Below are 57671 nucleotides of genomic sequence, written 5' to 3'. Positions count from 1 at the left end.
CAAAGAAGGTGTGATGCCGTGCGGTGTAACCGACGTTTTCCAGGTCGTTATGCTTGCCACCCGCGCGTACACAGCGTTGCGAACTGACCGCGCGAACGTAAGGGCGCTTATCCTGGCCGAGGAACACATCCTTGAATTGCACCATGCCCGCGTTGGTGAACAATAAGGTTGGGTCATTGCCCGGCACCAGCGGGCTGGATGCTACGATGGTATGACCGTGCGATTCAAAGAATTCGAGAAATTTTTGTCGTATTTCGCTGCTTTTCATATTTTTTGTTGCTGCTCGTGTCGTTCTAGTTCAGTCACTGTTAAACCCAGCGCATCGCCCTTGACGATGGCCAGACTTTTAACTTTAGCCCGGATGGTGATTTCTTCGTTCATTTTGGGAAGATCGAGTTCGGTCAGAACCGTAATTTCGCCGCTGCTATCTTCCAGCACATAGGATTTCAGGTTGACCAGCGGCAAACGCGTGGGGTTTTTCGGGATGCCTTTTAATTTGACTTCCTTGCCGTCAAAATTAACCGGTGCTGTGTTGATTTCATGGATCGGTGTAATTTCACCGGCGCGCGCTGGGTAGCTGATGGTCAGAATTGCCATTAACATCATGGGAAGAAGCCATTTTTTCATATGCTTTCCTCGTCAGCTTTCGCTAGGACTTGCTGTATTGTTTCCATGGAAAAACCTCTATTCATCATAAATCGTATTTGTTTGCCGCGCTCTTCGCGCGTTCCGGGCGGGTGATCGTATTTCTTCCGCCAGATGTTCAGTGCGGCTTCCAGCTCAGTTTCTTTGAGCGACGGCAGGATACCGTCAATCAGATGGCCGTCGATTCCCTTGGTTTTCAGTTCATGGACGATGCGCTGGCTGCCGAAGCGGGAACGGCGGGTTCGTGCGACTTGCTCGGCCATGCGCCGCTCGGAAAGAAAGCCTTGTTGTTCCAGCTTATCCAGTACTTCCGCCAGCTTTTCCGTTTCACCGGAATCACTCGGCGCGGAAAGTTTCTGCTCCAATTCCCGGCGTGAATATTCGCGTCGCGCCAGATAACGCAGTGCGCGTATTTCTATCGGAGAGCGCGTATCCATACCGGTTATTTTTCTTTCTCAGCTTTGTCTTTACCAGCGCTTTCCTTGATCGGTTTTGTATGATCCGGAACGCCGACGATGGCTCTGATTTTTTGTTCGATTTCCTGCGCTATTTCTTTGTGTTCTTTCAGATAATCGCGCACATTGTCTTTGCCTTGGCCGATTTTCTCGCCTTTGTACGCATACCAGGCGCCGGATTTGTCGATCAGCTTATGCAATACGCCCAGTTCGATGATTTCGCTTTCGCGTGAAATGCCTTCGCCGTAGAGAATATCGAAGTCCGCTTGTTTGAACGGCGGTGCTATCTTATTTTTGACGACTTTCACGCGGGTTTCATTACCGATGGTTTCTTCGCCTTTTTTGATCGAGCCGGTACGGCGGATATCCAGTCGCACGGAAGCATAGAATTTCAGCGCATTACCGCCGGTCGTCGTTTCCGGGTTGCCGAACATGACACCGATTTTCATGCGGATCTGATTGATGAAAATCACCATGGTATTGCTGCGCTTGATGTTCGCGGTCAGTTTGCGCAATGCTTGCGACATCAGGCGCGCCTGCAATCCCATTTGCGGATCGCCCATATCGCCTTCGATTTCCGCGCGCGGCGTGAGTGCGGCCACGGAATCCACCACAATGATGTCGACCGAGCCGGAACGCACCAGCATGTCGGCGATTTCCAAGGCTTGTTCACCGTTATCCGGTTGCGAAATCAACAGTTCCTTGACGTTGACGCCGATTTTTTGCGCGTATTGCGGATCGAGCGCATGTTCCGCGTCAATAAAAGCGGCGGTTCCGCCCAATTTTTGCATTTCCGCGATGACTTGCAGCGTCAGCGTGGTTTTGCCGGATGATTCAGGTCCGTAAATCTCGATGATCCGTCCACGCGGCAATCCGCCGACGCCCAGTGCGATATCGAGTCCTAACGAGCCGGTAGAAACAACTTGTATGTCATAGGCGACATCGTTGGCGCCCAGCCGCATGATGGAACCTTTGCCAAATTGTTTTTCGATCTGGGCTAGCGCGGCGTCAAGCGCCTTACTTCTGTTTTCATCCATGATTTTTCCTGTTAAAAGACAATCAAATTATCGCATAACCTGTATTGCACCGACGTAACTTGTGATGAAGTTGTTTGGCTGGGTCAAAATTAGCATAGTAAAAAACTCGAGTATCCGGCTTGCCTGCGATATAATTGCATAATGTCGTTGAAGTGGCAGACATAAATGCGTCACCGCTTTCAGTAAATTTTAATTGGTAACAGAGGGAGAATAGCTATCCGAGTCATTTTATTAGGCGGTCCTGGTGCCGGAAAAGGTACTCAGGCCAATTATATTAAGGAACATTTTGGTGTTCCGCAAATTTCTACCGGCGATATGCTGCGTAGCGCTGTGAAAGCAGGAACGGAATTGGGCGTCATGGCAAAAAAAATAATGGACGCCGGCGGATTGGTTTCAGACGACATTATCATCAATCTAGTCAAGGAACGTATCACACAACCCGACTGTTCAGGCGGTTTCCTGTTTGACGGTTTTCCGCGTACGATTCCGCAAGCCGACGCCATGAAGGCGGCCGGTGTGCCCATTGATTTCGTCGTTGAAATTGATGTTGACGATGCGGAAATTGTGAAGCGTATGTCGGGCCGCAGAGTGCATCCCGCATCCGGGCGGACTTATCATGTGGATTTTAATCCACCCAAAACGCATGACCGGGATGATGTGACGGGCGAGCCGTTGATACAACGTGATGACGATAAGGAAGAAACTGTCCGGAAACGTTTGCAGGTCTATCATGAGCAAACTGAACCATTGGTTGAGTACTATTCAAAATGGTCGGCACATGGCGGGAAAGATGCGCCCCGCTATATCAAAGTAGCTGGTATAGGCACGGTTGAAGAGATACGTGATTCGATTTTCGCAGCATTGAAATAAGTTTTAGCCAGCCTCTTTTTTGATTCACAGAATGGATTCAAGACTCGGGATGCGGCAAGCCGCGCCTGAGTTTTTGTGCGTACAGATTCAGTAGAATGAAATAGCTTGCTTACGATTTGATTAATCAGGAGAAAAATATGGCAATTAAAAATGCATTTTATGCCCAATCCGGTGGCGTTACCGCAGTCATTAACGCTTCCGCTGCGGGTGTTCTGGAAACGGCGCGGCAGCATACCGATAAAATCGGCAATGTGTACGCAGGCCGCAATGGAATTATCGGTGCGCTGACCGAAGATTTGATTGACACCAATGCCGATTCGGCGGCGGCGATTGCTGCACTGCGTTACACCCCATCGGGTGCTTTTGGTTCCTGCCGCTATAAATTAAAAAGCCTGGAACAAAACCGCCGCGAATATGAGCGCTTGATCGAGGTTTTTAAGGCGCATAATATCGGCTACTTTTTTTACAATGGCGGTGGTGATTCCGCAGATACTTGTTTGAAAGTCTCACAATTGTCGGGCACGCTGGGTTATCCGATTCAGGCGATTCATGTGCCTAAAACCGTCGATAACGATTTGCCGATCACGGATTGTTGCCCGGGCTTTGGTTCGGTGGCTAAATATATCGCGGTATCCACTCGTGAAGCCAGCTTTGACGTAGCCAGTATGTCCAAGACTTCCACTAAAGTTTTTGTGCTGGAAGTCATGGGACGGCATGCAGGCTGGATTGCAGCGGCTGGCGGTTTGGCTTCAAGCCCGGATTGCGAGATTCCCATTGTCATTCTGTTTCCGGAAGTTACTTTCGATAAAGAAAAGTTTCTCGCCAAGGTGGACCGGTATGTTAAGGAATATGGCTACTGTTCGGTCGTGGTGTCGGAAGGTGTCAAGGGTAGCGACGGCAATTTCCTGTCCGATCAGGGACTGCGCGATGCGTTTGGTCATGCGCAACTCGGTGGTGTTGCCCCGGTAGTGGCGAATATCATCAAAGACGGTCTGGGCCTGAAATACCATTGGGGCGTTGCCGATTATCTGCAGCGCGCAGCGCGTCACATCGCTTCCAAAACTGATGTTGAGCAAGCCTATGCAATGGGTAAAGCTGCAGTGGAATACGCCATAGCCGGACATAATTCGGTCATGCCGACGATTGTCCGCGAATCCAGTTCACCGTATAAATGGTCGGTCGGCATGGCGCAGCTTTCCAGCGTAGCGAATGTCGAGAAAATGATGCCGGCTGATTTTATCAGCGAAGATGGATTCGGCATCAGCCCAGCCTGTCGTGAATATTTGGCGCCGTTGATCGAAGGGGAAGATTATCCGCCGTACAAAAATGGTTTGCCGGATTATGTGCGGCTGAAGAATGTTGCGGTTGCTAAGAAATTGGGTGAATTCAAATTATAATATCAGGGTATCAAGCAATTTGATCAGTGTTGTAATGAAGTCATACACCACTGATTTGGTTGTTAAGTAATCGTATATTCAAAAAAATTTGATGCATTCAAGTAGTAAGAACAGATAAAATACGTCCTGATTTTTTATTCAAGACAAGTGGTTAAGAGTGCGGGATTAATTAGATCAGAATTTCGCATGCAATTTTTATGGTCTGACTTTAATTGGAGTTCTCTATGGCTAGTGGTTTTGTTATCGCAATTTTTAGTGCGATTGTAGCCCTGATATTCAGTGGTATATGGATTAAGGGTATTTTTGATCAATCTACAGGCAACCAGCGGATGCAGGAAATTGCCAAAGCGATTCAGGAAGGTGCCTCGGCATATCTGAAGCGTCAATATATGACGATCGGTATGGTGGGTGCAGTTTTGTTTTTTGCGCTTTGGATCGCGTTAGGTTGGGATACGGCGATAGGTTTCGCTTTAGGCGCTATTCTCTCCGGTGCTGCGGGCTTCCTGGGAATGACAGTATCGGTTCAGTCGAATGTCCGTACTGCTCAGGCTGCGAGCGTTGGATTGAACGAAGCGCTGGCGATTGCTTTCCGTGGCGGTGCGGTAACTGGAATGCTGGTTGTTGGTCTAGGCTTGCTGGGTGTAGCCGGATACTGCGCGATGTTGTTTAACGGCGCTGGACCTGATCAAGCCGTCAGCGATGTCATCAAGCCACTGGTTGGTTTTGCATTTGGCGGATCACTGATTTCTATTTTTGCCCGTTTGGGTGGCGGTATTTTCACCAAAGGTGCGGACGTTGGCGCGGATCTGGTGGGTAAAGTCGAAGCCGGTATTCCGGAAGATGATCCTCGCAATCCAGCCGTTATTGCCGACAACGTGGGCGACAACGTAGGCGATTGTGCCGGGATGGCTGCCGATCTGTTCGAAACCTATGCCGTTACGATCATCGCTACGATGATACTGGGCGCGCTGCTGTTTACAGCCAACGCGCTCGATGCGGTAATTTATCCACTGATGCTGGGCGCGGTTTCTATCGTTGCATCGATTATCGGTTGTTACTATGTCAAGATGCGTGAAGGCGGTAAGATTATGAATGCGCTGTACCGCGGATTGGCAGTTGCTGGCGGTATTGCATTATTTGCTTATCTTCCTGTTACCGTTTGGTTCATGAGCGGTATGACGCTTGATGTCGACGGCACGGAAATAGCAGGTGGTATGCTGGTGATGCGAGTATTCCTGGCGGCAGCGATCGGATTGGTATTGACGGGACTGATGGTTGTCATCACCGAATACTACACATCGACCGATTTTAAGCCGGTTCAACATGTTGCCGAAGCATCAACGACTGGTCATGCAACTAACATCATTGCCGGTTTGGGTGTTTCAATGCGCGCAACCGCAGCACCGGTTCTTGCTGTATGTATCAGTATTCTGCTGGCTTATGCACTGGCGGGCTTATACGGTATCGCGATCGCTGCAACCTCAATGTTATCGATGACCGGTATCATCGTTGCGCTGGATGCATACGGCCCGATCACCGATAACGCGGGTGGTATTGCGGAAATGTCGGAAATGCCGGATTCAGTCCGTGCCATTACCGATCCATTGGATGCTGTTGGTAACACAACTAAAGCAGTGACCAAAGGTTATGCGATCGGTTCAGCAGGACTGGCAGCGTTGGTGTTGTTTGCCGATTATACGCATGCGCTGGAACATGCCGGACACGCGATCACCTTCGACTTATCCAATCACATGGTGATTATTGGCCTGTTTATCGGTGGTATGATTCCTTACTTATTCGGTGCGATGTCGATGGAAGCTGTCGGACGCGCTGCCGGATCGGTAGTGATTGAAGTGCGCCGTCAGTTCAAGGAAATCCCCGGCATCATGGAAGGTACCGCTAAACCGGATTACTCCCGTGCAGTGGATATGCTGACCAAAGCCGCGATCAAGGAAATGATGATTCCTTCACTGTTACCAGTACTGATTCCGCTGTTAGTCGGTGTGATTCTCGGACCGCAAGCACTGGGTGGCGTATTGATGGGTTCCATCGTAACCGGCTTGTTCGTGGCCATTTCCATGACCACCGGCGGCGGTGCTTGGGATAACGCGAAGAAATATATCGAAGATGGTCATTTCGGTGGCAAAGGTAGCGAAGCTCATAAAGCATCCGTGACAGGCGATACCGTGGGCGATCCTTATAAAGATACCGCGGGTCCTGCAATCAATCCATTGATTAAGATTATTAACATTGTGGCATTGCTGATAATTCCATTGCTGTAATAACCGTAATCAAGTAACAACTTGAAAAGCACACCAGTTTACTGGTGTGCTTTTTTTATGACTCAATTCCCCCATCAGTTAAGAAAACTCCGGCTGGAAAACAGCAGCAACGGACTTACAGAAGTTGCGCTTTCTTGAGTAATCCCTTTAAAAATCAATAGCTTTTTCTGCAAATAATCGCGCTTAGTTAAGAAAGATCAGCGCACAGTGATTTTTCTCACAGCCTGAATTCCTCGCGGTCACTATCATTGCGTCAACACAGTTCTTGTGCTGGTGTAATTACACAGGGGCGATTTTTATTTCTATTACCCATGACGATTCCCGTTTAAAGGAGAGAATTCAGATGAAACGCACTTTACCTAAATCGACTGATATGGAGCCAATCGCATTGGTCGGAATTGGTTGCCGTTTTCCTGGCGGAATAAGCGATACAAAAAGTTTCTGGGAGTTACTGGTCAGCAAAAAAGACGGTATTGTTGAAATTCCGGCTGAGCGTTGGAATTTACAGCGCTTCTACGATCCGGAGCCAAATAAACCTGGAAAAATTTATGTGCGGCAAGGCGGCTTCCTGCAACAACGCGTTGATGCATTTGATGCGTTGTTTTTTGGCATTGCTCCACGCGAGGCGGAATGTATGGATCCGCAGCAGCGCTTACTGTTGGAGACAAGCTGGGAAGCACTGGAAGACGCCGGTATACCGCCGGATTCTTTAGCGGGCAGCAATACCGGTGTATTCATTGGTGCATTTACTCTAGACCATCAATTGACCCAGATGGGAAGCGGGAACAGGGATTTGATTGGGGCGCATACCGCAATCGGATCCACCGCTGAACGTATTGTTATTCATTGTTTTAGTAAGTTCTATGCAGATTGTTTTGGCACGTGACAATACTCAGGTAAGGGGCAATTTCTCCAATCAACAAGTTCAATCTCCGAAAGATCCCTCGGAAACGATTCCTCCTAGACCGCGAACCGAAGCGGCTATTCAGGCTAATAATTTTTTCTGGTTTGCTTTCAACAATGGACGGTATGACCTAATTGATCAAGTTCTGAAGGCATTGGTTGGCGCTTATCTCAATGATCCAGGTGATGCGCTTACGGCTGGATTTATCGGCACCACGCATCTTTGGCGTTTGTCGGAACAATCCAGGCTCGCAGAGATTCCGGCTACCATCACGGACAGTATCGTTTTGGGCCGGAAATATTTGAAAAGAAGTGTTGATTTATATCCCAATGCGATTCTTCTAGGGCAACTCGGCGCATTGACCATGGCGGAGGGGCAAATTGATGCCAATGATGCGTTAAGTAAAGATGGGTTGAGCAAATTAATGCGTTCGGTAAAAGATTGGCCGGAATTTAATTTATTTACTCCCGGCTATTTGTTTAGCAGAATGCTGCCGCCGTAAGACGAGAATTATCAAAGGGGCTTGGAAATGTGGTGGGAAGATTACGAGATCTGCTTAGGGGAAAAAGTCGATCGCAGTAACCCTGACTTTACCCCATTTCTATCACGTGAAGTCCACACGGGAAGAAAAAGAGTCTGCTGGAATAATGAAAAAGCACCTCACAATCTGGAGGGCTGGTTCATGAACATGAGGGATATGCTAGTGAAAGCCGGGGACTGGAGTACCGCCAGGAAGATTTATGCAAATGCACGCGTGATTCCAAGCTACTCAACATGGAAGTTTAAAGGTGAACTTGAGGAGCGGATTAACGATGTGCAGTTGAATATAAACCGCTTTAATGCCGCACCTGATGGTTCAAATGGAGAATATAAACCGGTCATGTCGGCTTCACCCTATGCCTGCGCAGTTTGCCACCAGAAGTGAGTGGTGGGTGACGGAGAATAGAGTAGCAATTTAGCTTGATCTGACAGCAGAATCTTGTCAGGAGGTGGGATTACCCGGTTTGATAGAGATGGTGTGAAACTTTGTCTACCAAGCGTGCAAGCGCAAGGAGTAATCCCATGAGTGGTTTTCAACAGAAAGTCATCAAACACGAGATTAGCCTGCTTAATTTGGTAGCTAAGCTTGGCAATGAACTGCTCCGGGTTTTTCGGAGATAAAATGATTTGAGAGGAGAGGGTGATGAATAATAAAATCAGTTATTTATCGGAAGTGCGAGAACGAGCGGTACGATTAGTATTTGAACAGCAAAGAGGAAATGGATCATAGTGGTCTGCAATCGAGCATCAAAGATCTGTCGCTTCGCAATTCGGAACGCCTAGTACAAGCCAATATTAACGCTTTTATTGGAAGTGTTGGCAATTTTTATGACAATGCATTAGCCGAGTCGATTAACGAGTAGTCCGGTTTTACTTGGCTAGGTCATCGAACACAGGCTCACGAAACCAAAACATCTCTGGGCGAACGACAGGTCGAACGCATGAATAGAGCAATCAAAGAAGCAACTGTGAAACGCTTTTACTATAATTCGCATGACCAGCTGAAGGGCTATTTGCATCTTTTGTGATGGCCTATAATTTCGCTAAACGACTGAGAACCCTCAAGGGCCTTACGTCTTATGAGTATTTGCAAGATATGGACAAAAGAGCTTGAACGATTTATCGTTGATTCATCCACAACATACCGGGGGACTAAACATCTAGTTAATTATTTTTCAGTGATAATTATTCACTTGATATTTCATCTTCAAAGCTAAAGCTTTTAGGACGGAATTTTTTCCATCTAGCATATAATTACATTATGTTATTTTGTTTATAACCATTAACTACCCGTGTTTCTAGGGATAACATCAAACTGGATGCTGTTAATCTGAGAATTGGGGATTTTCAAGGGGGATTTATGTCAGTAGAGACGCATTTAAGTAAATTAGAAATCACAGTTGAACAAGCCAATGATTTTATTTCAGCAAATATTAATGATCCCGAGAAATTATTTGATGCAGCTTTTGATAATGCTGTTACAACTGACATGTTACGGGAAATTACAAATTATTCGACAGATACAATTAGAGAATATTTTGCTGCCGCAGGGTTTGATAGCAATGATCTTGATCAAACGCACACCCTGGTAAATTTTGATCCAGGTTCTTTGAAAAATCTTATTGATTACGACAAAAATACCGAGGGAGTTTTGTCTGTTAATTCCTTGCGAGCTAATGTGGAGCCATTAACTCGACATTCAGATTATGACAGTTATTATGATGAAATCTTCTTTGAGAAAACTTATCCATTCCAAGTGAGAGATGGTGTCTATGATTCAGACGAATCAGGTATTCAGCATCTAGGTGATATACCTGCGACTGATGAAAATCTAGAGTCCATATTTTATGGTTCGCTAATAAATATATTCTCGAGAATTGATCAATCTGAACTCACACAAATCAAAAATTTTTCTGGGGATCAAAATTCCGATGGATACCGGTCACTACTTTTTAACTCTATCACAAGCTTACCAACCGATCCCATTGACAGCAGTGTATTAGCAAAAAATGTAATTGCAGATGCTGAGCGAATTATTGTTGAACACCAAGCTGGTGGAATCGTTGGGTTATTAGATGCAAGCTATCTTGGACTAATTTTTATTTAATGTAAGAGGCTTGGTTCAATTCAATTATAGAGTCATTTTGATACCGGAAGCTGGGGGGGGCCTAGATTTTGTGTAAACGGTGGTTAATAATGCCGAGGCATTCTTTCGTTAAATTGAATAGTAAACCTGTTTAGTGCCGGTTTCCAATCTCTTAGTGGCATAGACCATTTTTTGGCGATATTGCTGAGAGCCAAATAAAACAATTTGATCACGGCTTCATCGTTGGGAAACGATCCACGGTTTTTGCTGACTTTGCGTAGGCTCATATTGACTGACTCAATCGCATTGGTGGTGTAAATAATGCGCCGTATCTCAGGCGGGTAGTCGAAGAATGGAATGATGCGTTGCCAGTTATTGCGCCAAGATCGGGCGATCGGTGGATAAGCATAGTTCCATTTATCTTCAAAGTCGGCTAACGCGTGTTCAGCCTCATCAATCGTGGCGGCGCTGTAGACCAAACGTAAATCAGCAGCTACTTCCTTGCGTTTATTCCAGCTGACGTAGTTGAGACTATTACGAACCATGTGCACGATACAGAGTTGTACAATGGCATGTGGATAGATGGTTTCAATCGCTTCGGGAAAGCCCTTTAAGCCATCGACACAGGCGATAAAGATATCTTGCACGCCACGATTTTTGAGTTCAGTGACAACGCTGAGCCAGAACTTGGCACCCTCGGTCTGAGCAATCCATAAGCCCAGTATTTCTTTATGGCCCTCCATGTTAATGCCGATCGCCAGGTAAATCGCTTTGGTACGAACGCTACCAGCGTCACGAACTTTGGCATGGATACAATCGAGATAGATCACAGGATACACCGCATCGAGAGGCCGGGATTGCCACTGCTTCACTTCATCCATTACGCCATCAGTGACCGTAGAAATGAGCGTAGGCGATACTTCTGTGCCATACATTTCAGTGAGGTGCTGTTGGATTTCACGCACTGTCATGCCACGGGCATACAGCGAGAGGATCTTGTCATCAAAGCCCGCCCAGCGGGTCTGATGCTTGGAAATGATCAGAGGCTCGAAGCTGCCCTCACGGTCACGGGGGATCTCGATGGGTAACTCACCGAATTCACCTTTCAAGGTCTTACGGCTTTTACCATTTCTGGTATTGCCAGTGGCATTGACTACCGTTTCGTGCTTATCGTGACCAAGATGATCGGCCATTTCTGCTTGCAAGGCACGTTCAACCAACGCTTTGGTGAGTTGCTTGAGAAGACCATGCTCACCGATTAAATCTTCTGGCTTTTTGTAATCGGCCAGCAGGCTATCAATTAAGCCGGCTGGCAGGGGTTTGGGTGTGGTCATTTTTACTCCAAATATATATAAGCAGTTTCCTGCAATATGACCATTTACACAAAATTATTTACACCCCCCGGAAGCTTACACTTCCGGTAATTTTTCATATAAGCCATTGTCCTGATGGTAAGTGTTTTATTTGGGAATATTTTGTTTCGATAAAGTAATCCGAGATTAAATTAATTAAGGGATTTTACACAGCTACAGGTTTTCTCAGATACTAATTTACCCCCATCGTATACCGGCCCAGTACATTCGTGCCTATATCTTGTAGAACGACAATGGTCAGCATAAACTAGACCACTTCCACTGGCATATTGTAAAGCCAATTCTTCGAGAGATGAATGTGCATCAATAGATGGTGCAACGAGTTTAGGTATGAGTATTTTTATTCCTTCATCTTCATTCTTAGTTACGATAGCAATAAATTTTATGTTATCTTCATTTGAAACTTCAGTCGATAAATTTTCTTTTGAGTAAAGTTTAATTGTTGGTTTAATTACTTTCGAGTCAAAAATGTGAGATGGTGACGAATTAAGGCGATCGATTGTTACAAATAAAGTGTACGCAAAATACATGAACAATATGCTAAAGATCACTTTAAATACTCTCATAACCCATAAACTGCTTGTCGATTCTACTGATATACTCATTACTTTCCCCTTTAAAAATTTAAAGTTAACTGAACAAAAAGTGCACGAAAAGGTGCATAGCGTGGTGGCATCGGTTGAGATGTATAGAATTGTGAGTTTCTAAAATAGAAGTCCTCGCCTAGAAGATTCCGACCTTCAAAACTTATTAATCCTCTCCTCTGTGGCAATCTGTATCCAATGGAAGCATCTAATAAGAAAAAACTGCTCAACCCTTCAATCTTAAAATCTCTTGGATATTCACCAGCCCTCTTAAAACCATTTATAGTTGATATATCACTAATCCTTTCCAGGTCTTGTTTAACATAAGTTCCTGTGAGTTTAAGAAAAATACCGTTTGGATTGAAATAATTCAGGCTGACAGGAATACTTAGTGTTTGAATATTATTGGGTTCAATACCATTCCCGAAACGCTCTTTTCTGCTGAATTTCTCAAATTGTAATTCATGGGTAAATGACCAATGAGTTGTCATCAACCCATATAGATATGCACGATATAGTTGTTCTTTTTGAGTTTCTGAGGAGCCTCCTAAAAAGGGCATGTCTAATTGGCGAATAGACCCTTCGATGCCACCATAAAGATTCTTTGAGAATTGAACATCTACGCCAATTCCTTTTCGCTTTGATTTTGTACCAATCGGATCATCGTACAGTTGATTAAAACCCGCTACCTGTGTTGGTTCGATTGTTTGTTGTGCAATTAAACCAGATTTGACTGTTTCGACCCAAGCAGCTCTTACTCGAACAGTATTGGCAATATTCCATTGCAAACCAATTTTAGGATCTATCTCATTAAAATGAAATGGTTTAACCGATTTGAATTCACTCTTGTTCTGATACGAATTGTAGCTTGCCCCAAACGTAGCAACCAGATTGGTTAGTAAATTTACATTTGAATAAAAATGTAAATTATGATTCTGCTCTTTAGTTAGTATATCGTCATAACATGTTCTTTCAACACAGGCTCTGGGATTTTTTAGTTGTGCAGAGCTATTGGCCCATATTTCATAGACTCCTCCTCCCGTTACAAAATTGATAAATTGCTTCCTTAGATGATGCTGTACTTCAACTTGATAGGCTTCTGAATTTGCATGTGAAAATTCTGCTTGACGACCGTACGAATTCTTTTGGAAGAAGTCAAAAGTTCGGTGTTCATCTCTGTTCTTATACATTGCAGATACAATAAAATCTTGTTCAGGTGAAATCGCATAGCGAAAACCAGTGCGCGCTGTATTTTCATTATATTTCAGAGAATTAATCTGAGAAAAGAAGTTTGGATTAAAATTAAGTGTAATATCGCCATGTTGAGTTTGGCGCGTACGGAATTCTGCCTGAACGTTAAATTTTGGCGTGAATGCATGCTGAATGAATGCATTATAGATATTGTGTTTCTGATCATTGTTTGGACGAAAACCATTGGTTTCATGGTGAAATTGCCCGAGACTGATCGATGTTCGATCATAGAGCTTGGAAAAAACCATTTCATTTCCTAGAGTGCCGTTATTACCTGCAACGCCTGAAACGACCAGTTGTGGCTTGCTTCGTTCCATTAGTGGTGCGAATTCATTGAACCCAAGCGTGGATGGCCCCGTATTGTTGATAATATTGAGGTCAGCGACCGCTGCATGTGGCTGTACCGGATTAACGTTAATGGGTTGTAGAAGCTGAGCTTGAAGGAGTTCGCTAACACGTGCGACTTCGTGACGAGGAGTATTCGCATAGGTGTCCGATAAGAACCGGTGCGCCGAATGATTTGCGGGATCAAAGCTCAATGATTTGGCCGTTTCCATGATGGCACGCCGTTCAAACCCCAGATTCTCGAAGATCCGTGCCAAGCTGGAGCCGCGCGCCGCTTCGTCACGATCCAGCAGAAATTGGGAGCGGTATACTGCGCGGTTATTGTTCAGTTCAATCGATTTTTGAATGTCTTTTAATGCCTCTACCGGGCGATTCTGCGTTTGTTTTTGAATCGCATCATAGAACCAAGGTGTTGGATCCTTGGGGTCACGTTCCTTGGCGAGATCGAATTGCGTGCTGGCAAGCGGATAGCGTTTTTCCTCAAAATAAGCTTTACCCAGGTAACTACGGATTAGCGAGTTCGCTGGATCCAAACTGGCGGCAATCTCCAATTCTATCCGGCCCGCTTCCAGTTCTCCTTCACGGATCAAGGCGAGTCCCAATCCAAGCCGTGGCATGGGATCGGCCTGGTCCAATGCAATGGCGCGATGGAAAATATCTTTCGCGGTTTGGGTATCGATTTGCAGCAGATGCGCAAAACCTAATACCGCTTGAGTTTTTGCCAGACCGGGATTTAAACTTACGGCAAGTTTTGCGGCATCCAGAGCACGTTCCAGATAGCCTACGGACATCTGTAACTCGGCTAATCGGGCCCAAATCAGTGCGTTCTGAGCATCGGATGCCAGTGCCTTTTGTACACTCGCTAACGCTGCCTCAATCTCAAAATGCGCTTGCTGCGTATAAGAAAGCGCTAAATGTCCGGCAGCCGATTCCGGGTCGAGCGTGACAGCCTTGCTCGCAAGCTCCAGCGCCTGGTCTTTTTCATTCTGAACCAGAGCAATGATGGCCAGCAGCGCATGTGCGTTACTATTGTTAAGTTCTAGTTGCAGGACTTGCTGGATGATTTCCTTAGCTTCATCAGCCTGTCCGACAGTCAACAAATGGCTTGCTTGACGAACCAAAGTACTGGAACCGTCTTCACTACCCTGCCAATAATCCAGGATGACGGGATAATACAATGCCCACTGCACGGCATCCGCCGGCCGGATGATGATTTCTTTACGTGGTGCTTGTCCTTTGTATGTGACAGCTGCTTCATGATCATGAAGCAATAAGCTTCCCAGCTCATTGCTGACCGATACTTTGCCTTCATACACGACAACTTCTGTATTGTCTTCCCTAAGACCCACAACGAATTCTGTGCCTTCCACACTGGCATTGACAAAGGGGGTTCTTATTTTAAAGGGCTGAGGCGTGCGCGTAATGATGTGGATCGCACCTTCGAATAAGTCCAGTAAGGAGGTGCCTCCTTCTTCTTGAACTGCTGGAAATGTGATGCTGGTTTTTTGATCAAGCCGTAGCATGCTGTTATTGCTTAAACGCAGCGCCGCTCGGCTTTGCGACCGGGCGCGAATCATATCTCCGGCGCAAAGAACTACTTCCATCCCCGCTTGCTGCCAGACATTCTCTTGAGTCCGGCGTATTTCGATCATACCCTGCATCGATACCAATCGCGCTACTTCCGGCTTGCACGTTGGTGCCGCATGTGCCTGGGTGATATACGTCATCCAGCAGGTCACTGTAAAAATAGTGAGTATCAGCGCTGAGAATTTTCTCTGATGTGAGTAGATTGCCACTGCCCAACATATTTTCATTATCGATCTTTCGCTATCAGCTCAATTGTTGAGCATTGATTTGCAATTCTGTATCAGAAATAACAAGATATTGAAGACTTGTTATGCATTTTCTCATTATACTGAATCGATGGCCTTATAACCAATAAGGTAAATGATTCTAATCAAAGAGGCATATTTCTGTCTGTGACTTTTCTCACAGAAGAGCTCTTAAAACACAATGATTTTATTTCTTTGAGCAGCTACTATGAATTACTCGCTGTCTATTTTTAGGATAACCAAAGAGGTTACGGGGAGGACTCGTTCTGATATTTGGAACACAACGACAGAAAGTGATGGGTCGGGCCGTCGGAAGGGAATTCTCTCAGAATATCGTAAAAATACTGACTGGCTTCGGTCCATTGTTTCAGTTCATAAGCATTTAAAGCTTTTGCAAAGATTTCGCATAGCCATAGCTGTTGCTTGCTGGCTGATTGCCGGTAGGCAATCAGCTCAAAAAGCTCAACGGATTGAGTTCTCCCCGGTAATTGAAAGCTTCCCAGAGGACGGACAAGAAAATCGTCCAATTCTTCGATTACATCGCTCGATAGCAGAATTCGCGTTTTTAAAATTTTATTAGTATTTTGAATCCTGTTTGCTGTATTGACGACATCTCCCGTGACGCGGTAAGTTCCATCGCTTTTGTTCAGTGACATATCACCAAAATGCAAGCCGATTCGGGTTGGCAGCGGCGGATTATGTAATTTGTTGAAACGCATAATGGCAGCATTAAGGTCAAGTGCTGCTTTGCAGGCACGAAGCTTCTCAGTGGAATTAGGCGTTTTCCTGATCGGCCGAAAAATCGCTGGTGTGCGTGGATTATCTGGTTTTTTAATCCATATGGAGAGGGATGAGTCGCCTGTGGTATCCATAACTCTGCCATGATGCTGATCAATTGCATCCCTCAATACAGTCCGGTAATTGGTCATCAATTTCTCAAGATCAGAGGGATTCATTGTTTCGGACAGTGTCGTGTAACCCGCGATATCGGTCGTTAGGCATGCACCCGAGAATTTCCCTGCCCGCCCTTCAATGATCTGATCAAGTTCTCGAGCCGGGCCGGATTTACCAATAAAGCCTTCTAGCTTAAGAATTTTTAATACCCAGGCGAGCATAAGCGCGACTAACACTAACAGGGCCGGAATAATGACCGGGAGCCATATCAGGGTATGTTTAAAGAAAGAGAATGCAATGAAAGTATAGATAAGGACGACGGAAAGACTCAGAGCGATGGTTTTGCGCGTCGACAGGATTTGAGTTGCCATGCCGATGGCAAACCCCAACAGAAATAAAATACTTAAATTACCGGCTAAAGACAAAGGTCTGACCGGTTTGTTTTCGAGCAAATTGGCGAAAGCCGTGGCGGCAATCTCGACGCCGCTGATATAAAGCCCATCCGGATTGGAAAATACCGTGGGGTAATCGTCCCGGACGATTTCTTGCTCGGACTGAGTAGCGCCGGAAAATCCAACGAAAACGACTTTATTTTTTAACGCGCCCTTTTCTAATTGCAGTGCTTGATCATACGAAATGGTCTTTATGCTGCGCGGCGGGCCGTAGAAATTCAAGTAACGGGTTTGATCGCCAGCGTACAGGTCGAGCAGCGATCTTAGCAGTTTCTTTTCTTCCGGTTTTAAATGGCGATCGCGATCCAAACCTTCTTTCATTTGAACAGCTAGCCGCGGATTGCCTGCGAATAGATTGCGCAGTGTCAGGATCAGATCCTCAATATCCGTTTCTTCGTTGATGCGAGCGGGTAATTGCGTGGCAAGCTCCGGTTCCGCTGAGCTGAGCAGCCGGGCAAAGTCTTCGTACAACGCCGCTGCATAGAGTTGTAATACCACAACCGGCACCGTAGCGATATCACCGGCATACGATTTGAAAGTCCAGTAATGATGAACTCGTTCCGCTTTCGGCAATGTGAAAGGCGCCCGGGCCTTTGCAGCCTCCCCGATGATTGGCAAGAGCTGAGTAGTGCCTTCTTGAATAAACGCTTGATAAGTAATGCCATCGAGCCGATTCAGCGATGTCGAATCCTGATAATCCAGCCGTTCCACCAACAGGACATTGCCTGCTCTTTTAATGGCATTGGCCAGTTCCTCATCTTGTTCTGGTATGTCACTGGGGGTGTCAAAAATAAGATCGAAGATGATAGTGTTGGCACCGGCTGCCGCAAGCTGATCAACTAATCGTGCGTGTATACTTCTCGGCCACAGTCGTGGCTTAACGTGCAGTTTGAGCTGTGCGGCGGATTGCTGATCAAGCGCAACGACGACTACCTCATCGGGTGCCTGGATTGCGCCGCGTAACAGAAACAATGCGTTCAAACCGAATCGTTCTTCCAACCATAAGCCAGCAGGTGACAAATAGAGGGTTACGCCGAGCAAACCGGTAAAAATGCCCAAAAAAAAGTATTTAAGCCATCTGCCCATAGTCGCTTTAACTAATTGAGGAAAGTATCAGAAATGATTGCTCATGCAGATTAGCATTTAGCGGTTATTTTGCAAGCATCCTAGCTTCGCTAGGATGCGGCGGGAATTTAAAAAGCGCCTCTAATCCCTGCGACAATGGCTCGCCCCGGCAATGGAGCAACATCTTTCAAGAAGGAAGTATGAACGCGCATATCGCTATCGAGCAAATTCCGGCCCTGCAGAAAAAGCGTATAGTTGACCGACTTGGTTAGTTTCATGTGATAGCTCATTTCGGCGTTCATCAGGATATAACCTGGGGTTTCGCTTTCCAATACGGCGACGCGATCCTGTTGAGTGACACGAGTGAGGTTGAAATTGGCTTGCCAGGCATTTTTCTTGAAATCCAGATCAAAGCCGAAACGTTGCGGTGTTATGCGCGGGATGTTGCCGTTATTTTTCAATCTGCCATAAACCATATCGGTGAATAACCGCAAATTCAACGTATCCGGTATTACTGCAACGATGGCTTCGGCTTCCAGGCCATAGAATTTCGCCCGGGTTTGAGTGTAATCCTGTACCAGATAAGCGCCGTGATTATCCAGCATGCCCTCATCGTTGATTCTATCCGCTAGCCCGTCGCCATTGCTGTCACGGCTTTGCTGAAAAATATAATCGTTGACATGGTTATAGAACAAATTCACTTTGCCCGTAATCAGGCCGCTGGTTTTCTGCAGCGCAATATCGAAATTATTGGAAGTTTCTTTGCGCAGGTTTTGCGCGCCTTGCTCAAAAGTGTTGGTGGCCACATGAATACCGTTGGCATACAGCGCGACGGTATTCGGCGCGCGTTGTCCGCGCGTGGCCGTCAGATTGAGTTGATAGCCATCCCTGAATTGCCAAGCGCTTCCCGCGGAAATGCTGTACAAATTAAAATCGCGTGCTTGCAACGATGCTGCTTGCGGGTTATGCAGGGTATGTTCAAAGCGTCCACCGGCTTCAAACTGCCAGCGTTGCCAATTGCGTTTTTCCAGCATAAACGCGCTGGCCGATTGCGACAGGCTGGATGGCACGAAAGCTTCCTCGCCTTTTGCGGAAAAATTGCGGTTTTGTAATTGAATGCCCATGATGCCTTGCCATTGGGCGATTGGCTTGTGGGCTAATTCGGCGCGTCCTTCCAGTTCGTTATTGCTGAAACGGCTGCCGACCGCGCCGCTTTGTTCGAGTTCTTTGTGTTGATAATCGTTGTAATTGAAGCGCATCTTGAGCTGCCGGAATCCTTTCAGCGGATTATCCAGATCACCCGCCAGACCGTAGCGGGTCTGACCCATATCGATTTTCGCGCCTTCCGGGCCGGGAATACCGTAAAAATTTTCCAATCTTGAAACCGACATCCCCGCAAAGCCACGTTCGCCGACGTACGAACTGCCTACCGATAAATTGCTGGAATCGATCGCGCTGTTTCTGATCAAGCCGGTGCCGCTGTCCGGATCATTGGGATTCGCTAGTCCGGGGATATGCACATCGCTGGTTTTTCTTTTCACGCCTTCAAGATTCCAGGACATCCTGCCCAAACTGCCGGATGCCATGAGGGCGCCATTGCGTTCTTCCAGCGCGGAATTGAAGCGCCCTTCAAAGTTTGCTTGCGGCTTTTTGAATAAGCGGTCGGGTATGCGGTCGTTGATCACGTTCACCACACCACCGGAAATACCGCTGCCATACATCAATGTCGATGGTCCACGTAATATCTCGATGCGCGATGCATTTAAGGTTTCGGTCGCGACGGCGTGATCCGGGCTGATGGTTGAGATATCGCCGGTGCCGATGCCATTTTCCAGTACCTGTACGCGCGGCCCATCCTGACCGCGGATAATCGGGCGGCCAGCGCCAGGACCGAAACTGCTGGAACTGACCCCCAGTTCATGCGATAACGTATCGCCCAGATTGGTTTCCCTTTTCCGGCGCAGACGATCTCCTGACACAACCGTGTCCGGTTTGAATCCGGCCGATTCAGCCGAACTTGAAACAGGCGCAGTAATCATCACACCGGGCAGCTCGACGTTTTTGCCGGCGGTTTGCCCGGAACTATGCAACGGATGCAGCAAAAATATAAACAGCGTGATGGTTGCCGGTTTCGACAGCAAGTTTTTACGCTGCCATCGCGCGTTATTTGATTCATGATCAGAATAATCCATACAACTTTCCTAACCCTGACGGGTATTTGCCGTGCAACTGAGTTGCACCAATGGAACTGATCAATCACAGGTAAGCAATGCAAATCAAAGCAATCGACCGATTGCTGATGATTAAGTCAAGCCTGGATTAACAACCTCAAGAATCAGAGCAGCTGGAATGGTGGTGCGCGCGAGCAGTAAGGAAGTGTGGTGCGATTGGAATGACGCCCCATGGCCCATAATGGCAACCGGCGGTGATTTGCCGGGTTGCGCAGAAGCAGGCCCGAAGCGATCAGAATGAAGTTTAATGCAGTGAGTGCGACGCAATCGAAGCAAATTTCGTCAAGATCAACACTGGCATCAGCTTCGCTTCCGGCGGCATCAAGCACATCGGTTTGTGCATAATGTGTGAAAGCATGCGCCAGCAAGAAGACCGGCACAGCTAACAAAGCCAGCGTCAAAAATAGAAATAAGCTTTTGCGTAGCATAGTCAACAGCAGTTAGCGCAAAGGCCTTTGACGGTCAATTCAATTTCCTGGAACCGGTAACCGGCCGGTAGCGGCCAGTTTGCTTCTACCGGTAATTTATCCAGGCAAATCACTTGCGCGCAACCTGTGCATTTGAAGTGCGCATGTTGATGTGAATGCAATTCGCGATTGGCGTGATAACGCCACGCCCGGTCGTCGCTGGTTACTTTATGGATCAAATTTTTCTCGACCAGCCACTCTAGCGCGCGATATAAAGTCACCCGGTCCAATTGCAGCGCTTGTGGCAGGCGTTGTTCAATTTCGCGGTGGGTAATGGCCTGCTGCTCAGCCAGCAAAATGGCCAGAATTCCGGTTCTGCCCACAGTTGCCCGTCCGCCGTTGTGCCGGATCATGTCTTCTGCGGTATGATGAAACTGATTAAGCATACTTAAATAAATGCAACAATGTTGCGATTATTGTAACTAAGTGATTTTCATGGCGCAACAAGTTGTTCTTTTAATCCTGGATTACTTGGCGCTATCGGGAAGAATGTCGATTGTTCATTCCGGTGAAGTCTTACCAATACTGGAGAATTGATATGAAAAAATGGGGATGGGTTCTTCTGATCGCTGCCATGATGTCCGCCGGGGGGGTGCGAGCGGATGGGGATCATCATGCCGGTGCATTCGATGAGAAAAATCTGGGAAAAGTGACCTTCCCGGTTTCCTGTGCGCCAGCCGCGCAAGCACAGTTCAATCAAGCCGTCGCGATGTTGCATTCCTTTTGGTACGACGAAGCCGGAAAGACATTCCGCCAAGTGACCGTTACCGATCCGGCTTGCGCGATGGGTTATTGGGGCGTTGCGATGAGCCTGTATTACCAGTTATGGGCGACAGCGCCGACTGCGGCAGAACTGCAAACGGGGCGCGAAGCGTTGCAGCAGGCAAAAAAGCTGGCAATCAAGACAGAGCGTGAGAAAGCTTACCTTGAAGCCGTAAGTTTTTTGTATCCCGAAGATGAAAAAGTGGACCTCACTACCAGAAAGCTGATGTATCAGAAAGCGATGGAACAAGTCCTGAAACACAATCCAGATGACCGGGAGGCTGCGGTGTTCTATGCTTTAGCGCTGATTTCCACGGCATCGCCCAAGGACAAGACTTTTGCCAATCAGAAGAAAGCATTACATCTATTGCAGCAGGTGCTGGAACATGAGCCGGAACACCCCGGCGTGGCGCATTACATCATTCACAGCAGCGATTACCCCGAACTCGCCGGGCTTGGATTGAGCGCGGCGCGCGCTTATACGCACATTGCACCGGCGGTGCCGCATGCATTGCACATGCCTTCGCATATTTTCATCCGGCTCGGGCTATGGCAGGATGCGGCGCAATCGAATCTGGCCGCCTATCATGCGGCAAAAGATCACGCGCGGAAAAATGCATTGTCCGGAACTTGGGATCAGCAGTTCCATTTCATGGATTACATGATGTACGCGTATCTGCAAAGCGGTGAGACGGAAAAAGCCAGGGAAATTCTGCGCGAACTGCAAGGCATCAAAAAAGCGCAGCCGGAAAATACCACCGTCGCCTATGCTTTTGCTGCGATTCCAGCGCGTTATGCGATAGAACGCGGCGAGTGGAGTGAAGCCGCAAAACTCGAGGTATTGCCAGCGGATTTTCCTTGGCAGCAATTTGGCTGGTGCGAGGCCATCACGCACTTTGCTCGTGGTTTAGGTGCCGCGCGCAGCGGAAAAATGGACATTGCCCACTACAGCCTGCGGCAGCTGAAGGTTTTACGCAATGCCGATCAAGCGGACAATAAAGACTACACCGCCAGTCAAATCGACATCCAACGCTTAGCGGTAGCTGCCTGGATTGCTTATGCGGAAGGTGAAACGGAAGAAGCGGTGAAACTCATGCGTGCTTCGGCGGACCTGGAAGATTCGACCGAAAAAGACAATGTCACGCCCGGCGCAATCATTCCGGCCAGAGAACTGCTCGGCGAATTATTGCTGGAATTGAAGCAACCCAGTGATGCGTTGAAGGAATTGGAAGCATCCTTGATACGCACGCCCAACCGGCGCAATGGTGTTTATCGTGCAGCACAGGCAGCAAGAGAAGCTGGGGATCAGTCCAAAGCAGAGCAATACCAGCAACAGTATCAGCAGTTGACCCTATCTAACCAGTCGCACAAATGAATAAGTAATTTTCTGGATTTAATTGGTCAAATCTGAAAATTGTTTATAATAAAAGACATGAAAGCATATCGCTACAAATGGCTATTGGTTTTTTTCATGCTGTGGCTCCCGTTGCAAGGCGCTGCAGCGGCTATTTTGTCAGTCTGCGTACAGGAAAAAAACTTCACCGCTACGCATGACAAATCAGCGATTATCATCGACAATCACCATCATGATGGTTGCCATAAGCAAACGGACAATAGTACCAGTGAGCATGCCGGGCATGTCTTAGCCAGCTTGCCGTGCGACGATACTTCCTGCGATGCGTACAGTCATACGCCAGTGCTTCCGGGTGCTGCCGTATCCATGCCAGTTACCGATACTTCCACCATTGCTTCATTTGATTCCGGCTTTGTCTCGTTTGTGCCGGAACACCCGCAACGTCCTCCGGTAGTAATCTCCCTTTAGCACTTTTTGCCTGAGTGTCAGGTAAAAAGTGCAATTTCTTGCATGAGCTTTGTGCTTGCGCGAATGCTGCGCAAGCCATGAAATATTGACAATTATCGTCAATGTCTGCCCATCACCGGCGGAACCGGTGAGATTACCTGCTAGGAGGACAAGCATGTTCGTATCATTCATTCTTAACACTCGTCAGCAACAGCAAAACACCTTCAGGAGGCTGCGATGAACCGCGCCGGTGTGATCGTGATCGCGCTGCTAGCTACCGCCATTACAACCGCAGCGCAGGGGCAAGAAATGTTGGCCGGTAAAACTGGAACAACCATGCTGAGCCGCGCTGTTCCAGCAGAAACGCTTACAACAGCCAATGCTCGCCATGCGGTATTGTTGCCCGGCTTGATTGCGGAAGCGTTGGAGAACAATCCCGAGATTCAGGCCGCCTATCAAGAACGCGAAGCAGCCCGGCAGCGCATCGCACCGGCGGAGGCGCTGGACGATCCGATGCTCGAGGCGGGCGTGATCAATGCGCCTTTGGCGTCATCGCCGTTTAACCGCGAAGATATGACGATGAAAATGATCGGTCTTTCCCAGCGCTTGCCGTTTCCCGGTAAACGCGGTTTGCGCAAGGAAGTCGCCAGCAAGGATGCGGAAGCCATTGAGCAGGGCTACCATGAAACGGTTAACCGCGTCGTGCATGATCTGAAAACCGCCTACTTTGATCTTGGGCTTACGCTGGAAATGATCAAGCTGGTTGAGAAAAATAAGCAAACACTGGAACACTTTCTACGCATGGCCGAAGCGCGCTATCAGGTTGGAGAAAGCAGTCAGGCCGATGTGCTGAAAGCGCAAATGCAAGTATCGAGAATGCTGGACAGGTTGTTGGGGCTCGAGCGCGAGCTACCGGCGTTTGAAGCCGAACTCATCCGCGCGCTGGGGCGTAGCACGCGCGGCGAGATTCCGGCGCCGGTATTGTTGCAGATTCACGAAACGCCTTTGCTGCTGGAAGCGCTGCAACAAGAAGCCTGGACGCAACGCCCGCAATTGCTGGCACTACAGAGTTTGATTGCACGCAATGAGAAATCCGCCGATCTGGCGCGCAAGGCGTACTACCCGGATTTCGATGTGCGCGTATCGTACGGTCAGCGCGATAACACGCTGGGCAGCATGCGGCGTGACGACATGGTCAGTATGACTGTGGCGGTCAACTTGCCGGTATGGCGCGGCAACAAAATTGAGCCGCGTATTATGGAATCGCAAGCCATGCGTGACCAGGCAATCAGTTTGTATCAGGCGCAGCGTAATGACATCGCGGCAAAACTGCGTCAGCAGATTGCGATGGCCGAACAGAGTATGAAATCGGTCAAACTCTATCAGACCGCGATTCTGCCGCAGGCAAAGCTAACCGTTGAATCCGCGCTGGCGGCCTATCAAGTAAACCGGGTTGATTTTCTGACTTTGCTGGATAACCAGATGACGGTATTCGACTATGAAACCAGCCTGATTACCGCGATCGCGAATTACAACAAAGCGCTGGCAGAAATCGATTTTCTGATTGGCAAGAAGCAACACTAACGAATACCGATTATGGAGCTTTCTATGCAATCTACCGCTAAGAAAATCAGCGCTGCAATGATGCTGACCGCCACACTGGCTGCAGGTTACTGGTGGGGGAAAACACAATCGTCGCCAGACACCGGAATTGCCGCACCGCAAGCCGCTAACGGGGAACGGAAAGTGCTGTATTACCGCAATCCGATGGGGCTGCCCGATACTTCGCTGGTGCCGAAGAAAGATCCAATGGGCATGGATTATCTGCCGGTTTATGAAAATGAAGGCAAGGAACCGTCTGCGGAACAGAATGTTGTGACCATCAGCACGGAAAAAGTGCAGAAGCTCGGTGTGCGTACCGAAGCCGCGGAGATGCGTGAACTGATCCGCACCGTGCGGGCGGTTGCGACGATTCAAACCGATGAGCGCAAGCAATACACCTTCGTGACCAAGTTTGAGGGCTGGATACACCGGCTGTACGTCAATACCACCGGGCAAGCGGTCAAGAAAGGCGAGGCCTTGATGGATGTCTACAGCCCCGAGCTGATTACCGCACAGCAGGAGTATCTGATCGCGATCAGAGGGTTGCAGTCCGTCGTGAATGGCGATGCGGCTGTGCGTGCCGCGATGCAGCGGCTGGTCGATGGCGCATTGCAGAAGCTGCGTAATTGGAATATTGCCGAAGCCGAGCTACGGCGCCTGCAACAGACCGGCGAAGTGCAGCAGTACATGGCGCTGCGTGCACCAGCCGATGGCGTGGTAATGGAAAAGCAAGCAGTCATGGGGCAACGTTTTATGCCGGGGGAAATGTTGTATCAATTCGCCGATTTGTCGAGCGTGTGGATATTGGCGGATGTATTTGAACAGGATCTGGGCATGATTCATCCCGGTCAGCTGGTGACAGTCCGGGTGGATGCTTATCCCGACAAGATTTTCAACGGCGAAGTCGCTTTCATCTATCCGGCGGTCACGCCGGAAACGCGCACCGCGAGCGTGCGCATCGTGCTGCCGAATCCCGATCGTTTACTCAAACCCGCCATGTATGCGCGGGTCGAGTTCGCGTCGTTTCACAGCAAGCATAAAGTGCTGACCGTCGCGGATTCCGCCGTGCTGGATACGGGCACCCGGCGGATGGTGTTGGTTGATTTGGGTTCGGGCCGGTTTGAGCCGCGCACGGTCAAGCTCGGCATGCATGCTGATGGTTATGCCGAGGTGCTGGGCGGGCTTCGGGCCGGTGAAAACGTGGTCGTCAAGGCGAATTTCCTGATCGATGCGGAGAGCAACTTCAAAAGCGCGCTCGATAGTTTCGGCCACAACACCTATTACCCGGTTGATAAGCAGGAAGTCGAATCCAGTTCGGCTGTCTTGTCACCTTCTCAAGTGCAATACCGCGGTGAAGGACGCATCGATGCGATTGATTTCGCGCATGCCACGATGACGCTGGCGCATGGCCCGATCGAAAGCCTGAAGTGGCCTGCGATGACGATGGATTTCCGTATCCGGGAAGCGGCATTGCTGCAATCGTTCAAGCCGGGGCAAAAAGTTATCTTTGAGATCGCCGAAGAACCGGACGGCGAGTTTGTCATTGTTCGTATCCAGCCTGCGGATACCTTTCACGATCACTAAGGGAACACCATGATGCTGAAAAAAGTCATTGAATGGTCGATCCGTAATGTTTTCCTGGTGTTGCTGAGCACCTTATTTATCGCCGGGTGGGGACTCTACGCGCTATGGAAAATGCCGGTCGACGCGATTCCCGATCTGTCTGACGTGCAGGTTATCATCTACACGGAATATCCGGGTCAAGCGCCGCAAGTTGTCGAAGATCAAGTCACCTATCCGCTCACCACGGCCATGCTGGCCGTGCCGCGCGCAAAAGTGGCGCGCGGCTTGTCTGCATTCGGAGTTTCATTCATCTATGTCATTTTTGAAGACGGCACCGATATTTACTGGGCGCGATCGCGCGTGCTGGAATATCTGAATTTTGCCGCCAACCAGTTACCCCGCGACGTACGGCCCGCGCTTGGTCCGGATGCCACCGGCGTCGGCTGGATTTATCAGTACGTTGTGACGGGTAAGGATCGCACCCTGGATGAATTGCGTGCTGTTCAAGATTGGTTCCTGCGCTATCAATTAACCACCGTATCCGGCGTTTCGGAAGTCGCCAGCGTCGGCGGGTTCGTTAAAACCTACCAAATCACGGTCGACCCGCGCCGCCTGCAAGCGTATGACATTCCATTGAAACGTATCACCGAAGTGATCGCCGCGAGTAACCGCGACGTCGGCGGACGTGTCATCGAATTGGCGGAAACGGAATACATGGTGCGTGGCCGCGGTTACCTGCGCAACAGCAGCGATCTGGAGAATCTGGTAGTCAGGGCGCATATCGGTAAACCAGTGCTGTTACGCGATGTCGCCAGGGTGGAACTGGTTCCCGGTGAGCGCCGCGGCATCACCGAGCTGAACGGCGAAGGTGAGGCGGTTTCCGGCATTGCGGTGGCGCGCTACGGCGAAAATGCGCTGGATGTGATTCACGATCTCGAAGCGAAAATCGATCAGATCAAATCCGGTCTGCCGCAGGGTGTGTCGGTTGAGTCGGTGTACAATCGTTCCGAATTGATTCACCGCGCCATTGCGACGCTGCGAGAAGTGTTTGTCGAGCAGATTGCGATTGTGGCGTTGGTGTGCGCGGTGTTTCTGATGCATGCGCGCAGCGCGCTGGTGGCGATCATCATGCTGCCGGTTGGCGTGCTGATCGCATTCATTGCCATGGCGCAGCTCGGCATCAATTCCAATATTATGAGCCTGGCCGGTATTGCGCTGGCGATTGCGGAAATGACCGATGCTGCCATCGTCATGGTGGAAAATGCGCATAAGCATTTGGCGCGTGCCGGGCCGGGCGAATCGCGCACGCAAGCGGTTATCACCGCGTGCCAGGAAGTCGGTCCGTCATTATTCTTCAGCTTGTTGATCATTACCGTCTCATTCCTGCCGGTATTCGCGCTGGAAGCGCAAGAAGGGCGTATGTTTCAGCCGCTCGCCTACACCAAAACCTTTGCCATGGCCGGTGCGGCTATGTTATCCATCACCCTGGTTCCGGTACTGATCCTGCTGTTGATCCGCGGGCGGATACCGCGCGAAGAAGATAATCCGCTGGGCCGCTGGATGATTCGCGGGTACCAGCCGGTTGTGGCCGGGGTGATGCGCTGGAAAAAATCCATATTAGTGATCGCACTGGGCGTGCTGGCAGCTACGGTGTATCCGGCAATGCGGTTAGGCACTGAATTCATGCCAACATTAAACGAAGGTACGCTGTTATACATGCCTGTCACCTTACCGGGGATTTCGGTAACCAAAGCGGCGGAAACGATGCAAACGCAAAACAAAATCATCATGAATTTTCCCGAAGTCGCCTCGGTGTTCGGTAAAGCCGGGCGCGCCGATACCGCCACCGATCCGGCGCCGCTGGAAATGACTGAAACGATCATTAACCTGAAGCCGGAAAACGCATGGCGGCCCGGTATGACCATCGATAAATTAATCGCCGAGCTGGATCAAGCACTGCAAATTCCCGGTGTCGCGAACGCTTGGACCATGCCGATCAAAAACCGCATCGACATGCTGGCCACCGGCATCCGCACCCCGGTCGGCGTTAAAGTTTTTGGCAATAATCTGAAAGAAATCGAGGCCATCGCGAAGCAGATCGAGGCCGTGCTGAAAGCCGTGCCCGGCACCGCCAGTGCTTATGCGGAGCGGATTACCGGCGGCTATTATCTAGACATCGAACCGGACCGGATGGCGCTGGCGCGTTACGGCCTGACGGTTGGCGACTTGCTCGACGTCGTCTCCGTTGCCATGGGTAGCGAAGTCATTACCACCACGGTGGAAGGCCGTGAACGTTTCGATGTCGCAATCCGCTATCCGCGCGAACTGCGCAGCGATCCGCAGGCCATCGCCACGCAAGTGCTAGTACCAGCTCAGGGCGGCACGATGATTCCATTGGGGCAATTGGCGCAAGTCAAACTGGTGCAAGGGCCGCCCAGCATCCGCACCGAAAATGCGCTGCTGTCCGCCTACATCTTCGTCGACATCCGCGACCGAGACATCGGCGGCTATATCGCCGATGCGCAACAGGCGGTGCGCGAGCAAGTGCAATTTCCGCCGGGTTACTATGCTACCTGGAGCGGTCAGTTTGAATACATGCAGCGCGCCACCGAGAAACTAAAAATCGTCATCCCGTTGACTGTTCTGATGGTGTTCTTGCTGGTGTATTTGAATTTTGGCCGCTTAACCGAAACGTTGATCGTGATGTTGTCGATACCGTTCTCGCTGGTCGGCGGCATCTGGCTGATGTATTGGCTGGAATACAACCTCAGCATTGCTGCCGTGGTCGGTTTCATTGGTCTGATCGGCATAGCCGCCGAATCCGGCATGGTGATGCTGACGTTTATCGACCAATCGCTAACCACGATCACCCGGCAACGCAAAGCGATGGCTGAGAAAGTAGCATTGACGGATTTGTACGACGCCGTGGTGCAAGGCGCGGTGTACCGCATCCGCCCCGTCATGATGACCATCGCCGGCAGCGTGGTCGGCTTGCTACCCGTCATGCTTAGCACCGGCACCGGCTCCGAAGTCATGCGCCGCATCGCCGCCCCGATGGTCGGCGGCATGGTGTCGGCGGCGATCCTGACACTGATCATTTTCCCGGCGGTGTATGCGGTGGTGAAGGGGGTTTCGATACGGCGGGCGAGTGCATAAAGAATGGCTGGCGGCTCTATTTTTGCTCGATTCGCTTACAATCTAATTACACATAATAGTGTACACTTAAATCGTGCACACAATATTTGAGAGGATATAGCGATGAAGAATATTACCTTGAGCGCGGATGACAAATTGATCGAAGCCGCCCGTGCCCGTGCTCGTGCTGAACAAACCACATTGAACGAGCAATTTCGCCGTTGGCTGACCGATTATGTCCGACAGGAGCAGAAAACCGGATCGGCGATGGCATTGATCGAAGAATTGCGCGGACAAGTGCGAACGGGCGGCCGTAAATTCACGCGCGAGGAAATGAATGAGCGGTGATTTTATCGATACCAACATTTTCATCTACCTGTTCGATGAAACCGATGATCGAAAACGCGCAATCGCGGAAAAATTGATTCAGCAGGCGCTGGAGACGCGCAATGCTTGTATCAGTTACCAAGTGATCCAGGAAACACTCAACGTTGTGACCCGCAAACTGCCATCCCCGATGAGTACGGAAAATGCCCGGCGCTTTCTCGAGCAAATTTTGATTCCGCTATGGCAAACCATGCCAAGTCTTGCCCTGTATCAACAGGGGCTCGAACTTCAGGCACGTTGCGGCTTTAGCTTTTACGATGCCTTGATTGTCGCTGCAGCACTTGAATCCGGTTGCACCCGCTTATACACAGAAGATTTGCAGCACGGACAGCAAGTCGGTGAGCTGTTGATTGAAAATCCGTTTCGTGAGTGAAGGACAAAAGAGTTTGCTTCGACAATGCTCGAGATTTACTCCATTGACTCAATCACGATTGGAAAAGTGAAATGACAGATAAGTTTATCGAACTTCATAGGACTTTTCGTGATCTGCCGAAAGAAGCAAATGAAAGCGATGACACGGACTTCAGTCAATGGCTTCCTACTGATAAGCGCCTGCGCTGGCCGGATCTGGTTCAAGAGTACCGCTTGGTTATTTTATCCGAAGCCGGTTCGGGCAAAACGACCGAAATCCGTAACATCGCACACTCACTTAGAAACCAAGGAAAATCAGCGTTCTTTCTTCGCCTGGAACATGTTGCTGAAGAATTTGAAGATTCTTTTGAAGAAGGAACTTACGAAGAATTTGTTGCGTGGTTAACATCAAACAACGAAGGATGGCTTTTTCTCGATTCGGTAGATGAGGCACGTCTTCGAAATCCCCGTGACTTCGAACTGGCGATTCGCAAATTGAGCCGAAAAATTAGTTCCGCAAAAGACCGTGCGCATATTGTCATCACCGGTCGAACAACAGCGTGGCGGCCTAAAACTGATCTCAATTATTGCAACGATTGCTTTCCCTATGCACCAGCTGCTACATCAAAGCACGATCCAAAAGCAAATATTGTTGAATCGGAAGAAGCGATTCAACCTGACGGAAGCGTGCTAACCGAAACCATCCCGAAGAAAGAAAATGATTCATTTTTCAGGATCGTTGCATTGGATGATCTTGCATCCGATCAAATCAAAGTTTTTGTCAAAGCGCGAGGAATCGCGGATAGCAAGGCTTTTCTTGACGCAGTGGAACGCGCGGATGCGTGGTCGTTTACAGCGCGTCCTCAGGACTTGGAGGAATTAACCGGATTCTGGCTTATTCAAGGCCGGATCGGGAGCCGTCTTGAGATCATGAGAAATAGCATTGATCGCAGATTAACTGAACGCGACCCGGATCGCGCCGATGTCAGTCCGCTTTCGGCAGAGCGTGCTCGACAGGGAGCAAGATTACTGGCAGCAGCAGCGACACTGATGCGTGAATCAACAATCAAGGTTCCGGATGGTAGCGCTAATTCCAAAGGAATCGATGTTCGATCCGTACTGCCGGATTGGAATAGCAAGGATCAATCGACACTGTTGTCATTGCCAATTTTCGATGAAGCGATTTATGGCACGGTGCGCTTTCATCATCGTTCGGTACGAGAATACTTAACCGCCGAGTGGTTTGACGGATTGTTCAAGCGTGAAACATCGCGACGGAATATCGAAGCATTATTCTTTCGCAATCAATACGGTTTGGATATTGTCGCCCCCACGCTGCGCCCCATCTTGCCTTGGTTGATTCTGTGGGATGAAAAGATCAGAGATCGTATCCGTAAACTGTCGCCAGAAATCCTTTTCGAAGGAGGTGATCCAAGTCAGTTACCTTGGGAAGTACGCAGGAACGTACTGCACGATGTTTGCAAACAAATGGCTGATTATGCGACGGACGGTACCATGCGAGACAAAGCAGCAGTGCAGCGATTTGCAGGTCCCGATCTAACCGATGACGTGCTGGCATTGCTCCGGGAGTATGCGGATAATGACGACCTGAAAGCATTCCTGCTTCGTATGGTATGGATCGGACAGCTTGAAGGTGCACGGCAGGAAGTCATGGAGGTTGCCCTCAATCCTCAGGCGGAACGTTATGTGCGCATCGTGGCATTCAGAGCCATCAAAGCAATTGGTTCCAAAGAAGATCAAGAACATGTCCGTCAAAATTTTCTAGCCGAAGCACCAAGACTTAGCCGTGAATGGCTTGCCGAGCTTGTGGAATTCATAAATCCGACAGAGAAGGCGCTGATTTGGCTATTGGCATGTTTGGAGAAGGTCGAGCCGACGGAAAATCCCATCGCGGATAATTTGCTTTACAACTTATCTGCATTCGTTGAAGTTGCTGATATTGACCTGCTTCCCCAACTTGTTGCTGGCTTAAACAGATTGCTTGACTTTCCGCCACTCATCGAACGGCCACTTTGTGAAATATCCGAGCAATTTCACTGGTTGATTGCACCAGCCTGCAAGGCTGTTGAACGATTGACTTCAATTCGTCATTCTGCTTCACTCGAACCGGATGCACTCGAAATTCTGTATAAACTGTCTTCAGTACGTGAGTACGGAATCGATCGCTCATCCGATGTCAAAGCAGAGTTCTCAAAGCTGATTCCTGTATGGAAGGAGTTGAATAGCGCGTTATTTTGGTACGAAGTGCGAAAGTCCAGAAATGCTAGGAACAAAAACAATGGGGCACGGCTGACCGAGTTTTTTCAAATTCCATTCCGGCCGTTCTGGCGATTCGAGGAAAGCGATTTTGAATCTATTACCGAAGAAATTTCCAATCGAACGTTTCTGGATGATCGCTTGGTTGCTTTGTCATTGGCTTTTGATCTTTACAAAAAAGCTGGTCGAACAGCTGTCTGGCGTAGGCAACTGAAAAAACTGGTTGCTGACAGTAAGGAGCTATCCGAGCGCCTTAGTTCTTATTTAAAGCCTCCTGCACAAGATTTAATTTATCGACGCCTGAAACAGGAGGAATCGAAATCGAACAGGCAGCATAAGGCTTACCAAAAACAACAGCAAAAATATCATGCAGACTGGAAGGAATACTTCAACGAGAAACTTGACGAAGCTTCAGCCGCACTTCGTGAGAATCCTGGGATTCTGACAAATGATTTGCTTTATCTCTTTGATCAAACCCGGAAAAAGAAAAATTCAACGAACCGCTGGACCGATTATAACTGGCGAGCACTGATACCCGAATACGGGGAAAAAGTTGCGCGATTTTATCGCGATAGCACTGTTTGTTTTTGGCGGCATTACAAACCGAAATTACGATCAGAAGGCGCACCGCTCAATGAAACAACTTATAACGTCATTATTGGGTTGATTGGTCTTGAAATTGAAGCTCATGAGACCACAGATTGGCCGAAGCATTTCAATCCCGAAACAGTCGAACTGGCTTGCAGGTATGCAAGCTTTGAATTGAACGGTTTTCCGGTGTGGTTTCCCCGGTTTTTTGAAACATACCCGCAGCTTGTAAGCGATTTTCTCATGCAAGAAATCCGCTATGAATTGTCGATAGAAACGCAGGATACTCCAACGCATTACATCATCAGCGATTTGAGCTGGACAGGACAGTGGGCTTGGGATCAAATTGCACCGGAATTGTATGATCTGCTGAACGGCATGGAACCAAAGAATCTGGCTAACCTTGATAAGCTGCTCAAGGTTGTTCAAGGTTCGGCATTAACAGATAATCAGATTGAAGCGTTGGCTTCTCAAAAATGCCACAATTTGATGGAGTGGGATCATGTGGCTCGCTGGTTTGCCGTATGGATGAGCGTTACACCCGATGAAGCAATGTCAGTGCTCATTGCCCGCATTGAGTCGATATCCGATCCGGAGCAACAAACTTTGTTCGCGATGGTTTTTGTTACCCAACTGCTAGGCGGGCGTAGTACTGATAGCTCTGCGGTGCGGCAGGCATTCAAAACACCGCAACATTTGAAATCGCTTTATCTGCTGATGCACAAATATATTCGACGTGAAGACGACATCGATCGTGCTGGAAAAGGCGTATATTCACCCGGATTAAGAGATGATGCGCAAGATGCACGGAGTAATTTGTTCAAGTTACTGAATCAAATTCCCGGTAAAGAATCATTTCAAGCGCTGAGGAAAATTGCCGAGACGCATCCAAACGAAAAATCCCGGCAATGGGCGCTGCTTCAAGCAAAAACGAAAGCCGAACAAGACGGCGATATCGAGGTCTGGAAGCCTGAGCAAGTGAAAGAATTTAACGATCAATTGGAGCGTACTCCGAGCAATCATAAAGAATTGTATGAGCTGGCTGTTTTGCGGCTTGAGGATCTCAAGCACGACTTGGAGCATGGTGACAGCAGCATTGCCAGTACTCTACAAAAGATTACACTCGAAACTGAGATGCGCAAATTCATTGGACGAGAGTTGCGTGAGAAGGCATTTGGGCGCTACTCCATTCAACAGGAAGAGGAATTGGCCGATGCCAAGAGGATTGACCTGAGATTCAAGGGAATGAGCTTTGATGGCCCTGTTCCTGTTGAACTCAAGCTTGCGGATAACTGGAGCGGGCCAAAGCTATTTGAACGACTTGAAAATCAGCTTTGTGGTGACTACTTGCGGGATGATCGATCTAATCGGGGTGTTTTAGTTCTCATATATCGAGGTGAACAACGTCACTGGGAAATCCATGATAGTGGTCGACTGGATTTCATCAGGCTGGTTGAAGCACTGCAGAAGCATTGGCAGCACATTTCTCCGGAATTTCCGGAAGTTGATGACATAACAGTCATCGGAATCGATTTGACCAAAAGATCATGTTGATTCAATTTCGATCAGTTATCCCAGTGTTTGACAACCTAGGCGGCTTTCAGTACATTCAACGCGCATGGAATAGGTGATTTATCTTTCCTCAGCCCTCTCTTCCAAACTAAGCATCATTCACTGGTTCTTCAATATGTCTGCACCGGATTACAAACAATACACCTGCAATCTTTGTGGCAAAGAGTCTATGGTAGTGCCGGATTTTCACCGCGAGGGGGGAGCGTGCCAACACTGTGGATCGATTGTCCGTTTTCGTGCATTGATGTTTGCACTGTCACACCATTTTTATGGCAAACCAGTTTCGCTTGCTAATTTTTCACCTGACCGGAACCAAAAAGCGCTGGGGTTGAGTGATGCGCCGCATTATGCTGATAAACTTAATAATCTATTTGACTACACGAATTATTTTTACCATACAGAACCATACCTAGACATTTGCAATATAGAAAATATGGTGGTAGGTAGTTATGACTTACTGATTAGTTCTGATGTTTATGAGCATGTTTCGCCACCCCGTCATGTCGCATTTGTTAACAGTTGGCATTTGTTAAAACCGGACGGACTGATGTTGTTGACAGTCCCTTATACGATGTTGCCAAGAACGGTTGAACATTTTCCGCATTTGAATCAGTTTGGAATTGTCCGGGATCAGCAAGGTATGCTGTTGGTTAATCAACGCAAAGATCAGAGTATAGAGGTATATGACCGGTTAACCTGGCATGGAGGAGAAGGTTCGACACTTGAAATGCGAGTCTATGCAGAGGCGGATTTATTGCAAATTATTGCAGATGCTGGTTTCAAGAATATTAAAGTTTGGTGTGATGATTATCCGGAATTTGGCATTTTGCAGGCACAGCAAGGTGGCAGTTTCGTAATCAGTGCGGCTAAGGATGGTAACCGTATACCGGTTGCCGTTACACAACATGATCCTTATATCGATAATATTTATCCTGAAGATGCTGAAGTTGATCATTTTCTGGTTAATCGGCCGACTCGTATCACCGGTGAGCGAGCCAAGAAAGCCATTGCGCAATGGAAGGATGAGAAAACCGTCAAAACAGCTTCACCATTTTCCAGAATAAGGCAATATTTGCATAAAATGTTTAGCTAGGTTGAAGTGACGTAAGGAACTCCGGCATTCCCGTCATGCCGCGTGCAATCCTGGATTCCCACCTGCGCCGGAATGACGATGCGCAACGCCCTGAAAATCAAACCTTACCATTGACATAACGTCTCCAAAAAATCTCGAACTGGCAACACTCAAGACACTACTCACTTGCACCCCAGTGCTTCAACAATCTTGGCAATGGAGATTTCCGGTATTTTTCCAGATACGCCGGATACCATGATGACTTATGATTCCGGGAATTTAACTTACATTAAGCACAAAAAATAATGCACCTGCAGCATATTGCGCTGGCCATCGCGGTGGCGGTGATCTGGGGATTCAATTTCGTCATGATCAAGGCCGGGCTTGAGGAGTTGCCGCCGATTCTGCTGTGCGCGTTGCGGTTCTTTTTTGCGGCGTTTCCGGCGGTCTTCTTCATCCGGCGGTCTAACATCGCTTTCCGGCAAGTGGCAGCTTTCGGGTTGGTCATGTTCGCGTTGCAATTCACTTTGCTATTTTTTGGCATGGCTGCTGGAACAACAGCAGGTCTCGCTTCGTTGCTGTTGCAAGTTCAGGTGTTTTTTACCATCTTGCTGGCCGTCATGTTTTTGCATGAAAAGCCGTCCGGCTGGCAGATCGCCGGGGCGATTATTGCATTCTCCGGTATCGGGCTTGTCGCCGCCAATCTGGGCGGCGATATTTCGGCGCTGGGCATGGGGTTGATCATTGCAGCAGCGGCTTCGTGGAGTGCGGGCAATCTGATTTCCAAACGGCTTGGTAAGATTGATATGCTGGCGCTGGTCGTTTGGGGAAGTTTCGTTGCATGGCCGCCGCTTTTGCTGGTGTCATTCATCTTTGAACAAAACTTCTGGGATCTCGAAAGTTTATCCGGGCTCACGTGGCGCTCTGCCGCCGCCATTGGCTATAATGCGTACCCGGTTACCCTGCTGGGCTTTGCGGCGTGGAACTGGTTAATGAGTCATTATCCGGCGGCGACAGTGGCGCCATTTTCGCTGCTTGTGCCGGTGTTTGGGTTTGCGAGTTCCGCATGGGTATTGAACGAACCCATCCATCCGTGGAAAATCGGTGCCGCCACTTTAATTATTGCGGGTCTTTGTATAAATTTGCTGGCAACCCGCCTCGCCGCACGCAACTACCGGAGTTAATCTGATTTTATGGACAAACGGCCCACTTTCATCCCGGCGTTCCATTTTCACTGGCTGACGCGTTACTACGATCCTATGATGCGGTGGCTCTTTCCCGAATCGGGAATCAAGGCGGCATTGATTGCGCAAGCCAAAGTGCAGTCCGGGCAGACAGTTTTGGACATGGGTTGCGGTACCGGAACGCTGACGTTGCTGATCAAACAAACCGAACCGGGTGCGGTAGTTCATGCACTGGATATGGATTTGCAGGCTTTGAACATCGCACGCGAAAAGATCGAGAAAGCGGAGCAAAACATCACCCTGCAACAAGGTTCGGCAACCTGTCTGCCTTATCCGGATGAAAGTTTTGATCGTGTATTCGCCAGTTTGATGCTGCATCATCTGACGAGAGAAGATAAGCAGCAAGCGCTCCGGGAAGCGTTTCGCGTGCTCAAGCCCGGCGGCGAGCTGCATGTGGCGGATTTTGGCGCGCCGCATGATGCCGGCATGTGGTTGATTTCTTGGTTCGTGCGCTGGTTTGAAGAGATTCACGATCATATGCTGGGTCTGCTGCCGGTTTTTATGGCGGATGCGGGATTTGATCCAGTGCGGGAGGTTGCGTTTTACCGAACCTTGGTAGGTCCCATCTCCTTATACTTTGCCAGCAAACCCGCAAGTAACGATGTAGCGAGGATGGGAGTCATATGATTCTTGTAATCAAGTATCCATGATGGTTTTGCTTTTCAATTTATCCGGTTTTGATTGTCTTGATTGATAAGGTTTCTCGCTATTGCGGCCGATTCTTGTGGATTTCGTACGGAACGGTTGTAAATAGCCTTTTTTGTGTATGTTTATGATAGGCGTGGCAGAGAAGGGTACTAGTTTTTAAAAACTGTAGAGATTAAGATCGCCTCTGAGTAGTAATCAAATTAGGTGTAAGAAATCTCAGGGTTGTTTACAGTATCCAGGAGAATACTCTAAAGGAACATATACAAACGCACTCGATTGATCTTATTGGGTCGACAGGAAATCCGGCGGTTTATTAAGCCCGGCTGTGTAAGGTAGTACAGTAGACAATAATGATGCCGATGAATCTTGTTTATAACAAATTCATTGATCGTTTTGGAATCAAGCTGATTGATTTTGATGACTTCAGAAACAATAATTTTCATGTCGTGACAGAACTACGACGATGAGGAATGTTGACTCGATATAAGTTTGCTGATCAACGGTTTGTCATTGATCTTCATCGAAGTCAAAAAAACCGAATAAACGCGAAGACATTTTGGCAGTTAACTCAAATCCACCGCAACGTGGTGAACCTGCCGGTCATTTACAAGCGGAATCATACCTTGTGGCCGTCCTGGCTTACCGGTGACTATGCTATCGATCACGTTACCATCCACCGTTATATGCATCGCATGACTTAATTCCGTACCGTTGCATTTAACGGTGATGTGATAGAAAGTCTCACGAAAGCGGTAGTGGATGATGTACGACTTCCACTGCGCCGGGATGCACGGGGTTATGCGTAAATGGTCTACTTCCAATCGCAGACCGAGCAGTGTTTCCACGGTCAGCCGGTACATCCAGCCTGCTGCACCGGTATACCAAGTCCAACCGCCTCGTCCGACATGGGGTGCTACCCCATAAATATCCGCGCACATGACGTACGGCTCGACTTTATAACGCTCGATCTCCGCCGGTGTCCGGCCGTGGTTAAGGGGATTGAGCATGGCAAACAATTCCCAGGTGCGTTCCCGGTCACCTAGCAGGGCAAATGCCATCGCAGACCAAATCGCAGCATGGGTATACTGCCCGCCATTTTCACGGATGCCGGGAACATAACCCTTGATATACCCGGGTTCAAGTTCTGATTGATCAAAGGGAGGATCGAACAGCTGAGCTAGCTGCTTATCGCGCCGTATCAGGCGCTTGTCGACTGCTGTCATCGCTTGCCGGGCACGCACGGTGTTTCCGCCACCTGAAATGACTGCCCAGCTCTGACTGATTGAATCGATTTGACATTCATCGTTGCTGGACGAGCCGAGCGGTGTGCCGTCATCGAAATAGGCTCGCCGGTACCATTCTCCGTCCCAGGCATTGGCCTCGATATGGTTGCTCAGCAATTTAGCCTGTTCGTCACAAACATCGGCGAAAGCTTGGTCTCCCCGGCTCTGTGCCAAGCCGGAAAACAGCTGAAGGTTTGCGTACAAGAACCATGCCAGCCAGACACTTTCGCCCTTGCCATCGCGGCCGACATGATTCATGCCATCATTCCAGTCTCCGCATCCTATCAGGGGTAACTGATGTTCCCCAAAGCGCAGGCCATGTTTAATGGCGCGTATGCAATGCTCGTAAAGGCTTGCTGCTTCTGCGGAACGCTGAGGCTGGTCGTAGTACGCTTCTTCTTCCGGATATAACTCGCGGCCTTCCAGAAAGTGGATCGATTCATCCAGTACACCGGTATCGCCAGTCGCCAGCACATAATGGCAGGTCACATACGGCAGCCACAGATAATCATCGGAAAAATGCGTGCGCACGCCTTGCCCGTTGGGGGGATGCCACCAGTGCTGCACATCGCCTTGCAGAAATTGCCGTCCGGCGCAACGTATGAGTTGATCACGGGCAAGCCACGGTGTGGCATGAATCAGTGCCATACTGTCCTGCAATTGATCGCGGAAACCGTACGCGCCACCGGACTGATAATATCCGCTACGGCCCCAGAACCGGCAGGATAGTGTTTGGTAGATAAGCCAGCCATTGGTCAGAACATCCAAAGCAGGATCCGGTGTTTCTACACGTACCGCGCTCAGCGTGTGGTTCCAGTAGTTCCACACCTCTTCCAATGCTTGCCGGGCGCCTGAAATTCCACCATATTGTTCGATAAACTGCTGCGCTTCGCCGGTGCTTTGCGCTGCGCCGAAGAGAAACACGATTTCGCGTTCTTGTCCTGCAGCCAGTTCGATTTGCGTCTGGATTGCAGCGCATGGATCGAGACCTGCGCCTGTCTTGCCGGACAAGCGTTTGCGCCGCATTGCCGCTGGATTCGACAACAAGCCATTGCGGCCAATGAACTCGGTGCGATTTCCGGTCACTGAGCATTCTTGTTCGCTCACTTTCACAAAGACAACTCGTTTGGCGTATTCGCGGCCGTACGCGTTGCGAGCCAACAGCGCTCCACTATGCGGCTCCACTTCAGTCACAATGTGCATTAAATTAGTGTGCCGCCATTCACCGAGTACCAGTTCCCAGTAGCCGGTTAGCGATAATCGCCGTGCGCGCTTGGAATGATTGCGTAGCTTGATCACCACGAATTTCACCGGCGCATTCATAGCGACATAGGTATGCAGTTCCGAAGAAATCCCCACCTGGTAATGTTCGAATACGCTGTATCCAAACCCATGGCGGCATACATATCCGGATTGACCGCCGCTTGGCAAGGGCGTTGGTGACCAGAACACCCCGCTATCGTCATCGCGGATGTAGAACATTTCACCGCTGCTGTCGCTCAGTGGATCGTTGTGCCAAGTGGTCAAGCGGAATTCGTGCGCGTTTTCCACCCAGGTATAGGCACTGCCGCTCTCACTCACAACCGTGCCGATGTGCGGACTGGCAATGACATTGACCCACGGTGCGGGCGTACTTTTACCGGGTTCCAACGTAATGACATACTCGCGCCCATCGGGCGTAAATCCCCCCAAACCGTTGTAAAATATCCGTTCGCGTATTGGCAACGGGGTTACTGGTTCAGAGACCGGCAGTAACCGGGGCTCCAGGAGATCCGAAACCCGTTCGGATGATATGCGGCGTTCCAATGGCTCGATCAATGTTTCGGACGTGTCGCTAAATACGATACGAGCAGCCGTCTGGAGCAAGACTCTTTCATCTTCGGTCAGTTCTTCGGTACGCCGCACGAAAACCCCGCCGGGCTTGTCAATGATTTGCCCGTCCGATCCCGCATTAATCAAACCTATGACCTGGTCGTGCAAAGTTGCCCGGTAACCCGAAAAATCTTCGTTCACGATCACCAGGTCGACGGCCAAGCCTTTCATGCGCCAGTAGGCATGCGCTTGCAGCGCTTGTTTGACCAAATCGATACGATTCAGGTTACCGATTCTAATCAGTACGATCGGTAAATCACCTGAAATAGCAAAGCGCCAAAGCCCGGATTGACCCAACTGGTTGCGGGCAATGATGCTGGGAGCAGCGCGCCGCAATGCATTGCTGAATATGATGGAGCTCGCAAGGCGGCCGTAGATCTGCGCATCGGTTTCGGTGGCGTTGATGAGGCGCAGCACTTCCTGACTCTGGAACCATGCCATTTCAAAAGCGCGTTCCACGAAGTGCCGGTCGCAATAATTTTCCAGCAACGCCAAAGCGCCTTCACGCGTACTTGCCACACCCGAGATGATCTGCACCGTGGCCGATTCATCCGGCAGCAAAGTAATGGTGCGGCGGATGGATACGATCGGATCAAGCACCGAACCGTCCGTGTTCGACAAGACTGACGAACGATTATTCTTATCCAATACCACTGGATTAAACGCCGTCCGCCCGCGCCCGATGAATTTCGCACGGTCCGTTTCATAAGACGGCTCGCCAATTACCGCACCCGGTGCCGCCATGAGATGAAACATCCAGGGAATCTGTTCTTCCGGTGTGCGCCGCCGCCGTGTGCAGAGAATCGCCTGTTTATCGGGGACTATTTCCGTTTGCACGAACAAATTACTGAACGTGCGATGAGCCAGGTCTGAATTCAGCGCTGCCAGCACTACTTCCGCATAACTCGTTACTTCAATGTGACGGATACGGAGTGATTGGTTAGTGAGCGTGACACGGCGGATTTCCACATTGTCCTCGGGTGAAACGCTGATCTCAGTGTGCGTTTCAATCGCCTGATCGCGGCGGCGGTATTCCGCGCGCGCTTGTACGAAAATCGCTTCATAGTGATCGGCTTTGCGCAGCGTGGGCTGATACGCGGTGGACCAATACTGTCCGGAATCACGATCACGCAAATAAATGAAGGTGCCCCAGCTATCGGAAGTGGCATCCTCGCGCCAGCGGGTAACGGCCATATCGCGCCAGCGGCTGTAACCGCCACCGGCATGAGTCGCCATGACGTGATACTGACCGTTGGACAATAGATGCACTTCCGGTATCAGCGTGTCCGGGTTGGTGAAAACCCGCATGATAGCACCGGCTTCTGCGGCCGCCGGGCGCGCTGCGGCGCTGACTTCCGCCGCATGAGGATGTAATGTTGCGCCTTTCTTCGGTACACGTTCTTGCAGCAACAATTTTGTCGCTTGGGCGAGCGGATCGGACATAAAGCGGCGTTCCATCGGATGATCGAGCAATACATGCGCGAAGGCCAGCAGGCTCATGCCTTGGTGATGCGCCATGAAGGTGCGCACAATAGAACGTGTCTTGCCACGCGGCACGCGCGATGGCGTGTAATCGACGGCCTCATAAAATCCATACGCGCCGAGTAAGCCATTGGCAGCTAGCATTTGCAGGTTAACGCACGCTTCGCGCGGCATCACGGTCAACGCCAGCGCGCTGGCGTAAGGCGCAATGACCAGATCATCTCCCAGGCCTCGCTTGAAGCCCAGTCCTGGCACACCGAATGCCCTATATTGATAGACTTGATGCAGGTCGGTGGTGTTATAGCAGGATTCGGAAATTCCCCATGGTACATCGCGTTGCCTGCCGTATTCGATCTGGCGCAACACGGCGGCTTTGCAGGTTTGCTCCAATAACGTGTTTTCGTAACTGGGCATAATCAGACGCGGCATCAGGTACTCGAACATTGAGCCGCTCCAGGAAATCAGGCTCACGTTACTGCCATGACTGGTCAGCAGACGGCCAAGTGAAAACCAATGCCTTTGCGGTATCTGTCCTTGCGCGATGAGCAAGAAACTGGCTAAGCGCGCTTCGGAAGCCAGCAGATCGTAACAGGATTGATCGCGGCGCCGTTCGCCTACATCGTAGCCGATGGCCAGCAAGTCGCGCGATTTGTCATAGAGAAACTCAAAATCCATGATCGCGAGCTTGCGGCAACGATCCGCCAGATCATTGATAAGAGTGATTCGTTCCCGTGCACTTCTGATGGTTCCGGTTGGAAGCTGCGTTTCAGTATCTGCCGCATTTCCCTTGATCAATTCCAGCAATGCCGGAATGTGGTGAAAATTCTGCGGTTCAGGTACCAAGTATCGAAGATCCTCTTGGAGTGCGCTAATTTGCTGATTGAATGCCCGTACCCAGTAATACAGTTCGCCATCGATATCGATATTTGCAGGCAGCCAGGTCACCAACTCTTCGCCAATAAAACGAATTTTCTCCAGCGAGCTATCCACAGCTGCCAATGTGTGCGGCGGCCCATTCGCTATCAGTGTGCGCAGATTATCTTCAAGCGCTTTGACACGCTGTGCAAGATTCGAGGCAGGTGATGCGGGTACATGCTCTGCGAGCACAGACAAGGTATCCTGCAACCCTTGAAACGCATTGGCTGAAAGAACCGGTTGATCTTTCAACTCGATCAATCCTGCTTGCAAAGTGAGCAAACTACCGGCCAGATTGCCGCTATCCACGGAAGAAATATATTGCGGGTGCAATGGTTTAAGTGTGCGCGTGTCATACCAGTTGTAAAAATGGCCGGAGTAGCGTTCCAGCTTTTCCATCGTTTCCAGGGTGTTTTGAGTCCGATGCAGGAATTCGCCCGCGGAGATATAACCAAAATCATATGCAGCCAAATCGGCCAGCAATGACATGCCGATATTCGTTGGAGATGTGCGTGTGGCAATAGCTTTGGCCGGATGCTCCTGAAAATTGTCGGGTGGCAGCCAATTGTCCTGCGGACCCGCAAACTGCGCGAAGTAGCGCCACGTCCGCCGGGCGGATGTGCGCAGAAACACAAGCTGATCGGCCGTCAGTTGAGGTACTGGCGATGAAAGCGGTTTGCTGATCCACCAGCCAACAACCGGTGACAATAACCAGCCTAACAAAACCGGTGCGCAGGACAACAATCCAGCGGATTGATTGTGTGCCAATAACAGGAACAACAACACCGCCGAGGCCGGTCCGATCCACATCTCCTGCACAAAATCGGCCAAGGTGCGGCGCGCATTGCGATGCGTATAGGATGGCAAGTGCCACAGCATCAAGCCGTGACGCGTAAACAACATGCGCAATCCCGAACGCACGATTGCACCCAGACTGATCAACGCATCGTATGGCAGTAGAATCAAAGTCAGCACAGCGAGCGTAATGGGGCGGCCTGCTAAAATGCCGGTCAAATTAATGTGCACCAGCCAATCCCGTTCTGCCGGTTTACGGATGAATTCGATCAGCGTTCCCAGCAAGATGGGCAAAAACACTACGCTTGCGGCCAGCAGAGTCCAGAACCATGCGTGTCCCGGACCGAATAGCCAGCCTCCTGCCAGTAAAGCCAACAGCGACGGCGACACGAGGCTGCGCCGGAGGTTGTCGAATATTTTCCATATTAATAATGCAGTGAGCGGATTCGGTTGCCGCTTTGTTTTTGCTTGTTCGGAGCCGGGTGGCCCGGGTACGTGCGGCAGCAACCAGCCCGCAAGTTGCCAATCGCCGCGTATCCAGCGGTGCCGACGGCTGGCTTCTATGGCGTAACTGGCCGGATGTTCTTCGATGAGATCAACATCGGTTACCAGCGCGCAACGGGCATATCCGCTTTCCAGCAAGTCGTGGCTCAGAATAAGGTTTTCGGGAAAACAGCCATCGACAGCCTGACGAAAGGCATCCACATCGTAAATCCCTTTACCGATGAATGACCCCTCGCCAAAAATATCTTGATACACATCGGATACTTCGCGTGAATAGGGATCAATGCCCGATTCACCGGCAAACAATTTTGTAAACCGCGATTGGCCCGCGCTGGTTAAGCTGATGGAAACACGTGGTTGCAGAATCGCATAGCCTTCGACGATGCGCCGCTTTTCAGTATCGTATACCGGCCGGTTGAGCGGATGGGCGATGTTACCGATCAGAGTGCGTGCCGCATCGCGGGGAAGCTGCGTGTCGGTATCCAGCGTGATGACGTATTGGATCGATTCCAAGATGGAAATCTCTCCGGCGATCTCCGAAAATGCCGTTTTGGCTGCGCCGCGCAGTAAGGCATTGAATTGCTCCAGTTTGCCGCGCTTGCGCTCGTAGCCCATCCATACTTGTTCGTAAGGGTTCCACACCCGCGGGCGGTGAAACCAATAGAAAATGCACGGACGGTCGTCTTGGTAAGCGGCATTGAGTCTCTGCACAGCTGTACGCGCATACGCCAGTAATGCGTCATCTTCCGGTTGTGTGCATTGCGGCGCATCGCGGAAATCCGTCAGCAAGGCAAAGAACAGATTGGAGTCACGATTGCCGAGATAGCGGATCTCCAGGGCTTCGAGCAGATCATCGATTTCCTGCGGTTTGCTCAGCAAAGTGGGAACGACCACCATGGTGCGGTGAGCCGCTGGGATACCACTGGAAAAATCCAGCCTTGGCAATGTGCGCGGAGGAAAAATAAGCGTAACGAATAAATTGACCAGTGGCACCGCCAATGCCGATGCCGCAATGATGCCGGTCATCGCAAAAAACCAATAGCGCCAGTCTTGCAGCCCGAGATCGTCGAACGCAAACAGTGCGGCCGATGCAGTCAATACGCTGAGCAGCAGAATCGGACCCAGATAAAGGAATAGATTGAAATGCCGGCTCGCGCGGCTAATCCGTAATTTCCACGAGGGCCGGAAACCGGTTGCGCGTTCCAGTACCAGCCGGCCGTGACTGATCAGATAATATCCAACATGGGCGGTACGATCACTGACATCAAGCCGTTCTGCCGCTGCCTGGGCCAGAACAATAGCTTCCCGTGCCACTTCCGGTTCACTGTGCGAGCTGCTCCTTGCCACATCCTCGATGACATGCCGGTAGCGGTCGCGGGTGGCAAAATCCTGGCAGATGTGCATCCCCGCCGGATCTTCACGCAATATCTCTTCGACAACACTGAGTAACTCAACGTAATCCCGCCAGTTCATGGTATCGATAACACGCAGACTGCCGATACTGTTGGCGATGGAGATCTGATTGGCCGCTGCGGTGCGGCCGGCCGACTCTGATAGTTGTGTTGCCGTTACACCTTGTTCTAACAGCTTTTGTTCAAGCCAGGTTTGAACGAATGCCATCGCAGGTCCTTGAGCCTGGAGCCGGGCATAGAATTCCTCTACAAACGGCGCAGTCAAGGGTACATCGGCATTGGCGAATTCGGCCAGCAATTGGATCAGCTGCTTCGGCTTATTCTCAGCGGTCGCAAGCATGCGATCCGCCCAGCTGATGGCCGTGTTGAGATCTTCGCGGCGGCGGGCGATACGCAATGCGACGCGGCGGAGGTTTTCTATCAACGCCAGCTGCAACATGATCGGGAATGCCCATAATTCACCGAGTTTTAACGGTTCTACTGTCTGGTAGGCGGCGATAAATTGGGTGACGTTTTCCTTGTCGACACGGCCATCCATGTGGGAAATCAATTGCAATGCCAAATCATAAATGCGGGGAAAACCGGCTGACGGGCCATTTGCCAATCGCGGCAATTGGCGGCTGTATCCGCGTGGCAAATGCCGGCGCGCTTGACCAATTTGCTGTTCGATGAGATAAAAATTATCAAGCAGCCAAGCCTCCGCCGGAATGATTCGTTGTCCCGGTGCTGCCGCGGTCACAACGTCATAGGCCGCTAGCAGGATGCGTTCATTGTCCGCTAATCGCGGCAACAACCGGTCTGGTCCAGGATGCGGATCGATCTCGTACTGTCCAGCCAGCGTTGCGCCGTGACGTTTCAATTGCTCGATGCTGAACAGCTCGGAGCGTAATAACTCCGTATCCTGGGCATTGTGGAGTATGTTTCGTGTACGTGCTGAAAATTCGAACTCTTTGATGTTAATAACATTCTCCTTGCTCGAACTTGTGGAAGTCAGCGTAGCGCCGGTTTTATAGGCTGTATGTGCCAAGAACCATTACGCTGTGTTTATTACTTCGGTGAAACTATGATTAAAATCTTTCTGCATCCGGATTGCCCTAGCGATGAATAGGCCTCTGCTGCTGTGTTTGAAGGAAATTATACTGATCGGAATATAGGGGCGTATGTGCGATAACGTACATAGAATCTCTCCGGAGTGGCAAACCCGGTTACCGGCGATGCCTGTTTTTGCTGCACAAATCTCAAGAAACCGGGGTGATCCGGTATTTATTTCAGGATAAGTTCGTTGTCGCACAGACTGAATGTAGCGATGTATATAGGCTTACAAACAAGTGATGCGAGACGTGATTCCATGTTTTGATCATCGCTTGAAGTTAATTGTCAGGAGACAATCATGAACAAAGATCAAGTGAAAGGCCGTTTCGAAGAAACCAAAGGTAAAGCTAAAGAAGTTGCCGGCAAAATATTGGACAATAAAGAAATGGAAGTAAAAGGCAATATCCAGAAAAATGTCGGAAAAATTCAGGCGGGTGTCGGCGATGCCAAAGAAGACATCAAAGAAGCTAAAAAAACTTGCTAGCAAAGCGCATGTGACTGATCTGTAACAGTCTGGCCGGAATTTCCGGGCTGGCTGTTACGGAGCAACAACTCAATCTATTGAATACGCATTTAACTGGAATTATAAAATGAACATAAAAACCAATATTCTATTTGCCATCGTCTTAATCATATCGCTTTGCTCGTTTAGTGCTCTTGCAGCCGAAAGTCATCTGGATGAAGCGATCCAGCATGCTGAGGCAGCGATCAAAGCAACCGATGGAAAAACTGTCGCTAAACATGCCGAAGAAGCAAAAACCCATGCAAATGCTTCAAAAGCCGAAAAAACTTCCGCAAAAAATGCCGCTGTACATATCGATGCCGGTATTAAGAGCCTGGACGAAGCAATTAAGCAAGGTAAATCCGGAGCTACGGATTTAGCAAAGAAAGCTGCTGAAGAAGCAGTGGCTCATTTGAAACAAGCTGCATAGTGGTTTAATTCATTCCGGTAGCAATAAAAAAGCAGCGGGTTAATCCCCGCTGCTTTTTTTTAAACTTTTGGAAGGGTATACGGTTCGGCTATCGGGTAGTTTTGTCAATTTTTTGGGAGAAATTCTCAAAACTAAGAAATGAATACAACACGAGTACTTACAGTTATATTTTTTCTAATAAAATTAAGATCAACAGAATGGTCAAGATCAACCCCAGTCCGCCACTCGGTCCATATCCCCACCCACGGCTATGTGGCCAGATGGGTATGACGCCAACGAGCATCAAAATAATAATTAAAAGTAAAATTGCGCTAAGTGACATGGAAATACTCCTGCTCAAAGAATGTTAAATTGAAAAGCCGTATCTGAATACAGCACAGGCAGCCTAGCGATAATCCCCGGAAGAATCTGTACGCTAGCGCACACTGTATTGAGCGGGAATATGTTATAAAGCTCAAGGCATATAGTTTTTTCTATATTGTTGATAATAATTTGAGGGTTTACGTGATGGATACGCACTGCAGCCCTAAAAAAAACCACCTCCTGACGGCGTTACCGGAAACAGAATACCAGCGCATTTTTCCTCATCTTGAACTGGTCGAGATGCCCCTGGGCGATGTGATTTACGAATCAGGAGAAAAACTCCAGTACGTTTATTTTCCCATGGATTGCATCATATCGCTGCTGTATGTGATGGAGAATGGCGCCTCAGCGGAAATTGCCGTGGTCGGTTTTGAGGGAGTTGTCGGTATTGCTCTTTTCATGGGCGGGCAAACCATGCCGAATCGTGCCGTAGTGCAGAGCGCAGGATATTGCTATCGAGTACGGCAGCAGCTATTTATGCAAGAATTTAACCGCCATGGCGCGCTACTGCATAAATTGCTGAACTACACACAAGCACTCATTACCCAGATGTCCCAAACGGCGGTGTGCAACCGGCATCATTCAGTCGATCAACAGCTCTGCCGCTGGCTGCTGCTAAGCCTCGATCGTCTTTCTTCGAATGAATTGGCCATGACGCAGGAATTAATTGCCAATATGTTAGGCGTACGCCGTGAAGGCGTCACTGAAGCGGCCGGAAAATTGCAACAGGCAGGTTTGATTCAATACAGCCGCGGCCATATCATCGTGCTGGACCGGAAAGGATTGGAAGAACGAGTCTGTGAATGCTATCAGGTGGTTAGGAAGGAATTCGATCGTATACTTCATCCCTGATCTTTGTCTGACGACACTGATCATCTATTTTTTCACGCAATCAATCGATCACAAGCTTACTCTCGCCAGCGGAAAGAGCCGGTCACTTGGGTTTGATTCAACACTGAGAATCCCCGGAAAAACCGGGGCATTCAACGATCAATCATCGGGTTTGTGATTTCTCGCTGCAAAAAATTGGCTTTGTAGATTAATCAGCTGTGTTTCGTGGTGTGTCAAGCTAAATGCAGGTACGTACACTACCGCACAGACAATCAAAATTTTCTTATGTAACTTGCCCCTTTTAACGTGTCGGGCCAAATACCTTTTTCTTTATTCCTCAGAGATATGGATACTGATATCTCACTGATCAACCGGTTTATTTTTATACTTTGAGAATGCTGATGTCACTTGCTCCAGTCGTTACCGGCACTAATCATCTGTTAGCTGCCTTACCTAGCGATGATTCAGAACAGTTACTTGCGCGTTGTGTAGAAACTGAACTTGTTTTTGCAGACACTCTGTATCGCTCTGGCGATCCCATATCGCATGTTTATTTCCCAACCACGAGCATTGTTTCCCTGGTCACGCCGATTGATAGCAATCACAACCTGGAAGTAGGATTGGTCGGTTATGAAGGCATGTTCGGTCTTCCTCTCATCTTGTCAATTAATGTCGCCTCCTATAATGCAGTGGTTCAGGGAGCAGGTCAGGCATTGCGCTTATCGGCCCCCTTATTTCTACAAGAAATTGAGACAAATGCTGCATTTAAGCAGGAATTAAAACGCTACCTGTATGTTGTAATGAGCCAGATTGCTCAAACGGCTGGATGTAACCGTTTCCATGTGGTGGAAGCTCGCCTTGCGCGCTGGCTATTGATGACACAGGACCGGGCGCAATCAGATCAATTTCATGTCACGCATGTATTCCTGGCTTATATGTTGGGGGTGCGGCGTGTCGGCATTACTAAGGCGGCGAATTCTCTACAAAATAAGGCATTAATCAGTTACAAACGAGGAGATATTAAGATTCTCGACCGTACCGGACTGGAAGCGGCTTCCTGCGAGTGCTATCGCACGGAAAAAGCACTGTACGAAAGAATTCTAGGCTAGGAATAAATCCGGCGCACGATGATATGTGCGGGAACGTACAGATTTATATCGGGGATAAGAGAAAAATAACCCAATGATGGACTGATAAGAAACACGCAATCGATATTCCACTGTTCTATCGATTGCGGCGCTTTTAGCGTATTTATACCTTGATAATACAGGAGAATTGATGAAACAGATCATATTCTGCCGTGCACAGTTCTTGAGGATTTTGCCAATCGCATTGTTTTTTTGCTCCGCTATGATTTCAGGTTGTAGTTCAGAGTATGGGAATGAAAAAAACAAACTGACCCAGCAAGAGAAAAGGGGAGGCACTGATCGTTCAGTACGCACTGAGATTGGCGAGGCATCCTGGTATGGACCTGGATTTCAAGGTAAGGAAACCGCTAATGGCGATATCTTCGATCAAACCAAGATGACGGCAGCCCATCCGAGTTTGCCGATGGGTACCAAAGCCCAAGTGACCAACCTCGATAATGATAAAACAGTGGAAGTCAGAATTAACGACCGCGGCCCCTATGCCAAAGATCGTGTCATTGATGTTTCTAAGGCAGCTGCTAAGAAACTGGATATGCATAAGGATGGTACGGCTCACGTCAGGATCGAGACCAAGCGCACGGGCGAAGCAACACCATAGCCGTGCACCAATATCACAGAATGGGCTTGTGCCGGGTTTTGCATGCTTTGCCCTATCGTGCATTTGACTAGGGCCTGTTAACACAATCTGATTGCTTCGACGATGAGAGCGAAGTGGATAAAGGAGATGAAGACGACATCGAGCTTATCGAACCTGGAGAAGATGCGGCGAAATCCCTTGAGCCTTCTGAACAATCGTTCGATCTCGTTGCGTTTTTTGTACATGGCACGGTTGTATTCCCAGGGTGACAAGCGATTTGCTTTGGGCGGAACAACCGGGATGTAACCCAAATCTAGTGCCAGTTGCCGGGTTTGGTCGCCCTCATAAGCACGATCCATCAGCAGGTAGGTGGGCGTATTGACGGGACCGAGGGAAAGCAAAAGCTGCCTGCCCTCTGGCGCATCGTGGGCGTGACCGGGCGAGAGGGCAAAGCCTATGGTTGTTCTGGAATCTGCGGCAACCAGATGAATTTTGGTGGTCCATCCACCTCGAGATTTTCCGATGGATTGGGGGCCGTTTTTTTTAACGCACCCGTACCGTCGGGATGGACTTTGATGCTGGTGCTGTCCAGCGAAACAGTTTCAATACGGATACGGATGATTTGCTGATGCTGAAGTTGCCCAAATACATGGCTCAGTACACCACTCTTTGCCCAGCGATTCATGCGGGTATAGATGGTATGCCAGTTGCCGAATCGCTTGGGCAGTCCTCGCCACTTGCAGCCATGCTCGGCAACGTAAAGAATGGCATTGAGAACTTGCAGATTGGAATGGCTGACGTTGCCACGCTGACGCGGCAGGCAGTGCTCGATCTGTTGATATTGAGTTTCGGTGATTTCCATCACCAAATTATATCAAATAGCGTTAACAGGCCCTAGATTGATAAACCAAATTAAACAAAAGTGGCAGGAACAATACAATGAAAAAAATGCATTCATTAAACGCGGAAGACTTTGATACCGCACTTTTGCATACTTCCGATCAAGTCAGCGCCGAGAAGTTACAGTCCTCTCTCGTGGAGCTAGCGATACTCAAGCAAATGCTTGTCGCAGCGCAACAGCAAATTGAGATATTGAATAAAATCAATATTTGCCAAAGAAGAAAATTGGTACGATTTGCGAAAAAATTGACACAAGCTCATCATTTTGGGTATTACGACGAACTCACCCAGTTGCCTAACCGCAGATTATTACTGAACCGGCTTCAACAGGCGATAACCCAATCCGACCGGCAACGTAAGCAAATTGCATTGCTATTCATAGATCTGGACAAATTCAAAAACATTAATGACAGCTTTGGCCATGCGACAGGAGACAGACTTCTGCAAATGTTTGCAGAACGTTTAGTTGCGTGTATCCGTTACGGTGACACAGCCTGCCGGTATGGCGGTGATGAATTTTTAATCATGCTGCCGGAAATGGATAATCCGGAAAATGTGACTGTCGTAACGGAGAAGATTCGTACTCAGTTGTCCATACCGTATGTGATAGACGGCCATGCTATTGTACTATCAGCGAGTATCGGTACTACCGTTTATCCTATCGATGGCAAAAACTGCAGTGAGTTGATCAATCAAGCGGATATTGCCATGTACTGCGCCAAGACAAACGTTAAACACCCACCTGATTTGCAAACGATTTGTAACGATTAGAAGCCCTTCGGTTCATGGCGTTCGATATCGTTCAGTTCATGACGGACACGTGAGGATGTTTCGTAAACGGCCTTGCGTACACGATTGATACCTCCCAATGGTTGATGATCAGGTATAGCATGCCACGGCGTGAAGGAAAGATCCTCGCAGAATTTCAGTTGTTCGGATGCTGTGAATGTTTGCGCCGGAATGGTTATTTTCGCTACAGGCACAAAAGGGGAATCTTTTTCACTCCATGCGATGGTGGGATCTTCGACCGGCATCGCGACAGGATGTGTACCGAGCTGAACCATAAAATCGAAACACGCATCATCGTTAGCGAGATGCTTTTGCATATTTTCACGCAGGAAATCGGGCGCTGTAGTTTCGGCAGATGAAGACCGGCTGGGTTTGCCGCAAGGACGAACGGAAAACTTCATGGCGGTATTTTCGCCAAAACGATAAGGCGTTGCGCTCCAATATTGAATATCCAGCGGGTTTTCAACCTTCTTGCTGCGGATCGCGATAGCAGTGGCAAGTTCATGCAGACGGAAATTCAGCGGATTGAAACCCGGGAAAAAGAATTTATTAAGCGCATCCTGCGCAATAGTTTTTTGAAATTCAACATATTCTGCCGCATTTCTGACAAAGAATACCGGATGATTGACCATCAAAAAATCTTGTGTGCCGGATTGGCTGGATTCAACACCCATAAGCTTGATGGCCATTCCACGGCCATCGCCAACGGAGTCATTTTGCACTTTTCCAGAGCCATTGGAGTAACGGATCCAGGCAGGGTAATTGCGCGCTTCTGCGAAGATCCCGATTTGCATTGAGGCAGGTAGCGGGAGCACACGGAATTCCGCTTTCACACAACCATGCGCCTTGAAGTGCACATCGCGATGAGCCGGACCCTGCTTGGTCTCGGCTCGAATGTTTTCCTCCACCATTCGCGTAATCTCCTGAATCGCCGATGCTTCATCCGCAGGTACGCGCTCATTACTAAAAGCGCTCGTTGGCAAGAAAGTGATCAGTGCCAACAACAAATTTCCTTTATTCAACATTTCAATGCACCTCCGGGATGCGCACAGAAGCCATTCATGCGCATGAGAAAATTTTCTGTTTATTTGAGTTGCAGACTGTTTTTGACCGATTTAACGCCACCGACACTGCTTGCTACTTCGATGGCTTTATTAATACTGGCGGTGGATCTAACGAAACCGCTTAACTGAACGATGCCTTTGAAAGTTTCGACGTTGATCTCAGCGGAGCTTAATGTGGGTTCATTCAGTATGGCTGCTTTTACCTTAGTGGTAATCACGCTGTCATCGAGGTATTCACCCGTTCCCTCATGAGTTTTGGTTGATGCGCATCCTGTAACTGTCAGCAAGGTTAAAGCCAAAAAAGAGGCAGACAGTAATTTGATAAAGTGTTTCATGATTCAATCTCCTATTACTTGTTAGGGTTTTATAACCGATGTCTCAATCACATAATGCGATGGAGAAAAACTGCGGCACTGGCGAGCAATTTAACTGCAAAACCCATCACGGTCTGTACGTTAACGTACATAGTTATGCAGTGAATCGATTCTGTGCTTGAGGGGGGGCTACTAAGAAGGTACCGGGCAAGAAAAAGCAATCGCAGAGAATTATTCAAAGCATTACGTACGATACCGCACAGACCATCTTCAATCTTCCGCTTAATCTTTAAAACAGAAAGTAGGTTTCATGGTGCATAGCGTTCCATCAGAATGGAGAGACGCTCATCCCTATGACGCTTTTCTGAATATGAATGTCACGTGTTGCTGATTTAAAGAAAAATTTAAGGAAGAACGATGAAAATGAAAATTGAAAACGAACAAAATACAGTAGCAAAATCAAAAAAAGCCCTTTTACTTACGATTACTGGTTTAGCCATTGTTATGGGTTTGGCGGGTTGCCAAAAGGAAGGGCCTGCTGAGACGGCAGGGAAAAAACTGGATCGTTCGATTGAAAACGCTGAAAAGAAAATTGAGAAAACAGCAGAGCAAGCAGAAAAGAAACTCGATGACGCAAAAAAGTCGATCAGCGATAAATCTGAAACAACCGATCAATACATTGATGATTCAGTGATCACGATGCATGTAAAAAAGGCCCTTCTTAGCGACTCTTTGCTCAAGGCATTTCAAATTAAAGTGACGACCGAAAATGGCCTCGTGCACCTGAGCGGTACACTTGATTCCCAGCAAAGTATCGACAAGGCGATCGAAGTGGCAACAAACCAGGAACATGTGAGATCGGTGCAGAATGATCTGATTCTGGATGTGAATGCATCGAGTAAAGAATAATGGTTTATCTGCGATCTGCCGCAGCATTGGCAGTCATGCTGCTAGCAGCGCAGGCAGTGCATGCTGCAATACCGGATGATACTTACATTGCCGGTTATGCGGCCGCCGTGTTAAAGCATACATTGATGCTGGATATTCCATCATTGACCGTACAGGATGGCACCATAACTTTGCCTGCGGGTAGTTTAGGCAATGTTGATCGAGCAAACGTGGTGCGGGTGTTGTCGGAGATTCCAGGCGTGAATGCGGTCAGGATTGCGGAAGTCACGTACCAGCCACCGGCGGCTAATGCTTCTTCGCAGCCGGTCAAGCAATTTTCCGGGAAACCGGCGGCCGTAGCCGCCAATCCTGCATTGTTACCCACCGGACTCTTACCCGCTGGCCATCTATTCAAGCCGTTATTAGCGGATCCCCGCTGGGCGCATTTCACGGCCGCTTACCGCAATTTCCAGAACGATAATTTTGATGGCAGAAATATCGCTTCCGTGAGCTTCGGTGAAACGATACCGATTTACCGCAGGAATTTAGGGGAGTCTGTCGCACAGTGGGAAGTCGGACTGCAAGGTGGCGTCTTCAGTGACTTCAATCTGGGTGCGCCATCTTCGGATCTGGTGAACTCCGATTTTATTGCATCGGTATATTCAAGTTTCCGGGCAAAACAATTTTCAGCCTTTGGCCGCATTTATCATCAAAGTTCACATTTGGGTGACGAATTTCTGCTGCGCAAAGAAGGCTCTGCATTTGAGCGCGTTAATCTCAGCTATGAAGGCGTGGATCTGAGGTTGTCTTATGAGTTTCCTTATGGTGTGCGCTTGTATGGCGGCGGAGGCGGGCTGTTTCATAAAGAACCTTCTGCACTCAAAGTATGGATGGTGCAATACGGCGCTGAGTTTCGCAGCCCATGGCGCATCGGATCTGCCCCCGTGCGGCCAATCCTGGCGGCTGACTTCAAAAATTTTCAAGAAAATAACTGGGGTACGGATATATCGGCCAGAGCCGGGATTGAGTTTGAGAATTTGCAAGTGCTTGGCAGGAAACTTCAGTTACTGGTCGAGTACTTTGACGGACACTCTTCGAGCGGGCAGTTTTTTAAAAACAAAGTGGAATATATCGGAGTCGGAGCCCACTATCACTTCTAGCGCAGAATGGCATAGTGAATCTGGGTTTTCCTGAGAATCGCGCCGCAATGTGCCGGGACGGTAGCGCATTATCCGCAGGATTCGCCGTAAAAATATCATCAAATAGTGAACTATCAAGGAGAAGTAAAAATGCTTGAATCAATTGCACTCATCTTGATCATCTTGTGGCTACTGGGTTTGGTTTCCTCGTACACCCTCGGAGGGCTTATTCACATTCTTTTAGTGATTGCGCTGATAGTCATCCTGCTTCGCGTCATTCAGGGCCGGTAGCCGTTACCGGATAAACTGCAAACGCTGGAATCAGGTTTCTTTCTCATTATGTGCGACACCGTACAGATGGTATTCAATAGTGTCATTAAACTGTAAAAGTCTTAGAAAGTTAAGAACGTGCAACAGAAAATGCCAAGTCAGTATAGAACTTAGCAAAACTTAAAATGGAGCAATACAAATGAAACCATGCTATCCCCTCATCATTGCCGCACTCATAACGCTATCCGCTTGTGACCAAAATAATGCGAATTCCTCAGCAGTCAAGGATAACGTCGATGACATTCTGGATCAGCGCCCCGGCGAGAAGGTGCGCGATGCTGCCGAAGATGCCGGTGATAAATTGAAAAGTACTGGCAAAGAAATAAAAGAAACAATTAAAGATGCTACTAATTAGCTTTTGTTCTATTGGGTCATTTTTGACCGGACTCACCGGAAAGTCTGAAAACAATTCCGGATCTATTCACATTGGAGAAATATTATGAGCACAAAAGAAGCATACAAACAAAAAATAGAAGCCGAAGTCGAGTTGGCGCAGGCTAAATTGGCAGAATTGAAAGCTGAGGCGAAGAATTCCGCAGCCGATGTCCGTATCGAATATGAAAATCAAATCGAAGAACTGGAACAGAAGATTGGCGCCACGAAGTCCAAGCTGAAAGAGCTGAGCGAAGCGAGCGAGGAAGCCTGGGAACATATGAAGAGCGGTGCGGAAAGCGCCTGGAACACACTCAGTGCCGCTGTCAAAGGTAACAAATAAGTTTGATGCGTATAGGAATTCCCTATATCTCGATATTCGACGATAAGGTGCTGCAATGAAAATGATGCGAACAATTACAGCCAGTGCTGTGACCCTAGCAGTGATAGCCGGTTTAATAGGCTGCGCAGGAATGTCGGCACAGGATAGAAACACGGCGATCGGTGCGGGTGCCGGTGCTGTCGGCGGCGCCATCCTTACGGGGGGCAGTGCTCTCGGGACGGTCGGCGGTGCGGCGGTCGGTGGCGTCGTAGGCCATGAGGTCGGTGATAAGCGGAATAAAAAGTAGTATCCGTTTAAATATTAAAATGATTCTACGAACGATGTAAATCCGGACTCAATGCTGGAATACCTGGGCAACAGCTAGAAATTCACTGTTGTTCCGGATCCGGAATGAGTCCAAATACGCGCTGGAATATTCTTCACGATTCTTCAGTAAGTCAGCTAGATTCCGCTTGTTTCGCTCCACAGTTAAATTAACCAGCTCATATTTCTCATTCCGGATAGATACGAATGGAAAATCTGAGTTTATTTTAATCTTAAGTGTTATACCGCACCGAGTGAGTCATCAAGAAGGACTAGTATGAAAATGTAATTAATTGTGTTTGATGAAAAGG

The 57671-nt window shown here is 48.9% G+C and carries 47 protein-coding genes and 1 pseudogene (1 of these 48 cut by a window edge); 32 read left to right on the top strand and 16 right to left on the bottom strand.

Annotated elements, in window-relative coordinates; all coding sequences use genetic code 11:
- The 4 genes in view from alaS to recA are tightly spaced (at most 5 nt apart) and all read right to left on the bottom strand, a layout consistent with a single transcriptional unit that may run on beyond the window.
- Positions 1–268 carry the start of an alanine--tRNA ligase gene (gene alaS, locus R2083_RS14465; RefSeq protein ID WP_317538870.1) on the bottom strand. Its footprint begins 2330 nt before the window's first position, so only the first 268 of its 2598 coding nucleotides appear in the window; the start codon lies at positions 266–268; its stop codon lies off the left edge, out of view.
- A complete protein-coding gene (locus tag R2083_RS14460) occupies positions 265–627 on the bottom strand; it encodes a hypothetical protein (protein WP_317538869.1) in 363 nt (120 codons plus the stop codon). The genes alaS and R2083_RS14460 overlap by 4 nt, the downstream gene beginning before the upstream one ends.
- Positions 624–1082 carry a recombination regulator RecX gene (gene recX, locus R2083_RS14455; protein ID WP_317538868.1) on the bottom strand — a complete coding sequence of 153 codons (459 nt, stop codon included), beginning with the start codon at positions 1080–1082 and terminating at the stop codon, positions 624–626. Before recX ends, R2083_RS14460 begins: the two co-directional genes overlap by 4 nt.
- Positions 1083–1087: 5 nt before the next feature.
- Complete coding sequence (gene recA / locus R2083_RS14450; protein WP_317538867.1) at positions 1088–2137, bottom strand: recombinase RecA; 1050 nt, start codon at positions 2135–2137, stop codon at positions 1088–1090.
- A 216-nt stretch (positions 2138–2353) separates the two neighbouring features.
- Here recA and adk point away from each other — a divergent pair, with 216 nt between their 5' ends.
- From adk to R2083_RS14405, 9 genes and pseudogenes are all read left to right on the top strand, one after another.
- The gene (gene adk, locus R2083_RS14445; RefSeq protein WP_317532106.1) at positions 2354–3007 is read left to right on the top strand and encodes an adenylate kinase; all 654 of its coding nucleotides are present in this window, start codon (positions 2354–2356) and stop codon (positions 3005–3007) included.
- Between the two features lie 137 nt (positions 3008–3144).
- Positions 3145–4404, top strand: a complete 1260-nt coding sequence (locus tag R2083_RS14440; protein WP_317538866.1) for a 6-phosphofructokinase — start codon at positions 3145–3147, stop codon at positions 4402–4404.
- Between the two features lie 224 nt (positions 4405–4628).
- Positions 4629–6686, top strand: a complete 2058-nt coding sequence (locus tag R2083_RS14435; protein WP_317531914.1) for a sodium-translocating pyrophosphatase — start codon at positions 4629–4631, stop codon at positions 6684–6686.
- Between the two features lie 343 nt (positions 6687–7029).
- On the top strand, positions 7030–7572 hold the full coding sequence (locus tag R2083_RS14430; RefSeq protein WP_317538865.1) for a polyketide synthase: 543 nt from the start codon (positions 7030–7032) through the stop codon (positions 7570–7572).
- Positions 7562–8092 (top strand): hypothetical protein, encoded by a 531-nt coding sequence (locus R2083_RS14425; RefSeq protein ID WP_317538864.1) that lies wholly within the window; start codon positions 7562–7564, stop codon positions 8090–8092. Before R2083_RS14430 ends, R2083_RS14425 begins: the two co-directional genes overlap by 11 nt.
- A 27-nt stretch (positions 8093–8119) precedes the next feature.
- Positions 8120–8515, top strand: coding sequence for a hypothetical protein (locus R2083_RS14420; protein ID WP_317538863.1), 396 nt, complete (start codon positions 8120–8122; stop codon positions 8513–8515).
- A gap of 334 nt (positions 8516–8849) precedes the next feature.
- A complete protein-coding gene (locus R2083_RS14415; protein WP_317539013.1) occupies positions 8850–8993 on the top strand; it encodes a hypothetical protein in 144 nt (47 codons plus the stop codon).
- Between the two features lie 22 nt (positions 8994–9015).
- Positions 9016–9347: pseudogene (locus R2083_RS14410) on the top strand (hypothetical protein); the annotation flags it as partial.
- Positions 9348–9490: 143 nt separating this feature from the next.
- Complete coding sequence (locus R2083_RS14405) at positions 9491–10237, top strand: hypothetical protein (RefSeq protein WP_317538862.1); 747 nt, start codon at positions 9491–9493, stop codon at positions 10235–10237.
- Positions 10238–10320: 83 nt separating this feature from the next.
- Here R2083_RS14405 and R2083_RS14400 read toward each other — a convergent pair whose 3' ends face one another.
- The 7 genes from R2083_RS14400 to R2083_RS14370 form a co-directional block, all read right to left on the bottom strand.
- Complete coding sequence (locus tag R2083_RS14400) at positions 10321–11550, bottom strand: IS256 family transposase (protein ID WP_317538861.1); 1230 nt, start codon at positions 11548–11550, stop codon at positions 10321–10323.
- Between the two features lie 170 nt (positions 11551–11720).
- Entirely contained in the window at positions 11721–12194 is a 474-nt protein-coding gene (locus R2083_RS14395; protein WP_317538860.1) for a hypothetical protein, read from the bottom strand.
- A gap of 11 nt (positions 12195–12205) precedes the next feature.
- Positions 12206–15496, bottom strand: a complete 3291-nt coding sequence (locus R2083_RS14390; protein ID WP_317538859.1) for a FecR domain-containing protein — start codon at positions 15494–15496, stop codon at positions 12206–12208.
- A 353-nt stretch (positions 15497–15849) separates the two neighbouring features.
- Positions 15850–18033, bottom strand: a complete 2184-nt coding sequence (locus R2083_RS14385; protein ID WP_317538858.1) for an adenylate/guanylate cyclase domain-containing protein — start codon at positions 18031–18033, stop codon at positions 15850–15852.
- A gap of 107 nt (positions 18034–18140) precedes the next feature.
- A complete protein-coding gene (locus R2083_RS14380; RefSeq protein WP_317538857.1) occupies positions 18141–20204 on the bottom strand; it encodes a TonB-dependent receptor in 2064 nt (687 codons plus the stop codon).
- A 143-nt stretch (positions 20205–20347) separates the two neighbouring features.
- Complete coding sequence (locus tag R2083_RS14375) at positions 20348–20671, bottom strand: hypothetical protein (protein WP_317538856.1); 324 nt, start codon at positions 20669–20671, stop codon at positions 20348–20350.
- Between the two features lie 2 nt (positions 20672–20673).
- A complete protein-coding gene (locus R2083_RS14370) occupies positions 20674–21063 on the bottom strand; it encodes a Fur family transcriptional regulator (protein ID WP_317538855.1) in 390 nt (129 codons plus the stop codon).
- Between the two features lie 185 nt (positions 21064–21248).
- Here R2083_RS14370 and R2083_RS14365 point away from each other — a divergent pair, with 185 nt between their 5' ends.
- The 11 genes from R2083_RS14365 (at position 21249) to R2083_RS14315 (ending at position 37691) form a co-directional block, all read left to right on the top strand.
- On the top strand, positions 21249–22847 hold the full coding sequence (locus R2083_RS14365) for a hypothetical protein (RefSeq protein WP_317538854.1): 1599 nt from the start codon (positions 21249–21251) through the stop codon (positions 22845–22847).
- Between the two features lie 57 nt (positions 22848–22904).
- On the top strand, positions 22905–23294 hold the full coding sequence (locus R2083_RS14360; RefSeq protein ID WP_317538853.1) for a hypothetical protein: 390 nt from the start codon (positions 22905–22907) through the stop codon (positions 23292–23294).
- A 216-nt stretch (positions 23295–23510) separates the two neighbouring features.
- Positions 23511–24857, top strand: a complete 1347-nt coding sequence (locus tag R2083_RS14355; protein ID WP_317538852.1) for a TolC family protein — start codon at positions 23511–23513, stop codon at positions 24855–24857.
- A gap of 24 nt (positions 24858–24881) precedes the next feature.
- Positions 24882–26459 (top strand): efflux RND transporter periplasmic adaptor subunit, encoded by a 1578-nt coding sequence (locus tag R2083_RS14350; protein ID WP_317538851.1) that lies wholly within the window; start codon positions 24882–24884, stop codon positions 26457–26459.
- Positions 26460–26471: 12 nt separating this feature from the next.
- The gene (locus R2083_RS14345; protein WP_317539008.1) at positions 26472–29594 is read left to right on the top strand and encodes a CusA/CzcA family heavy metal efflux RND transporter; all 3123 of its coding nucleotides are present in this window, start codon (positions 26472–26474) and stop codon (positions 29592–29594) included.
- A gap of 102 nt (positions 29595–29696) precedes the next feature.
- Positions 29697–29921, top strand: a complete 225-nt coding sequence (locus R2083_RS14340) for a hypothetical protein (protein ID WP_317538850.1) — start codon at positions 29697–29699, stop codon at positions 29919–29921.
- Positions 29911–30333, top strand: coding sequence for a PIN domain-containing protein (locus R2083_RS14335; protein ID WP_317538849.1), 423 nt, complete (start codon positions 29911–29913; stop codon positions 30331–30333). Before R2083_RS14340 ends, R2083_RS14335 begins: the two co-directional genes overlap by 11 nt.
- A 71-nt stretch (positions 30334–30404) precedes the next feature.
- Positions 30405–34730: a hypothetical protein gene (locus R2083_RS14330; protein WP_317538848.1), complete on the top strand. Its 4326-nt coding sequence runs from the start codon at positions 30405–30407 to the stop codon at positions 34728–34730.
- A gap of 73 nt (positions 34731–34803) precedes the next feature.
- Positions 34804–35841 carry a hypothetical protein gene (locus R2083_RS14325; protein WP_317538847.1) on the top strand — a complete coding sequence of 346 codons (1038 nt, stop codon included), beginning with the start codon at positions 34804–34806 and terminating at the stop codon, positions 35839–35841.
- A 284-nt stretch (positions 35842–36125) separates the two neighbouring features.
- A complete protein-coding gene (locus R2083_RS14320; protein WP_317538846.1) occupies positions 36126–37004 on the top strand; it encodes an EamA family transporter in 879 nt (292 codons plus the stop codon).
- A gap of 9 nt (positions 37005–37013) precedes the next feature.
- Complete coding sequence (locus R2083_RS14315) at positions 37014–37691, top strand: class I SAM-dependent methyltransferase (RefSeq protein ID WP_317538845.1); 678 nt, start codon at positions 37014–37016, stop codon at positions 37689–37691.
- 584 nt (positions 37692–38275) lie between these two features.
- Here the strand turns inward: R2083_RS14315 and R2083_RS14310 are convergent.
- Entirely contained in the window at positions 38276–46930 is an 8655-nt protein-coding gene (locus R2083_RS14310; RefSeq protein WP_411172547.1) for a GH36-type glycosyl hydrolase domain-containing protein, read from the bottom strand.
- 435 nt (positions 46931–47365) lie between these two features.
- Between R2083_RS14310 and R2083_RS14305 the strand changes: the two genes are divergently transcribed.
- Together R2083_RS14305 and smbP are read left to right on the top strand one after the other, a co-directional pair.
- Positions 47366–47551: a CsbD family protein gene (locus R2083_RS14305; RefSeq protein WP_317531890.1), complete on the top strand. Its 186-nt coding sequence runs from the start codon at positions 47366–47368 to the stop codon at positions 47549–47551.
- Positions 47552–47657: 106 nt separating this feature from the next.
- Positions 47658–47999 carry a small metal-binding protein SmbP gene (smbP, locus tag R2083_RS14300; RefSeq protein WP_317531889.1) on the top strand — a complete coding sequence of 114 codons (342 nt, stop codon included), beginning with the start codon at positions 47658–47660 and terminating at the stop codon, positions 47997–47999.
- Positions 48000–48162: 163 nt separating this feature from the next.
- Here smbP and R2083_RS14295 read toward each other — a convergent pair whose 3' ends face one another.
- Positions 48163–48321, bottom strand: a complete 159-nt coding sequence (locus R2083_RS14295; protein WP_317531888.1) for a DUF3309 family protein — start codon at positions 48319–48321, stop codon at positions 48163–48165.
- Positions 48322–48506: 185 nt separating this feature from the next.
- Between R2083_RS14295 and R2083_RS14290 the strand changes: the two genes are divergently transcribed.
- The 3 genes from R2083_RS14290 (at position 48507) to R2083_RS14280 (ending at position 50939) form a co-directional block, all read left to right on the top strand.
- Positions 48507–49214, top strand: coding sequence for a Crp/Fnr family transcriptional regulator (locus R2083_RS14290; protein WP_317531887.1), 708 nt, complete (start codon positions 48507–48509; stop codon positions 49212–49214).
- 380 nt (positions 49215–49594) lie between these two features.
- A complete protein-coding gene (locus tag R2083_RS14285) occupies positions 49595–50302 on the top strand; it encodes a Crp/Fnr family transcriptional regulator (protein WP_317531886.1) in 708 nt (235 codons plus the stop codon).
- Positions 50303–50543: 241 nt separating this feature from the next.
- Complete coding sequence (locus R2083_RS14280) at positions 50544–50939, top strand: septal ring lytic transglycosylase RlpA family protein (RefSeq protein WP_317538843.1); 396 nt, start codon at positions 50544–50546, stop codon at positions 50937–50939.
- Positions 50940–51016: 77 nt separating this feature from the next.
- Here R2083_RS14280 and R2083_RS14275 read toward each other — a convergent pair.
- A protein-coding gene (locus R2083_RS14275) for an IS5 family transposase (protein WP_317529838.1) occupies positions 51017–51780 on the bottom strand; the annotation gives its coding sequence in 2 pieces (ribosomal slippage) (positions 51017–51465 and positions 51465–51780; 765 coding nt in all).
- Positions 51781–51857: 77 nt separating this feature from the next.
- Here R2083_RS14275 and R2083_RS14270 point away from each other — a divergent pair.
- Positions 51858–52589, top strand: coding sequence for a GGDEF domain-containing protein (locus R2083_RS14270; RefSeq protein ID WP_317538842.1), 732 nt, complete (start codon positions 51858–51860; stop codon positions 52587–52589).
- Here R2083_RS14270 and R2083_RS14265 read toward each other — a convergent pair.
- Complete coding sequence (locus R2083_RS14265) at positions 52586–53632, bottom strand: catalase family protein (protein WP_317538841.1); 1047 nt, start codon at positions 53630–53632, stop codon at positions 52586–52588. The genes R2083_RS14270 and R2083_RS14265 overlap by 4 nt on opposite strands.
- Before the next feature lie 59 nt (positions 53633–53691).
- Positions 53692–54006 carry a BON domain-containing protein gene (locus tag R2083_RS14260; protein ID WP_317538840.1) on the bottom strand — a complete coding sequence of 105 codons (315 nt, stop codon included), beginning with the start codon at positions 54004–54006 and terminating at the stop codon, positions 53692–53694.
- Positions 54007–54408: 402 nt separating this feature from the next.
- On the opposite strand from R2083_RS14260, the gene R2083_RS14255 reads away from it, so the two are divergent.
- The 6 genes from R2083_RS14255 (at position 54409) to R2083_RS14230 (ending at position 57343) form a co-directional block, all read left to right on the top strand.
- A complete protein-coding gene (locus R2083_RS14255; protein ID WP_317538839.1) occupies positions 54409–54894 on the top strand; it encodes a BON domain-containing protein in 486 nt (161 codons plus the stop codon).
- Positions 54894–56033, top strand: coding sequence for a DUF1207 domain-containing protein (locus R2083_RS14250; protein WP_317538838.1), 1140 nt, complete (start codon positions 54894–54896; stop codon positions 56031–56033). Before R2083_RS14255 ends, R2083_RS14250 begins: the two co-directional genes overlap by 1 nt.
- Before the next feature lie 129 nt (positions 56034–56162).
- The gene (locus R2083_RS14245) at positions 56163–56303 is read left to right on the top strand and encodes a lmo0937 family membrane protein (RefSeq protein ID WP_108698634.1); all 141 of its coding nucleotides are present in this window, start codon (positions 56163–56165) and stop codon (positions 56301–56303) included.
- A 178-nt stretch (positions 56304–56481) separates the two neighbouring features.
- A complete protein-coding gene (locus R2083_RS14240; RefSeq protein ID WP_317531879.1) occupies positions 56482–56697 on the top strand; it encodes a hypothetical protein in 216 nt (71 codons plus the stop codon).
- Between the two features lie 84 nt (positions 56698–56781).
- Positions 56782–57057 carry a hypothetical protein gene (locus tag R2083_RS14235; RefSeq protein ID WP_317531878.1) on the top strand — a complete coding sequence of 92 codons (276 nt, stop codon included), beginning with the start codon at positions 56782–56784 and terminating at the stop codon, positions 57055–57057.
- Positions 57058–57118: 61 nt separating this feature from the next.
- Positions 57119–57343 carry a glycine zipper 2TM domain-containing protein gene (locus R2083_RS14230; protein WP_411172522.1) on the top strand — a complete coding sequence of 75 codons (225 nt, stop codon included), beginning with the start codon at positions 57119–57121 and terminating at the stop codon, positions 57341–57343.
- Positions 57344–57671: the final 328 nt, after the last annotated feature.

This window comes from Nitrosomonas sp. Is35, from assembly GCF_033063295.1.
Taxonomy (GTDB): domain Bacteria; phylum Pseudomonadota; class Gammaproteobacteria; order Burkholderiales; family Nitrosomonadaceae; genus Nitrosomonas.
This window is presented reverse-complemented; position numbering and strand designations above follow the sequence as displayed.

Bases quoted from the DNA above. Each gene is read 5' to 3' on its own strand.
- R2083_RS14460 (WP_317538869.1), bottom strand. From the start codon at position 627: ATGAAAAAATGGCTTCTTCCCATGATGTTAATGGCAATTCTGACCATC.
- recX (WP_317538868.1), bottom strand. From the start codon at position 1,082: ATGGATACGCGCTCTCCGATAGAAATACGCGCACTGCGTTATCTGGCG.
- recA (WP_317538867.1), bottom strand. From the start codon at position 2,137: ATGGATGAAAACAGAAGTAAGGCGCTTGACGCCGCGCTAGCCCAGATC.
- R2083_RS14440 (WP_317538866.1), top strand. From the start codon at position 3,145: ATGGCAATTAAAAATGCATTTTATGCCCAATCCGGTGGCGTTACCGCA.
- R2083_RS14435 (WP_317531914.1), top strand. From the start codon at position 4,629: ATGGCTAGTGGTTTTGTTATCGCAATTTTTAGTGCGATTGTAGCCCTG.
- R2083_RS14430 (WP_317538865.1), top strand. From the start codon at position 7,030: ATGAAACGCACTTTACCTAAATCGACTGATATGGAGCCAATCGCATTG.
- R2083_RS14420 (WP_317538863.1), top strand. From the start codon at position 8,120: ATGTGGTGGGAAGATTACGAGATCTGCTTAGGGGAAAAAGTCGATCGC.
- R2083_RS14415 (WP_317539013.1), top strand. From the start codon at position 8,850: ATGGATCATAGTGGTCTGCAATCGAGCATCAAAGATCTGTCGCTTCGC.
- R2083_RS14405 (WP_317538862.1), top strand. From the start codon at position 9,491: ATGTCAGTAGAGACGCATTTAAGTAAATTAGAAATCACAGTTGAACAA.
- R2083_RS14400 (WP_317538861.1), bottom strand. From the start codon at position 11,550: ATGACCACACCCAAACCCCTGCCAGCCGGCTTAATTGATAGCCTGCTG.
- R2083_RS14395 (WP_317538860.1), bottom strand. From the start codon at position 12,194: ATGAGTATATCAGTAGAATCGACAAGCAGTTTATGGGTTATGAGAGTA.
- R2083_RS14390 (WP_317538859.1), bottom strand. From the start codon at position 15,496: ATGACGTATATCACCCAGGCACATGCGGCACCAACGTGCAAGCCGGAA.
- R2083_RS14385 (WP_317538858.1), bottom strand. From the start codon at position 18,033: ATGGGCAGATGGCTTAAATACTTTTTTTTGGGCATTTTTACCGGTTTG.
- R2083_RS14380 (WP_317538857.1), bottom strand. From the start codon at position 20,204: ATGGATTATTCTGATCATGAATCAAATAACGCGCGATGGCAGCGTAAA.
- R2083_RS14375 (WP_317538856.1), bottom strand. From the start codon at position 20,671: ATGCTACGCAAAAGCTTATTTCTATTTTTGACGCTGGCTTTGTTAGCT.
- R2083_RS14370 (WP_317538855.1), bottom strand. From the start codon at position 21,063: ATGATCCGGCACAACGGCGGACGGGCAACTGTGGGCAGAACCGGAATT.
- R2083_RS14365 (WP_317538854.1), top strand. From the start codon at position 21,249: ATGAAAAAATGGGGATGGGTTCTTCTGATCGCTGCCATGATGTCCGCC.
- R2083_RS14360 (WP_317538853.1), top strand. From the start codon at position 22,905: ATGAAAGCATATCGCTACAAATGGCTATTGGTTTTTTTCATGCTGTGG.
- R2083_RS14355 (WP_317538852.1), top strand. From the start codon at position 23,511: ATGAACCGCGCCGGTGTGATCGTGATCGCGCTGCTAGCTACCGCCATT.
- R2083_RS14350 (WP_317538851.1), top strand. From the start codon at position 24,882: ATGCAATCTACCGCTAAGAAAATCAGCGCTGCAATGATGCTGACCGCC.
- R2083_RS14345 (WP_317539008.1), top strand. From the start codon at position 26,472: ATGCTGAAAAAAGTCATTGAATGGTCGATCCGTAATGTTTTCCTGGTG.
- R2083_RS14340 (WP_317538850.1), top strand. From the start codon at position 29,697: ATGAAGAATATTACCTTGAGCGCGGATGACAAATTGATCGAAGCCGCC.
- R2083_RS14335 (WP_317538849.1), top strand. From the start codon at position 29,911: ATGAGCGGTGATTTTATCGATACCAACATTTTCATCTACCTGTTCGAT.
- R2083_RS14330 (WP_317538848.1), top strand. From the start codon at position 30,405: ATGACAGATAAGTTTATCGAACTTCATAGGACTTTTCGTGATCTGCCG.
- R2083_RS14320 (WP_317538846.1), top strand. From the start codon at position 36,126: ATGCACCTGCAGCATATTGCGCTGGCCATCGCGGTGGCGGTGATCTGG.
- R2083_RS14315 (WP_317538845.1), top strand. From the start codon at position 37,014: ATGGACAAACGGCCCACTTTCATCCCGGCGTTCCATTTTCACTGGCTG.
- R2083_RS14305 (WP_317531890.1), top strand. From the start codon at position 47,366: ATGAACAAAGATCAAGTGAAAGGCCGTTTCGAAGAAACCAAAGGTAAA.
- smbP (WP_317531889.1), top strand. From the start codon at position 47,658: ATGAACATAAAAACCAATATTCTATTTGCCATCGTCTTAATCATATCG.
- R2083_RS14295 (WP_317531888.1), bottom strand. From the start codon at position 48,321: ATGTCACTTAGCGCAATTTTACTTTTAATTATTATTTTGATGCTCGTT.
- R2083_RS14290 (WP_317531887.1), top strand. From the start codon at position 48,507: ATGGATACGCACTGCAGCCCTAAAAAAAACCACCTCCTGACGGCGTTA.
- R2083_RS14285 (WP_317531886.1), top strand. From the start codon at position 49,595: ATGTCACTTGCTCCAGTCGTTACCGGCACTAATCATCTGTTAGCTGCC.
- R2083_RS14280 (WP_317538843.1), top strand. From the start codon at position 50,544: ATGATTTCAGGTTGTAGTTCAGAGTATGGGAATGAAAAAAACAAACTG.
- R2083_RS14270 (WP_317538842.1), top strand. From the start codon at position 51,858: ATGAAAAAAATGCATTCATTAAACGCGGAAGACTTTGATACCGCACTT.
- R2083_RS14265 (WP_317538841.1), bottom strand. From the start codon at position 53,632: ATGTTGAATAAAGGAAATTTGTTGTTGGCACTGATCACTTTCTTGCCA.
- R2083_RS14260 (WP_317538840.1), bottom strand. From the start codon at position 54,006: ATGAAACACTTTATCAAATTACTGTCTGCCTCTTTTTTGGCTTTAACC.
- R2083_RS14255 (WP_317538839.1), top strand. From the start codon at position 54,409: ATGAAAATTGAAAACGAACAAAATACAGTAGCAAAATCAAAAAAAGCC.
- R2083_RS14250 (WP_317538838.1), top strand. From the start codon at position 54,894: ATGGTTTATCTGCGATCTGCCGCAGCATTGGCAGTCATGCTGCTAGCA.
- R2083_RS14245 (WP_108698634.1), top strand. From the start codon at position 56,163: ATGCTTGAATCAATTGCACTCATCTTGATCATCTTGTGGCTACTGGGT.
- R2083_RS14240 (WP_317531879.1), top strand. From the start codon at position 56,482: ATGAAACCATGCTATCCCCTCATCATTGCCGCACTCATAACGCTATCC.
- R2083_RS14235 (WP_317531878.1), top strand. From the start codon at position 56,782: ATGAGCACAAAAGAAGCATACAAACAAAAAATAGAAGCCGAAGTCGAG.
- R2083_RS14230 (WP_411172522.1), top strand. From the start codon at position 57,119: ATGATGCGAACAATTACAGCCAGTGCTGTGACCCTAGCAGTGATAGCC.